The sequence below is a fragment of the Pantoea sp. X-Soil-OKNW-713 genome (assembly GCF_059730685.1).
This window is the reverse complement of record NZ_AP035996.1, coordinates 230,686-288,356: the sequence shown is the minus strand read 5'-3', so window position 1 is coordinate 288,356 and position 57,671 is coordinate 230,686. Positions and strand designations below refer to the sequence as shown.

Genomic DNA, 57,671 nt, shown 5'->3' with positions numbered 1-57,671 from the left:
CAGCGTAAAGCGCAGACCTTCTTTTTCACCGTAAGCCCAAATCACCCGATCCAGCAGTTGTTTGGAAACGGAATAGATCCAACGCTGTTTGTTAATTGGCCCCACCACCAGGTTCGAGTTATCTTCATCGAAATGGCGGTCGGTACACATGCCATAAACTTCTGATGTCGATGGGAAAATGATGCGTTTTTTGTACTTCACGCAGTCACGGATGATTTTAAGGTTCTCTTCGAAATCCAGTTCGAACACGCGCAGCGGATTGCGGGTGTACTCAATCGGCGTGGCGATGGCCACCAGCGGCAACACCACGTCGCATTTCTTGATGTGATATTCAATCCATTCCGAGTGAATGCTGATGTCACCTTCAACAAAATGAAAACCCGGATGGCCGAGGAAACGGCTGATGGCATCGGAACTGATGTCCAGGCCGTAAACTTCAAAATTATCATCCTGCAACAGACGTTCGGTCAGGTGGTTACCGATAAAACCATTCACGCCGAGGATCAGCACGCGCGTACGACGTTTTACGGCGGCGACCGGTTGTGAATACAACAGCGCGCTGGGCACCATACCGAGGCTGAGAGCCAACTGGCTGCCATTCATATAGACGCCGTTATCGCTCTGGCCAGTGACCACTTCCAGCGCGCCATCTCCGCAGGCTATCAGGAACGGATCGACGGATAACACCGTACCCGGTTTTGAACCATGAGCGGTTGGGTGCACACGCCCTTTCCAGACGATAAATTTCACCGTTCCGGCATAGGCAAACGCCCCCGGCCAGGGATCGGTCACTGCACGTACCAGGTTATTGATCTCGGTCGCCGGACGCGACCAGTCAATACGGCCATCTTCCGGCGTGCGACGCCCTACCACCGTGGCATCGTTATCATTCTGCGGGACAGCCCGAATTTCACCGCGCTTCATGGCAGGCAAGACGTCTTCCAACAATTGTGCCGCGCTCTGTACCAGTTTGCGATGCAGCGTCAGCACGTTGTCCTGCGGGTCAATCGCTACAGGGGTTTGTGCCACGATATCGCCCGCATCCGCACGCTTCACCATACGATGCAGCGTCACACCGGTTTCGGTTTCGCCGTTGACCAGCACCCAATTCAGCGGCGCGCGGCCACGGTATTTCGGCAGCAGCGAACCATGCAGGTTGTAAGCACCAAGACGGGCGCAATTGAGGATGGCGTCACTCAGCAGGTTGCGATAATAGAAGGAAAAAATAATCTCCGGTGACATCGCTTTGATACGATCGATCCACAACGGATGATTCACATCATCCGGGGCATACACCGGGATGCCCTGCTCTGCGGCAATGCGCGCCACTGAGCCAAAAAAGTGATTTTCACCGGCGGTATCGGGGTGCGTGAAGATGGCACTGATCTCGAAGCCAGCCTGTAGCAGCGCATTAATGCCGGCACAGCCCATGTCATGGTAGGCGAAGACGATGGTTTTCATTGTTCAATTTCCTGTACAGATGCATTTTTATGCGAAGGGATAACACGTTGAATAAAGTAGCGAGGGCGGGCACGGACATCGTTGTAAATACGGCCGATATATTCACCCAGCAGACCCATACCGACGAACTGTGCGCCGATAAACATAAACAGCACGGCGAACAGCATAAACACACCATCACCGGCCCAGGCTGCACCGAGGAATAAGCGCAGCACCACCAAAATCAGTGAGAAGGCAAAACCAGCCAGCGCAATCACACTTCCCACCACGCTTAACAAACGCAGCGGCGTGGTGGTCAGGCAGGTCACCAGGTCGAACATCAGGTTGATCAGGCGCATAAAGCTATATTTCGAATCACCAAATTCGCGCTCCGCGTGTTTCACCGGTAGCTCGATGGTGCGTCGGGCAAACGTATTTGCGAGGATCGGGATAAAGGTGCTGCGCTCATGGCAATTCAGCATGGCATCAACAATGTGGCGACGGTACGCACGCAGCATGCAACCGTAATCACCCATAGCTTTGCCGGTAACGCGTTGAATAAGTTTATTAATCAGGCGCGAGGCGCGACGACGAAACCAACTGTCCTGGCGATTCTGGCGTACCGTACCGACCACGTCATAGCCCTGCTGCGCTGCCGCCACCAGATTAGGGATCTCTTCCGGCGGATTTTGTAAATCAGCATCCAGCGTAATGATGAGGTCACCGGTGACATGGCTGAAGCCCGCCATAATTGCCGAGTGTTGGCCGTAATTGCGATTCAGCAACACCCCCACCACATGACTGTCGGGCATATCGGCGGCATCAGCAATCATCTCGCCGGAACGGTCACTGCTGCCGTCATCTACCAGCAAAATTTCATAATCCAGTTTGAACAAGTCGCAAGCGGCATGGGTACGACGTACCAGCTCAGGCAGACTCTCTTCTTCGTTGTAGACCGGGATCACCACGGACACTTTACGAATCGGTTTTTCTTCCAGCATTTCAGCCTCCGGCCAGCGCGTGCAGCGCTTTGACGACACGGGTAACGTCGTCATCGGTCATATCAGGGAACAGCGGAATGGAGCAGATACGGTCGCTGTTCCATTCGGTATGAGGTAAAGAAAGTTGCGGGTATTGCTCGCGATAATATTTGTGGGTATGCGCCGCGCGGAAATGCAGGCCAGTACCGATGTCTTGTGCTTTTAACGCTTCCATCAATCCATCACGGCTGATGCCGCATCGGGCTTCATCCACACGAATGATGAACAAATGCCAGGCATGCTGGTGCGCCCAGCTGGGCAGCGACAATGGCAGGAAAGGTGTATCGGCCAGTTCGGTCAGGTAACGCTGAGCAATCGCACGGCGGCGTGCGTTGATGGCATCCAGTTTTTGCAATTGCACCAGCGCAATCGCGGCACTGATATCCGGCAGGTTGTATTTGAACCCCGGGGTAATGACCTCGGCCTGCGGGCGGCGACCGTGGGTGTGGCGATCGTAAGCATCCACACCTAAGCCATGAAACTTGAAGCTGCGAATGCGATCGGCAAGCGCGGCATCATCAGTCACCACCACGCCACCCTCAGCACAGGTGATATTTTTAATGGCGTGCAGGGAAAAGATCGCCGTGCCGCGTTGCCCGACCTGATGACCTTTGTAGTGTGTACCCAGCGCGTGGGCCGCATCATCAATGATCGCGATACCATGCTTTTCCCCCACGGCACGAATCGCATCAATATCGGCGGGTGCACCCGCATAATGCACCGGAATAATGGCACGGGTGCGCGGCGTAATCGCGGCTTCCACCTGCTCCGGCGTCACCATCAAGGTATCGCGGTCGATATCAATCATCACCGGCGTTGCGCCCATCAAGGTGATGATGTTGAGGGTGGAAACCCAGGTCTGCGACGGCGTAATCACCTCATCGCCCGGCTTAATTCCCAGCGCCATCAGCGTCACATGCATTCCGGCGGTGGCAGAACAGACGGCAACCGCGTGCTGATTGCCGGTTAACTGGCAAAAGGCTTGTTCCAGTGCGGCGTTTTGTGGCCCGGTGGTGATCCAGCCAGATTCAAAAACCGCTTTGACTGCTGCTAACTCGTCTTCGCCCAGTGACGGGCGCGAGAACGGAAGAAAGGACATAAATTAGATTCCTTAATGTTTAAGGCCTTTTGCTTAAAATTGGCTGGTTAGCTGCCAGAATTATCTAGTGTAAACAACGTTTTTCACGGGCAATCAATCTCATTATTATCTGCATAAACACTTAGTACAGCATGATGAACTAATCAAATTTTTCTCACATTTTGAAAGCATTAGACACATTGGGTTGTTTCGCTAAAAAACAAAATACGGCGGAAAACTTAACGGAACATTAAATGACACGAAGAAGTGAGACTGTTTCTGTCTGGTGTTGAGGATTGGTAGAACATCACGGCAGATATTCTGGTTGACGGGGATATGCCTCTTTGATGCGGGATTCACAATCTTTAATTCCCTGCAAATCCTGAAATTAAAGGATTAACTATACTCTTCTTAAGGGAAAACTAAGGTAATGGCATTATGCTGATTTACTTAGTTTTTTACTTAATTTCAGGCATGGAGGTGAACTGTGAAAACTGAAAATGACCGTCTCTCGCAGGCCGCACTGCGCCGTCATCATATTGGCATTAAAACCAAAGGGTTACGCTTTCGTGGGGCGCTCTATGTCTTCCGCTATAACGCCGGGCATTATGATGTTTTCCTGAATAACGCGTACGTGATGCAGCTTGAAACCAGCAACGTGCAGGAAGCGATCCAGATGTTTAAGCGTCAGCAGTAATTAAATAGCGCGCGACTAATCGCAATAAAATCAGACAACTGCCCTACACCCGCAAATTTATGAATGCAGCACTGAAAACTTTGTGCAACTTGTTGTAATGGCTCATTTACCCTCGCCTTGTTTATCTCTGCCGGCATAAAGTATCCGGAGAATACTGCGAGGATATACACATGGAATGGTGTTATTGGTTGATGCTGGGCCTGAGCATCGGCAGCTTTATTAATGTCGTGGTCTATCGTTTGCCGCTACGATTAATGCAACCGGATCAACAACTGAGCTTGTTGTTTCCCCCATCACACTGCCCGAATTGCCTTAATTCGCTCCGCTGGCGCGACAATATTCCTCTCTTAAGCTGGATGTTGCTACGGGGTAAATGCCGCAATTGCCACCAACCGATAAGCATAATTTACCCATTGATTGAATTGCTTATGGCTGTCATCAGTCTGGTTCTGAGCAAATTTTTACCGGATATCCCTTTGTTGTTGGCGACATTATTTTTCTGTGGCTCCTTGTTGGCATTGTCGCTCATCGATATCCGGTACTATTTATTACCTGATGCCGTCACGCTGCCGTTATTGTGGGTCGGCTTATTATTACACTGTCTGGCGCTTATGCCCGGTTCGCTGACGGATGCGGTGCTGGGCGTGGTGATTGGGTATATCTCACTGGCGGGGCTTGCACATGGCTATCACTGGCTGCGCCACCAGCACGTACTGGGAATGGGAGATGCGAAATTGCTGGCGGCGATCGCGGCCTGGACAGGCTGGGAGGCTTTACCGATTGTGCTCATTATTGCCTGTAGTAGCGGCATTTTATTTGCCTTAATTTCCAGAATTTTGTGGCAGCAACGCCTGAATCAGGCCATCGCTTTTGGCCCGTGGTTATCGCTCGCAGGCATAAGTCTTTTTATTCACTCGATTATTTAATACGCACGTCATACAACCACATTAAAATAATCGGACAATTCTTCAGCAAAGCCCTGATTCGTATATAGAAGTAATAAACAATTCTAAACAAAATTAATCATTGCCCCCCAGGGTAAAAGGCTCTATATTGGCGGCGCTTTTTTCACAGGTGGTAGTTTTTTGTTCAATTAACCAATCGGCGCGCATTTCCTGCCCCCGGTTGAGGAGAGATATGATGACGGATAAAGTCCGTATTGATAATTTTGGTGCCAACTCATTCCACGGAAACAACGACGCGTTCTTAGCCCGTCAGGCTGAGTTCGAATCGAATGTCAGGAGTTATCCACGTAAATTGCCTTTAGCAATTGCGAAAGCACATGGCGTGTGGATTACCGATGTTGAGAATAAACAATATCTTGACTGCCTGGCTGGCGCAGGAACTTTAGCACTGGGTCATAACCACCCGGAAGTTCTGCAAAGCATCCAAAATGTCATTACCAGCGGCTTGCCGTTACATACCCTTGATCTGACGACTCCGTTAAAAGATCAGTTCTCTGAAGCCCTGCTGTCTCTGCTGCCGGGTCAGGGTAAAGAGTATTGCCTGCAATTCACCGGCCCTTCCGGTGCCGATGCAGTTGAAGCCGCCCTTAAGTTGGCGAAAAAAGTCACTGGCCGTAGCGGCGTTATCAGCTTCTCTGGCGGTTATCACGGTATGACCCACGGTGCACTGTCAGTCACCGGCAACCTGTCACCGAAAGAAGCGGTTGACGGTATGATGCCAGAAGTTCAGTTCATGCCTTACCCGCACCTGTACCGCTGCCCGCTGGGCCTCGGTGGTGAAGCGGGCGTGAAAGCTCTGACCTACTACTTCGAAAACCTGATCAACGACGTTGAAAGTGGCGTGCGTAAACCGGCTGCGGTGATCCTCGAAGCCGTTCAGGGTGAAGGCGGCGTGAACCCGGCTCCGATCGAGTGGTTGCAGCGCATCCGTAAAGTGACCCAGGAACACGGCATTCTGCTGATCCTCGACGAAGTGCAGGCTGGCTTTGCCCGTACCGGCAAATTCTTCGCCTTCGAACACGCAGGCATTGAGCCAGACATCATCGTGATGTCAAAAGCCGTAGGCGGCGGTCTGCCACTGGCGGTTCTGGGGATCAAAAAGCAGTTCGATGCCTGGTCACCGGGCCATCACACCGGCACCTTCCGTGGCAACCAGCTGGCAATGGCTACCGGCCTGACTACGCTGAAAATCCTGAAAGAACAGGATATCGCGGGCAAAGTTGCCGAACAGGGCGAATGGCTGAAAGCGCAGCTGGCAGAAATGCAGAAGCGCTACCCGGTAATCGGTCACATTCGTGGTCTGGGCATGATGATCGGTATCGAGATCGTGAAACCGCACGAAGCGGCTGATCATATGGGTGCTTACCCGGCTGATGGCGAGCTCTCTGCCCTGTTGCAGAAGAAATGCTTCGAAGCGGGCCTGATCCTGGAGCGCGGCGGCCGTCATGGCGCGGTACTGCGTCTGCTGCCGTCGCTGCTGATCAGCAACGATGAACTGAAGATTTTCCTTGATAAATTTGAGCAGGCGCTGCTTGGCGCTGGCATCAAACCAGTTTGATTCGGAAGAGTTAGATGACTGAAGTAAACCCGATTCTGGCCGCTTCTGCACAAAGCATTGAAGCGTACCAGCAGGCGATTGCGCAGAGCAGCGCCGCCGTGGTGCAGTGGCTCAAGCAGCCTGAAATGTACCAGGGCAAAACCGTTGCTGAACTGCGTGAGCGTATTACGCTCGACTTCAATCCGAATGGCCTGGGTAACCAGGCCGCGATTGAGCGCGCGATTGAATACTTTCTGAAAGACAGCCTGTCGGTGCATCATCCGCAGTGCGTGGCGCATCTGCATTGTCCGAGCCTGGTGGTAAGCCAGGCGGCGGAAGTGCTGATCAACGCCACTAACCAGAGCATGGACTCCTGGGACCAAAGTCCGTCTGCCACCATCATTGAGATCAAACTGATTGAATGGTTACGTGCGCAGGTGGGTTATCCGGCCGGTGACGCTGGCGTGTTCACCAGTGGCGGTACCCAAAGCAACCTGATGGGCCTGATGCTGGCGCGTGATGCATTCTATGCGCGTCAGGGTCATTCCGTTCAACAGGATGGCATCACTGGCGATCTGCGTAAGATTAAAGTGCTGTGCTCGGAAAACGCCCACTTCTCAGTACAGAAGAACATGGCGCTGCTGGGCCACGGTTATCAATCTGTGGTGCAGGTGAAGTCAGACCGTTTCGCCCGTATGGATGTTAACGACCTGAAAGCCAAACTGGCACAGGCCGAAGCTAACGGCGAGCAGATTCTGGCGATTGTTGCCACTGCTGGCACCACCGATGCGGGTGCCATTGACCCGCTGCGTGAAATCGCCGGCATTGCTGCTGAGCACAACATTTGGGTTCACGTCGATGCGGCATGGGGCGGCGCACTGCTGCTGTCTGAGAAGTATCGCGATTACCTGGATGGCCTTGAGCTGGTGGATTCTGTCACCCTGGACTTCCACAAGCAGTTCTTCCAGACCATCAGTTGTGGCGCGTTCCTGCTGAAAGATGAGCGTCATTATGAATTGATGCGTTATCAGGCGGCCTACCTGAACTCTGAGTTCGATGAAGAACAGGGCGTGCCAAACCTGGTTTCCAAATCACTGCAAACCACCCGTCGTTTCGATGCGCTGAAGCTGTGGATGGGTCTGGAAGCCCTGGGTCAGAAACAATATGCCGCGATTATCGATCACGGTGTGACCCTGGCGCAGGAAGTTGCGCAATACGTAAGCGACCTGCCGCGTTTTGAGCTGGTCATGCAGCCGCAGCTGGCAAGCGTTCTGTTCCGTTTCCGCCCTGAGCAGCTGGCATCCAGCGGCGATGAGGCCGTAGCGTTGTTTAACCAGCGCATCGGTGATGCACTGCTGGAGTCAGGTCGCGCTAACGTGGGTGTGACTGAGGCTGATGGCATCACCTGCCTGAAGCTGACGTTGCTGAACCCAACGGTGACGCTGGAGGATGTTAAAATCCTGCTGGCGCTGGTGGAAAAGACCGCGGATCAATTGCTGAGCGCATAATGTTTGCGTAAAGCGAAAAAGCCGATAACTGGCAACGGTTATCGGCTTTTTTTATCTATACGATTTATCGCGCCTTTGTACCGCCCTAGCCAAAAACTGCGCGATTTATCGCGCCGCTACGAATGGAAGCCATTAACGATTCCGCGCTAAAAACTCACCCAGACGCGCCAGGCCCTGCTGCAACTTATCGGTGGAGGACACCGCATGGCACCAGCGAACCCAACCATTGCCTTCCGGACCAAATGCCGCACCGGGTGCCAGGCCGAGTGAGCTTTCCCGTACCAGTCGTTTGGTCAGCAGGGTGGTATCCGCGAAGCCCTCAATTCGGAAGAACGCATACATCCCCCCGCCGCTTTCTGGCACCGTCACACCCGGCAATTCTCGCAGTCCATTGACCAAAAATTGATAGCTGTGCGCCAGCTCGGCACGCAAACTGATAATGCCGCTTTCACCGCTCAACAACGCCGCTTGCGCCGCGCGCTGGCAGGGTTCAAACAGGCAACTGGTGTTGAACTCAATCAACTTGCCCAACGCTTCGATAATCAATGGTGGCGCGACCACCCAGCCCACACGAAATCCGGTCATCAGCCAGGCTTTGGAGAAGGTATTCACCGAAATCAGGCGATCGTCCGGTGTGGCGTAATCAAGGAACGACGGTGCATAGTGACGATCGCTGGCGTAGATCAGCCGTTGATAAGCATCATCACTGAGGATCCAGATGCCGTGTTTGCGGCAGTGCGCGAGAATGGTTTGTACTTCTTCGTCGGTGATCGTCCAACCCGTCGGATTACCCGGCGAGTTGATGATCAGCATCCGTACATCAGGATGCAACGCACTCAGCAATTGATCCATATCCAGCGCCCAGGCCCCCTCCTTCACCGTCAGCGCGACACGATCCACGCTTGCGCCGAGGATCTGCGGGATCTCCACCACATTCGGCCACACCGGGGTGATCGCCACCACTTTATCTCCCGGTGACAGCACCGTTTGCGCCACCAGCATCAGCCCGTTGATACCCGCACTGGTGATCGCCAGTTGTTCGCTGTCGATGGGGCAACCATGTAACTGGCTAAGATAATCTGACAACGCCTGGCGCAAATAAGGCCGCCCAAGATTCTGGATATACCGTGTTTCCCCCTGTTGCAGCGAGGTGATTGCGGCGTCGGTGATATATTGCGGTGTCGGTTTGTCCGACTCGCCAAACCAGAAGGCGAGCATATCGGGACGATCCATCCCTTCATTGGCAATTTCGCGGATAAGCGAGGGCGAAATCTGGCTGATAGTGGCGCGCGAAACGAGGGGAAAAGAAGACTGCATGAAAAAACCTCCAACGATGATCCCTGTTTAACTGTTATTTCAATACATAGCACCTGCCTGGTATATCACGCCGGGGAAAAGTTCAGGAATAGCAATTTCATCTGGCTGTGTTCAACTCACGGACATAATCGATAAAGGCCTGGAGCGGTGCCGGAATTAAACGACGGTCGTTGTAGTAGAGCCACAAGCCGGAAAAACTCAGCCACCACTCGGTGAGTATCGCCTGGAGCTGCCCGTTCACCAGAGCCGGTCGCAGCCAATCTTCAAACAGATAAACAATTCCGGTACCGGCAATCGCCGCTTCCACCGTTAAATCCATCGCCGCCCCGATGCTACAGGTTAACGGCCCTTTCGGCTGAAGCCGCACGGTTTCATCCGCACGGGCAAATTCCCATTCGGCCATCACTCCGGTGGCATAGCGCCCTAGCAGGCAACGATGCTGCATCAGCTCGCGTGGATGTTGCGGTATGCCATATTGCGCCAGATATCCCGGTGCCGCCGCTGCCGCAAAACGCTGGATACGTGGGCCAATCGGGAGCGCTACCATGTCCTGCTCGAGATGATCGTCATAGCGGATGCCCGCATCGCAACCGTCGCGAAAGATGTCCTGAACATTGCTTTCGGCCACCACCTCCAACTGAATATCGGGATAGCGCGCCAGGAAGCCAGGGATGATCGCAGGCAGCACCAGACGCGCAGCACTGACGGGGACGTTCAGGCGCAAGGTGCCACCCGGTGTATCGCGAAAACGATTAAGCGCATCAAGCGCAGCATCCACTTCATTCATTGCTGGCAGCAGGCGCATCATCAATACCCTGCCCGCTTCGGTCAGCGCCACGGTGCGCGTGGTGCGGTTGAACAGCCGCACCCCCAGTTGTTGTTCAGCGCGGCGTACGGCATCACTAAGGCGCGAAGGATTGCTGCCCGTCATGCGCGCCGCTTCACGAAAACCGCCTGCTTTTGCCACCGCCACCACGGCATGCAACAAAGCAATATCTAACGACATTCTGCGTCACTCCGTACACTGTGTTCTGATTTAACCGGATAGTTGCACAGCCAATACGCCATTACAATCATCTGACAGCCTAAGAAGGAGGTTCCCATGTCTCATCCTGAAATGACGTATTCCCTCGGCCATCGTCGCGTTAACCGTCTGGGTTATGGTGCCATGCAGCTTGCCGGGCCAGGAGTATTTGGCCCGCCAAAAGATGAAGCACGCGCCGTACAGGTGCTGCGCGATGCTATCGACGCTGGCGTCAATCATATCGATACCAGTGATTTCTATGGCCCCCATGTGACCAATCAGCTGATTAAAAAAGCGCTGCATCCGTACCCTGAGGATCTGGTGATTGTCACCAAAGTTGGCGCGCGCCGTGACCAGCAAGGGGGCTGGCTACCCGCGTTTTCCCCCGCTGAGCTAACGACGGCGGTGGAAGATAACCTGCGCAATCTGGGGCTTGAGGTGATCGACGTGGTGAATCTACGTGCCATGTTTGATGTCCACGGTCCGGCGGAAGGCTCACTGGAGACGCAATTGGCAACGCTGGTCAAACTGAAAGAGCGCGGCCTGATCCGGCACATCGGTTTGAGCAACGTCACACCAAAACAGGTGGCAGACGCCCAGGCCATCACCCCTATCGCCTGTGTGCAGAATCTCTACAATCTTGCTAACCGACAGGACGATGCCCTGATTGACCAACTGGCTCAGCAGGGCATCCCCTATGTTCCTTTCTTCCCGCTTGGCGGTTTTTCCCCATTGCAGTCGGAGCAGCTGAGCGCCGTAGCAAATGAGCTGAATGCCACACCATTACAAGTTGCGCTGGCGTGGTTATTGCAACGCTCACCCAATATTTTGTTGATTCCAGGCACCTCTTCGCCTGCGCATCTGCAACAAAATCTGGCCAGTTCGGCGCTCAGCTTGTCCAAAGAGATTGTTTTGCGACTGGAGGGATTAAGTAACAACTCAGACTAACCCACTGATAAATAGATATCCTTTAACCTTTCCTGAAAACAGCGAGGATCATGCTCCCGGCGGATCCTCGTTAATGCCTGCGCGGAACGGCGGTTAATACTGCCCGGATCATGCACCACATCGGTAATATACCCTTTCAGCTGGCTGATAATGGTATTCCTGATTTTTTGCTTCGTCTGGTCAGAATCAACCGTAAACTCAAACATATCATTGAGTTTGTGCTCAATAAGCCAACCGGCATAAGAAGGATTAATTTCCGGCAGTGCCCTGACATTGGTGGTGATGACCGGACAACCACAGGCCTGCATTTCCAGTACAGAAAAACCATAGGTATCCTGCCAGGTAGGCAGCAGCCCGACATCGGTCTGTTTGAGCAATTCAATTACGGATGTATTGGGTAAAGAAGAAGCATGATGGAAAAAGGACCACTTATTGATCAGAGCCTCGATTTGATGATGGAAACTATCATTATCCTGATAATGGTGATGAGCAATATTATGTCGTCGCCCGAGATCACCAATAAGATTCACCTTTATTTTTTGTGGATCAATCAACCCCTCATTGGCTAACTCAGTAAATGCCATCACCACTTCCGCCCCACCTTTGCGATAAAACTCATTTCCAATAAAACTAAAGGTGATCAGCGTATCTGTGGCTTTGCGCACTTTGTCGGTCAACAGGGGCTGTGGAGGATGCATAACGCACAGCTTGGCGGCGATACTGTCTTTCAGCGTTGGGAAGGCATCCAACAGCTTGAGTTGAATACGGTGAGTCGCTTCAGAAATGGCGATCAGACGGACACATTCCTTGCGAGCAGCCAAACGCATTAAGGCATGGAGTTCCGGGTTTTGGGTTTTCGCGACGCCTGCAACCGGTAATACGCGCGGGATTTCAGTCTCGAATGTCGATACCCATCGGGAGGATGTACGGGCCACTTCATTAAAAAGATGAATAATATCCCCATTATCAGAAATCATGCCGGGGAAAGGCTGAAAGATGAATATCTTATTCTTTTTAAAAACTTTCTGCCGCAGGGTATTGATATAGAGATAGATGTTTTTCTTCTTTAGGTTTACATAATTGTTTTCAGGATCAACCATTATGTTCCTTTTCTCTGGGTAGCCGTCGCTACTGACTACAATATTCATCAATCCTCCTAAACACGAAACGAGTTCGGTGGAATTAAAAATGTCAGTAAGACAGTTATAAAATAAATTCTTCGCGAGTAAAGTTGTTTGATGAAAAATAGGATTAGTAATAGCGCGGCGTTTAAGAAGCATTAAAAAACTGACATTATTAAATCGTGTCAATGTATTTCAATGCTGGATGTACCAGTAATAATTAGAAATACCCGTCGCCGGGTATTTCCAGCCCAATTAACGACCTTTCTTTTTACGACCGGGTTGGGTAAAGCGTTTGCGCGCACCAGGATTGCTGCCCGGTTTTTCACCGTTCTTTGGCCCGCTGGCAGTCGGTTTTTTCGCACTGCTCTTTTTCGCCTGCGCTTTTTGCGTCGATTTGTCTTCCGAAGAGGAATCCTCGATCAACTTAAACAGTTCAATTAACTCATCGTCCGTTAAATCACGCCATTCCCCCAAAGGTATTCCCTTCAGATTGACGTTCATGATGCGGGTACGTTCCAGCTTAGTGACTTCATAACCAAAATGTTTGGTCATGCGGCGAATCTGCCGATTAAGCCCCTGGACCAGCGTGATACGAAACACAAAGGTCGACTCTTTCTTCACCTTACATTTCTTGGTCACGGTGCCGAGCATGGGGACACCGGCACCCATGCCGCTAATAAACTCATCGGTGATCGCTTTATCCACCGTCACGACGTACTCTTTCTCGTGATTATTCCCGGCACGCAGGATTTTGTTCACCAGATCGCCATGATTCGTCAGGAAAATCAGCCCCTGGGAGTCTTTATCCAGTCGGCCAATCGGAAACACGCGTTTGCTATGGTTGACGAAGTCGCTGATGTTATCGCGCTCGCCCTCTTCCATCGTGGTAATGATGCCCACCGGCTTGTTCAACGCAATCAGCACCAAATCTTCTGCGTCACGCGGTTCAATCAGCTGACCATTCACTTTAACTTCATCACCAGCAAACACCTGCGCACCCACGCTGGCGCGTTTACCGTTGATAAAAACATTGCCCTGTTCGATATAACGATCGGCATCACGGCGTGAGCAAATACCGCTCTCGCTGATGTATTTATTAAGGCGGGTGGATGAGTTGGTCAGCATGGTTCCTCCGAAAAAAGAAGCGGACTATACATCAACCTTTGACATTCTGTGAGTGCTTTGCGCAAAAGTTGTAACACAAAAGCTAACTGTGGTCTGTGGCCTGAATCGGCCAGACGGATTGGGCTTTGATTTCTTTCAGCACAAACATGCTTTGCATCTCTTTAATGCCCGGCAATCGGCGAATTACCGACATCGCAAAATCGGCATAGCGGTCCATATCTGCCGCCACTACCTGCAACAAGAAATCGGCATCGCCGCCAATGCTATAGCAGGCAACCACGTTCTCCAGCGCAGCCACTTCCGCCTCAAACTTCCGCGCTTCTGCCTCGCTATGGCTGTCGATAGTGACGCGCACAAACACCATCATATTGAGGCCGATCTTCTTGCGGTTCAGCACCGCGCGATACCCCTGAATCACGTCATCTTCTTCCAGCTTGCGCACTTTGCGCCAGCAAGGCGAAGGCGACAGGCCAATCGCATCGGCGAGGTTCTGATTGGTGATGCGTGCATCCTGCTGCAACTGCGTAAGAATTTTGATATCTGTCCTGGTCAAACTCATTCTGGAAATATCCTTTCTTTTAAATATCGCATTAGGGTTAATTCTGCCTTAACTTAAGGAAATCTTCTGCTAAACAGCAAGCACTTTTCTCTGCGCGTCGCGCACAATATCTGCCACAGCAACCGCAGGAGAAAAGTATGAAATTTGACGCCAATGTGCACCGTTGTACCCTGGTGATTGACCAGCAATTGCCCGCCGGGCTGGCGATGAATGCTGCCAGCGTGATTGGCATCAGCTTTGGCAAATGGATTGATAATCTGGTTGGGCCGGATATGCACAGCCAGGACGGTGAGTACTATCCGGGGGTGATATATGCGCCTTTGCCGGTGTTACTGGCGCAGGGGAATTATTTGCGCGAATTGCAGCAAAACTGTGCCAATGATGCGGAGATTTTCACCATGCCGTTCAGCGCCCTGGCGCAGTCCTGCAAAACCTATGATGAATATGGTGAACGCATTGCTTCAGCGCACAGCGATCATATCGAGCTGGTGGCGATCGGCTTGATCGGACCAAAGAAAAAAATTACCCGGCTGACGGGAAATCTGAAGCTTTATCGTTAGACTGTCTCTCTCCGGGAGAAGACATCTAAGGAAACGCCATGCAAATCAGCTCGCTGCAACAGCAGCCCGCCCTTATCACGCCGCTCACGCAACTGTTATTTCGCGAATGGGCGGCCTATCCCAACTGGAACAATCCGGGACAGATCGAGGCGCGTTTGCAGGCACGCAATCTGCCCTCGGTCAAGACCCTGACACTGGTGGCAAGCGCAGCCGATGGCGCTTTGATGGCATCCGCCAGCCTGATCCAGCATGAGTTAACCGATGTTGTCGAGCGTGAGTTCTGGTTGGGTGAGGTGATTACCGCCCCTGAACATCGCGGCAAAGGGGTCGGCAGCGCGCTGATCAGCCGGATGATTACGGAAGCCCGCGCGCGGAATATCTCCGCGCTGTGGCTGTATACCCCGGACCAACAGGCGCTTTACCAGCGCTTCGGCTGGCAGGACGTGGAACAGCGCGAGGTGGATGGTGACCGGGTTTCAGTGATGATGCTCCGGCTGTAACGCCGCCAGCCCATCGCGCGCAATCAGCGTGCGGAGCGGAGCGAACAGCGGTTCCGGCAAGGCTTCCGGCGCAAACCACTGCCAGCCTTCGCATTTCTCAGGTTCGAGACACTGTGGCTCCCCCTCCGCATGCAGCGCCACCATAAACAGCGTGATGTAATGCTTTTGGACTTCCGGGAACACATCGCTGACAAAAGCGCCATTTTGCAGGCTGTGCAGCTGTAACCCGGTTTCTTCCAGCGTTTCCCGCCGTGCGCACGCCTCCGGCGTTTCACCAAACTCCAGGTGACCGCCAGGCGCTGACCAGTCGCCCGCACCGTGGCTACCTTTGCGCCGCCCCAGCAACAGTTTCCCGTGACGGAAAATCAGAACACCCACACCAATTTTGGGAGACATACACATCACCTTTATGTTCATACATTGCGGCGCGCTTTATCGCGCCGCAACGGACAAATAACGATTACTCAACACCTATCGGCTGATATCCCTGCCACTCTGGCTGAAACGGCTGGCCGTTTGCATCCGGGGTCAGGTGCACATATAAGTTCCCTATCTTATCCAGCAGCAGGCAATCATCCACCTCTTTCAGATTGTCCTTGTGTTGCTGATCTGCCCCTTTCAGCAACCGCTCCAGCGCGCTGGCTTTTGCTTGCGCGGCATCCTGCGCTACAAACAAGTCAAAGGCATGCAGTTCCGCCAGGGTTGAAGGATGGTAGGCACCGGCATTCACAAAGAACAAGTGCTCGCCACCGGTTGCCGGTTCTGGCGACAGCGACACGCGATAGCCATCCGCCCAGGTAATACGTGCGTAACCATCGATATGAATTTTATCCGCGTCACCAAACCAGGCTTCACGTAACGCAGGCCAGGCATCCTGCGGCTGGTCAGCCGCAACAAATTGAATATCATGGACTTCAATATTCGATTTCCCGGCATTACCACCAACATAAAACATAAACAGGTTCATGCATTTTTCCTTGTGTTGTAGGTCAAGTGGTATGCGTTATAAATCATGATATACAGCGATACAATTGTTTCATCAGGTCATCAATTGAGGGCGCAGACGCAGTGCCATCCCCATCAACAGCACGATCCCGACACTCATCAACGCCCAGGCGCTATCAAAGGAGGCAGCATGATCACGTACCATGCCGGCGATCAACGGCATCAATGCCGCCAGCAGATAACCTCCGCCCTGCACCATCGACAGCAGCGCACCCGCCTGCTCTGCTGTCCGGGCATGATCGAGAGTGACGATCAGCGACAGGGGAAACAACGCGCCAATACCTAACCCCAGCAGTAACGTGGGCAGCCAGGCCTGTTCGCCGCCCAACATCATCAGGCTGATCAGGCCAGCGAGGATAAGCAGCAGCACCATTAACAGGGGACGGCGACGATCGGGAAAACGATGGATCAGCGCGGAAAGTACAAAACCAGCCACCACCTCCGTCAGCGTCAATGCGCCGAGCAGAAAACCGCTTTGTCGGGCGCTCCAGCCATGTTGCTGATAAAACGCGGGCAGCCATGCCAGTACCAGCGTGTAAGCACCGGTACCGATACCGAAGAACACCAGCAACAGCCAGGTACGGCGCTGATTGATCGCCTGGACGCGGGGTTGTACTTCAACGGGCGCGTGAGAACGCAGCATTTGACGCCAGAGCAGCAAAGCCAGTAACGCTGGCACTGCCGGCAACGCCAGCGTCAACGCTAAGCCCGAGCGTGCGGCCAGCGGTGCGGCACTGGCGGCCGCCAACGCCGCACCGGCCATAATCCCGGTGGTAAATAGCGCCATCAGCGTCCCGGCATGGCGCGTAAAACGCCGTTTAATCAGTGCAGGCATCAGCGCCTGAATCAGTCCAATACCGATCCCGGCCAGCAAGGCACTGGCGATTAACATCAGCCCCTGCTGGCTGACTCCGCGAGCCAGACAGGCCAGTACCAGCAGGATTAATCCGCTGGCAATCCCTTTGACCTCCCCCAGCCACCGCAGCAGCAAGGGTCCCGCCAACGCCGCCAGGCCCATCATAATCACCGGTAAGCTGGTGAGCAGGCTGACCTGGGTCGCCGTGAGATGAATATCTTGCTGTATCCGGGTAAAAAGTGGCCCGATTGCGGCCATCACCGGCCTGAGATTAAGACCGACGATAAAAACCATAAAGGTAAACAAGCCGATTGCAGGTAAGGTACGTTTCACAGTGCTTCTCCATTGCTGATTTATCTTAACGTTAAGATAAATCGCGATGACGGAGTAGACCATGCGCACAAAACAACACGGTAACCACAACAAGTGAGGGGAAAAGTGGCGGATCATGTCGATTTCGTGACACAACAATGGGCCAGCGCCATGCCGGAGCTGGATGCATCGTCGATGGCCGTTTTTGGCCGGATGCTGCGCATTATGAAACATCTGGCGAAAACGCGAGGCGAGGCGCTGGCCCCGTTTGGTTTTCACGAGGGGGAGTTTGATGTGCTGGCGACGTTGCGCCGTGCAGGAAGCCCCTTCTGTTTATCGCCTACCCAACTGTATAAGTCGCTACTGGTCACCTCGGGCGCGATGACCCATCGACTGAATCGGCTGGAACAGGTCGGGCTAATCACCCGCGTGGCCGATCCACAAGACAAACGCAGCACGCTGGTGGCATTAACTACCGCCGGGCAGGAGAAAATTGAGCAGGCGTTGCAGGTGCATACCCAAACGCAAAGCGCGTTACTGGCCGTGCTGCAACCGGCACAACAGCAACAGCTTTCGGCATTGCTGAGTCAGTTGCTCACTGCCTGTGAACAGGAAACGTAAAACCTTGTGTCAAAATATGAATTCACGCACACACTTTTCCGTTATCTTATTTGTTTGCCAGACTTTTTAACGGAATAGATATGCAGAACAAATTCGCCCCCTCGCAGGTTTTTCTCCATTGGCTGACATTTCTGCTGGTCGTCACCGCGTATTGCACCATGGAATTTCGCGGGTTGGCGACGCGAGGTTCCTGGCAGGGGTTTGCTATGATCATTGGTCATTTCAGCGCGGGAAGTTGCGTGCTGGTGCTGATGCTGTCGCGTGTATTATTGCGTTTTCGCCATCGCAGCCCAGCCATCGTGCCCAAACCGCCGCACTGGCAAACCGGGCTGGCGCATCTGATGCATCTGGCGCTGTATCTGTTTTTTATCGTGCTGCCGATTCTCGGCATTGTGTCGCGTTTCTATCTTGGCCGAACCTGGTGGTTGTTTGGCATCCCGATGCCCGTCAGCAGCGATCCCGATCCTGATTTCTCGGATACCCTCAGTGGCTGGCATGAAACCCTCGCCCCTTACGGTTACTGGCTGGTGGGCTTACACGTTGCCGCCGCGCTGGTGCATCATTACCTGATCAAAGACAACACCCTGCTGCGTATGATGCCCGCACGTCGTTCACGTTGACTGGCCGCGCCCGGCAACCTGACTGGCCGGGCGTCCAAAGTAGCGTTGAAACGCCACGCTGAAATTGCGTGGATGCTGATACCCCACCTGCCACGCCGCCTGGGCGACCTGATACCCTTCCTCCAGCAACTGATGCGCCTTCTGCATGCGTAACGCCAGTAATTTCTCTCCGGGGGTACAGCCGAAATGCTGCTGGAAGCCTTTCTTGAGCTGGTAATCACTGAGTCCGACAGCCAACGCCAGCGTTGCAAGGGTAAAGGGTTCCGCCAGATGGGTTAGCATCCAGCTATGCGCCTGCTCAACGCGTTCAAGATCCTGGGGATGGCGTTTTTTTTGCGGAACAGCCTGCGGTTGCAACTGATGACGATGCAGCGCCAGCAAATTTAACGCCTGGATTTCACGCAGCAGTGGATCGGTCGGCACGTTATTAAGTTGGGCGGCAGTGGCGCCACCAAAAGGGCTGAACAGATGACGTTTCAGTTGCGGCTGGTGCAGCAACATTTCTGCCGTCTCGGCTCCCAGATAACGTTGCGCGCTGTCGGCGTTGAGCACCAGACGGAGCTGCTGTACCCGCTCACCGGCCCGATAAAGGCGTTCGCCGCTGCTGTGCTGAAAGCTGGTGACGGTAAGATGCCCGGCGTTAAACAGCACTTCACAGCCGCTATCGGCACGAAACCGCGAACTGCCACACAAGCCAAAGGTCAGCACCAACTGGGGGAACGAACTTCCAGGGCGCGAAACTTCGGCCAGCGCGGCGAGAGGTTGATAGTCGGACTGCACCAGCCGCATGCCACCAGACAGCGTGAACTGACGCGAGCGAAAAATACCAATACCGGGTTGATGTTCAACCCAGGGCGTGTCGTCGCCGTTTGGCTGGTTTTGCATGCTTTCGCCCTCGCGCAGAGTCAAATCACCGTTTTGCAGACCAACGAGCATAAATGTCTGCTGTCTGAAACGCTAGTCTGTTGCTATCACCTTCGCTCTGGAGACAGCCATGACATCCCCGTTACCTTTTCTCGATAACCTGCTGGCACAACATGCCCTGAGTGGCGCTGTGGCGCTGGCGTTTGAACAGCGATTATTCGATTTCCTGACCCGGCAGGCGGATGCCACGCAGGTGGCAAATCATTTTGGCTGGCAACCCGAACCGGTGGAGCACTGGCTGCGCCTGCTGTGGAGCGGGGAATTGTTGCAGCGCCGTGGGGCGGAATACCACACGCCGCAAACAGCACAACCGTATCTGTGCCATAGCGGAACACGTTATATCGGTGACGCCTGGCATTATCGTCAGCAACTGTTGCAGCAGTTTGCCCGCAAACTGCCTGACTTGCTGAAGCGCAGCACCCCCGGCTGGCAGGACCCGCTGGAGATTGAAACTGCCTGGGCTGATGCAGCGATGAGCCAGATTGCCCAGGAGCAGCGGGCACTGAGCGGCGCGACCGCCTGCGCCATTGCCAGCACGCTGGCTGATTTTCAGCGTCCGGCGCGCCTGCTGGACATGGGCGGCGGGCCAGGCCTGATCACCCTGGCGTTGGCTGAGCGTTTCCCGCAGCTGTCCGGTGTGGTGCTTGATCTGCCCAAAACCGCCACGGTGGCTCAGCAAAATATTGAACGTGCCGGATTAGGCGGGCGCTTTAGCGCCTGTTCACAACTGGCGGAAAGCGAGCAGGTCGACATTATCTGGTGCTCCTCCTTGTTGTATTTTGTCGAGGATCGCCAGGCGATGTTGCAGCAGTTGTACCGCCGCCTGAAACCGGGAGGACTGTTGATCAGTGCGCATGCCGAGGTGCCTGCTGACCCGGTGGAAGCACGTCAGGTGCTACCGTTCTTCACACCATTGATGATGCGAGGTTACACCGTCACGCTGCAAGGCACGTTGAGCGGGGAATTACAGCAGGCGGGCTTTATCATTGAGGCGATTCAACGGATGCAACCCTTCCCGATGTCGCCGCTTGATATCCATCTGGCGCGCAAAGCGAGAATCTAAATGTGTAGCGGCGCGATAAATCGCGTGGTGTATCAGGCACTTTGATGGCCTGTTTAAACCCGCGCGATAAATCGCGCCGCTACAACACGCATCAGGCGAGATGAAAACGTCCGACGGTCTGGGCCAGTTGCGCAGCCTGATCTTCCAGCGAACTGGCGGCAGCCGACATCTGCTGCACCAGCGCGGCGTTCTGCTGGGTGGTGCCATCCATCTCATTGACCGCGATAGTGACCTGGCTGATCCCGCGCGCCTGCTCATCCGACGCGGTGACAATTTCGCCGATAATGGTGCGCACCGAATGCACCGCCTGGGTCATCTCCTGCATGGTTTTCCCGGCATCACGCACCAACTGCACACCGCTGTCGACACGCTGGCTGGACTCCTCAATCAACGCGGCAATCTCTTTCACCGCATTGGCGCTGCGCTGCGCCAGGTTACGCACTTCAGAAGCCACCACCGCAAAACCGCGCCCCTGCTCGCCGGCCCGCGCCGCTTCTACCGCGGCGTTCAGCGCCAGGATATTGGTCTGGAAAGCGATGCTGTTGATGATGGCGGTGATGTCGCCAATCTTTTTCGCGCTATCGTCAATTTGCGCCATAGTCTGCACCACTTCACCGACCAGCGCCTCACCACGGCTGGCAATGTGCGTCGCGTTGTCGGTCAGGGTGGTCGCCTGATGCGCATTGGCGGCGTTATGTTTCACCGTCGCGGTAATCTGCTCCATGCTGGCAGCGGTCTGCTCGAGGGCAGCGGCCTGTTGTTCCGTACGTGACGCCAGATTCAGGTTACCGCTGGCAATTTCACCCGCCCCCTGGCGCACCGAGGCGCTGGCATCCTGGATCTGGCCAACGATATCGCGCAGCTGGTCCTGCATGGTATTCAGCGCATAGAACAGGCTGCTGGTATCGCGGTTTTTCACGGCAATCGCGTTATCCAGTTTGCCATCCGCCACAGCCAGCGCGATGGTGGCGGCTTCCAGCGGCTCGCCGCCAATCGGTTTCAACACCTTGCGGCTAAACAGGATACCCAGCAAAGCGCTGACCAACAGGATGCTGATGACCATCAGCACGATGGCGTTGATCAATTGGCGATTGGCTGCTGCCATCACTTCGCTGACCGGGGCCACCACACCGAGATACCATTTCTGATCGCTGTTGCCGATGACGATCGGCTGCCAGGTCATGAGGGCATTTTCACCGAGAATGGCGTCATGCCCCTCACTGACGGCGCTGCTGAAGTGGTTGGTATTACCTTTCCACGCTTTGGTGGTCTGGCTTTTATCCGGGTAAGAAACCACATTCCCGGCACTGGAGAGCAGCATGGCGTAGCCCGTGCCTTCCCAGGGTTTGATTTTATTCACCCGGTCCTGCAATGACGCCAGCGAAATATCGGACGTCACCACGCCCCAGAGTTTGCCCTGGCTGACAATCGGAGCCGCAACTGAGGTGAGCAGCGTCGGCACGCCATTGTAGGCGTAGCTGTAAGGCTCAATCAGCGTGTCTTTCTGGCTTTTCTGCGGCAGCAAATAATAGTCACCCTGGCCTGGTGTAAAAATCGAGGTGAGCGGATGCATGGCGAAATTGCCGGACTGATCGCGGTCAACAAACCAGGCATAGCGGCCTTTCGGAGCCTGTCCTGCCTGACTGGCAAACTCGGCATCACGCCCGTCAAAGGCGTTCTCTTCCATAATCACCGAGACAGAAAGGTAGCTGGGATTGTCACGCAGCGTAGATTCCATCATCTTGTCGATGACTTTTCGATCCTGCACACCCGCGCCCGGCAGCGCGATAATGCTGTGACCGAGGTTATGCGCCACATCACGCGCATAGCTGAGATCCTGCTGGATTTGCAGCGCCTGGCTCTGCGCTATCTGTTGCAGATAATTTTCGGCCAGGGATTTTTGTTCGTGGCTGGATTGCCAGTTAAGCACACCAATGGTGACGGTAAAGCCAAGGGTAATGGTTAAGGCACCCGTCAGCAGCATTTGCGTGCGGGTACTCATCTTCTTCTTATCAGACAGTCGTTTGGCCATGCTGGCGCTCCTGGGGTCGACACTTTTTCGGTAAAAAGAACCACTCCCTGTGCTCTCACATTCCTTCAGGTAATCTATCGGCGCGTTGAGGGGGAACTTGATGGGTCAGCAGGTCTGATCAGTAAGTGAGCAGCATGGTAGCAATGAAGTTAAAACACCGGTGGTTAAATTTACATCATCATTGTACAATGAATGGGTCAACTCGAAGGAATAAAACATGCGTACCATAACTTATAGTGAAGCCAGACAGCATCTTTCGGAAACGATGATGAAAACGGTAGAGGATCGTGCCCCCATTTTGATCACCCGTCAGAATGGCGACGACTGTGTCTTGATGTCGTTGGAAGAATACAATTCATTGGAAGAAACAGCCTATCTTCTGCGTTCACCCGCCAATGCCAAACGATTGATGAACTCGATTGAGAGCTTGCGTAATGGAAACACCATTGAAAAGGATATTGATGAGTGAAATTAACATGGTCGCAGGAAGCGTGGGATGACTATCTCTACTGGCAGGATACAGACAAAAGAATGGTCAAAAAAATCAATGAACTCATCAAAGACGCCAAAAGAACGCCTTTTGAGGGTAAAGGAAAACCAGAACCCTTAAAGCATAATTTGGCAGGATTCTGGTCACGAAGAATCACGGAAGAACATCGTTTAGTCTATGCAGTGAACGAGGGAGCACTTTTAATTGCCGCCTGTCGTTATCACTACTGACGTTCAAGGCCAGGCATACGCCCGGCCCCGGCCATTTATTTAAAACTCTCACTCGCCGCTTTCGCGATGGCGATCTCATTCGGGTTAGCCGAACCGCTCACGCCCACCGCACCCAGCGTGTTACCGCGCCACTCCACCGGTGAGCCGCCGCCCAGCGGGATCACGCCCGGCAGTGTGGCAATAGCGGGTTCTTTACCGTTGGCACGATCCATATATTTGTCGGTCGGGGTGCGATACAGCGCCGCAGCGCGTCCTTTCAGGATCGACGAATCGATACAACCAACCGGCGCATTGTCCATACGCTGAAATGCCAGCAATTCCCCGGATTGATCCAGTACCGCGATGCAGACGTTGGCATTCAGTGCGTGCGCTTTTTCCTGCGCAGCTGCAATCAGCTTCTGTGCATCCGCCTGCGTCAGGATGGTTTGGGTGGTGACAGCCTGGGCACCCGCTGCACTAAACAGGGCAGCACTCAGCAGCGCCAGAGACAGGATCTTTTTCATTTCAATCACTCCATAATAAGGGAGCCAGATCGCGGCTCCCGGAAGTTAACCGCGTCGACGACGCAGGATATAAACCAACCACAGCAGTACCACCAGCACGATAACAGCGCCAGCAATAGTTAGAGGTTGCGCATAGCGAATCAGCCAGCTGCCGCTTTCCCCGTGCAACGTTTGCCGCACGTCATCGGTGGAAATAGTGTGTTGCGGATTACCAAAGTTGGTGGAGACATAATTCGCCACCTTCGCCAGTTGTGCCTGACTGAACTGGGTGCGGAACTCCGGCATAAAGGCGTGACCTGCCGGGGTTTGACGGTCCACCCCTTCGGCGATAGTCATGATCAGGTTGGCCGGATCACTGGAAAGCACCGCAGAGGAACCCACCAGCGACGGGTAAAAACGCTGAGCATCATGCGTACCGCGACCATCACTGGCGTGGCAGGTGGCGCAGGCACCGTTATACAACTGCGCACCGCTCATGGCATCCGCCGAAACGTAATCGTTGATGTCGTCTTTCATCCCGGTTTCGATTGCCGACAGCGGCGTGCTGGCGGGCGCCACAGCAGGGGCTTTGCGATCGCTTCCGCCAATCGCGGGCACCTGTTTCAGGTAGCGGGCAATGGCCTGGAGATCGCTGTCATCGAGTTTTGAGAATGAATTCTGCACCGCCGTCCCCATCTCGCCCGCGGCAATCGCTTTGCCATGCAGCGCGCCGGTACGCAGGTAGGTTTCAATTTCCGCTTCGCTCCAGTCACCAATCCCGGCCTGTGCATCTGGCGTGATATTCGGCGCACTCCAGCTACCCACCTTCCCACCGGACAGGAAACGATCGCCCTGCTCCGCCATCATGCTGTTGCGCGGCGTATGGCAGGTGGAACAGTGCGCCAGAGTCCGTACCAGATACTCGCCGCGTTCGGCGCTACCTGGTGCGGCCGTACTCCCCGGCACCGCGCTTTTATCGAGGAACATCAGGTTCCACATCGCCATAACCGGACGGAAAGAGAACGGGAATGGCAGATGGGTTTCCGGTGCCGGATGGTCATCCGCGGGCACGCCCAACATCAGGTACGAGTAAAGCGCATGGATGTCATCATCTGACATGCCAGCAAACGCGGTGTACGGCATCGCCGGATAAAGATAATGATTACCCGGCGCTTTCCCTTCACGCATCACTGCGGTGAAATCCGCCAGGCTATAACCACCAATCCCGGCGCTTTTCGATGGCGTGATGTTCGAGCCGTAAATCATCCCCATCGGCGACTGTATGGCGTAACCACCAGAAAAAGGTTTACCGCTCTCCGGATTGCGATGGCAGGCGGAGCAGTCTCCGGCAATCGCCAGATATTCGCCGCGTTTGACCAGATCCGGTGAGGCGTCCTGCGCCAGACTCAGGCTGCTGACCAGCAGCAGGCTGGTGAGGCTGAACAACTGATGTAAGCGCATCGTTCACACCTCCCTGGCAATGGTCGCCGCCATGCGGATCGCCAGTGCGATGCCGGTCAGCGTCGGGTTAACGGTCGCCGACGTCGGCATCACGCCGGTGGTGGCGAGGAACAAGTTGGGGTGATCCCAGCTACGACAATCGGCGTCAACCACCGAGTCCTTGCGGTTATCGCCCATAATGGTGGTGCCCATAATGTGGTACTGGTTACGCCAGCCGGTCGGCGCTTCAATCACTTCACCGTTAAACGCCTGCAAAAAGTTGGCAAAATCCTTGTATGCCTGCGGTCGCATGCCACGCACATAACTGTCGAGGTGATAATTGACCTTCAGCATTGGCAGGCCAATCGAATCTTTGCGATCGTAATTCGGCACCACACGGTTGGTCGGGCTGGGTAGCGTTTCACTCATGGTGCTGATGTTCATTATGCGTGAAGCGCGATCGCGGATTGCGTCATCCAATGCCTGGCCCATCATGCCCTGCTTCAACAACGGCACCGTGACATCGACGTTGGGCACCAGATTACGCAGTGAGTAACGAATGGCAGAATGCTGCGCGCGACTCGCTTCATCGCGACGATTGGCGATAGTGCCGTGCTGCACCGAACCACGACCGGTCCACAGTGGTTCATCGGCGAGGAAGGTCAGACTCAACCCGGTGTGATCCATCAGGTTGCGGCCCACCTGATCCGAACTGTTGGCGACGTCGTTCATCAACAGCAGCTTCGGTGTTTCCAGCCCGTGGGCGGCAACGATAAACACTTTGGCGGTCAACCGGCTGTCCTTGCCATCCGGCTTACGCCAGGTCAATGCGACAATTTTATTGCCTGCGCCCTTCTCCAGCTTCCAGGCCACCGCTTCGGTGATCAGTTTGACCCCCAGCGCCACCGCTTTGTCCACATGCATATCGCCGGAATACATGGCACCAATCGGGCAGATTGGTTCGCAGTTGTTATTACCGGCGCAAGCCGGACGACCATCATAGGGACGAGAGACACGGGCGTGCGGTTCATGCACCACCTGGTAGCCCATCGGCCCCAGTTTGGCCTGCATGCGCTGCACCATATACGGTTTTGCCTCGGGCGGCAGCGGATACGCCGCTGAACGTGGTGGATAGTGACCGCGTCCCTGGCCGCTCTGATCCTCTTCGCCGGTACCGACCACACCAATTTCACGTTCGGCTTGCAGGTACCAGGGTTCCAGCTCGCTGTATTCAAACGGCCAGTCACGACCCACGCCGTAAACGCTTTTTAGTTTGAAATCATTGGGTAACAAACGCCAGCAGGCAGAGGCCCAGTGGCGGGTACTGCCTCCGGCGACGCGCAGGTAGCTGGTGACATACTCGAAATCATCATCCCCTTTGGCATCGATATAGCCTTCGGTGTAGGAGTTGGGCGCCCACGGCAGATTGGGATACGGTGCGCACCAGTTCCGCTTGCTGGCGCCGTTGCGGTAATTCTCCACCACTTTCCAGCGCGGGATATAGGGTCCAGCTTCCAGCATAATCACCGACTTACCAGCTTTCGCCAGTTGGTAAGCGGCATTGGCGCCGAGGGCGCCCGAGCCGATGATCACCACATCAGCATCAAATTCGCTCATTTTGTCTTCCTGCTCACGTTCTTGTTATGTGTTGTTGTGCTGCGCCAGTAACGCCTCGGCTTCCACGAGGGTCTTGGCTTTGCCCTGAATCATCAGCAGCCAGGGGGCTTCCGGTTCTTTGATGGTGCTGGCGGCCAGCGGCGAGCGATCGCCCCAGGCACGAATTTCCGCAGGCATGGTCGGTGCGGTAACGCCGGGCGGGACTTCAGCCCAGTAATCTCCTCCGGCGCGCGCATAAGTAGGACGAATAGTGTGATCCTTCGTCGGTTCATACATTAACGCCGACAGGAAGGTCACAAAGTGCGCGTCATCCACCGCTTTGGTGGTGGAAGGATGGCCGGTGTAGCCGAGATACCACGGCGAAATTATCATCAGCGCGGTTTTCACTTCGTCATCGCTTAATTGGGCGACGATCTGCTCACGGTCTTCGCTGTGCAGCGCATTCAGACGCGCCATCAGGCTGGCGAGCTGCGCGGGAAACGTGCTGTCCTGTTGGCACAACAGCGTCCACAAGCGTTCGGTAATCCCGATATCCAGGCCGCGACGTCCGGTCAGCAGTTCACTGGCGCGCAGCAGCAGCGCCGCGCTGCTGTCTGTCGGAGCGGCCAGCAGTGGCTGCATGGGGATGGCAACAATCACCGGCGTCGCCATCATCAGTTTTAAAAAGTGTCGTCTTTCCATCGTCAGTTTCTCGCGCTAGCCCGCACTCAGGGCCGACAACGCCCCTTTGGCCGCTTCAGCATCAACGTTACCATCCGGGGTACTGACGCCAATCGCGCCAACCACCACGCCATTCAGTTTGACCGGCTCACCGCCAGGCAACGGCACCACCGCCGGGTTACCCAGCATTCCGATATTTCCGGCGGCGATCTTCTGCTGGAAACTGGCGGTAGGCACACCAAATGCGGCAGCGGAATGGGCCTTCTTCGGTGCCAGTTCGCTATTTGCCAGGGTTGCGCCATCAAGACGGTCAAAGCTGATCAACTGGCCAAAGGGATCAACCACCGCCACCACGCCGCCAATCTGGTGGCTGCGGATGATTTGTTCGGCTTTGTTCACCAGCGCCTGAGCCTGCTGGTGGGTAAGTACGGATACCTGGTTAACCGGTTGGGCAGCCTGCGCAGCGGCACAGAACAACCCGGTACACAGCAGTGCGCCTGGAATCAGTTTCATGGTGTAGTCCTGAATTAATGGGTTAGAGGGGATTAACTATTAAGCGTGCTCAGCGACGTGCGAGACGGCGTTGAATCAGATGATCGAGGCTCCATTTGCCGCCCCCGTGCAGACACAGCAGCAAGAACGCAGCCGCACAGGAGATGTTTTTCAGCCACACCATCAGATGCGCATGGCTGTAGCCTTGATAGAACAGAAAACCGGCAACCACCGAGAAAACCGCCATAAAAATCGCGGTGAAACGGGTGAGGAAACCAAGGGCGATCGCCGCGCCACCGCCCACTTCCAGCAGGATCACCAACGGCAGGAAGAAACCCGGCACATGGTTGTCGGCCATCAGTTGCAGGTTGTCACTGTAGTGCGAAATCTTGTCCAGACCGGAGGTAAAAAACAGACCCACGGCCATCACCCGGACGAGGACAGAAACGAAATCTTTGGACTGATTCATGATGTAACCATTCTGATATGTAGTTGTTAACGAACCAGACAGTACATTTTAAATCTTTACTAACTTTTACCAATTTGTGCGGCTGAAAAAGCTGCTGCTTTTTTGCGCGAGCGCGCGGGTGGCACAATTTTGCCCACGGGGAAGTAAGAAATTGTTTCTTTTGTTACAGATGCTTGAGGGCATAGTTTGAAGCCGATCACACTATGAACTCAGGGTTAAGGTTGAGGGTGCGTGGTTACGTAACAGCGTCATCAGAAGCGTTGCCGCGCGATCATCCAGCAAAAATGGTTATCCACTGTGCCTCTGCCGGTGTCACCAAAAAGTAAACAAGTTGTTAATGCAGTATGGCGACGCGTTTGCCGGGTTTTTACCCAAAGCCAGGAGCAGAAAAAGTGGCATAAATTCCTGTCAGGAATGAATTGATAACTAACACAGAATATTTTTTATCGGTTTCCGATGCCAGGATGACGCTAAACCCTATCGGAGAACCATCATGACTTACCGCTTTCTCGTGACCACCACGAGCCTCGGCCAGGGAGGCCGTACGTTACTCGCTGACGCAAAATGCACCGTGGATTACCTGGATAACGCCAACGATGCGGCGGAAGTTGAACGCCGCATGAGCAGCGTGCCCTATGACGCGGTGATTTCGCGTACCGTTGAGCTGAGCGCCAAAGCGATAGCCGCCTGTCCGACGCTGAAAATCATCTGCAAACATGGTGTTGGTGTCACCAATATCGATGTCGATGCCGCTACGCAGCACGGCATTCCGGTACTCACCACGCCAGCTACCAATGCGCAATCCGTGGCTGAACTGACGCTGGCGTTGATGCTCAACTGCGCGCGCCGCCTGCCATTTTTCCAGCAGGAGGTGGCCGCCGGACGCTGGACGCGCAGCGGTGATGGTGAAGAGTTGCAGGGCAAAACCCTCGGCCTGGTGGGCTTTGGTGAAATTGGTCGTCGAGTCGCCCGTGTGGCGCGCGCCGTGGGGATGAATGTGGCCTTTTTCGACCCGGCCCTTGCCGCCGACGCGGATGTAGCAGACGCGCAGCGTTGTACATCGCTGGATCAACTGCTGCCGCTGGCGGATGTACTGAGCCTGCACTGCCCGGTGACACCGAAAACCCGCCAGATGATCAATGCACATTCGCTCGCCCTGTTGCCACCAGGCGCAATCCTGATCAACACCGCACGCGGTGAGTTGGTGGATGAAGCGGCGTTGGCAAGCGCACTACAAAACGGACAACTGCGGGCCGCCGCACTGGATACCGTAGCGGAGGAGCCACTGGCTGCCGATCACCCGTTCCGTACCCTCCCGAATCTGATTATCACCCCACACATCGGCGGATCGACCCCACAAGCGCTGGACGCGGTGGCGCAAAGCGCAGCACGCCAGTGCCTGGCCTGGCTCGATAATCAACACATTTACCTTCCCGCCTGCGTGAATCCGCAGGTGCTTAACCGGAGTTAACTTATGACGATGCGAAGTGACTGGCCGATTGGCTATTTTATTGGCGAACGCGGCCCACAGATTGATGACGCGACACTGGCGGCATTCCGCCAACTGCCGGTCCCCAATATTGGCGACTCGATGGGCCGTAGCGTCGGCGCGCTGGGCCTGACGGCCTATCACAACGATCCGCAACTGGTGCTGTGTGGCCCGGCCTTGACGGTGAAGGTACGTCCGGGCGATAACCTGATGATCCACAAAGCGATCGAGCTGGCTCAGCCCGGTGATGTGATTGTGGTGGATGGATCCGGCGATCTTACTCAGGCACTGATTGGCGGCCTGATGCGCACCTCAGCGGTGGCGAAGAAAATCGCCGGTTTTGTCATTGACGGTGCGGTGCGCGACCTCAACGAATGGGCCGAAGGTGGCGTGGCCGTGTGGGCGCGCGGTAATACCCTGCGTGGTCCCTCTAAAGACGGTCCGGGTGAAGTCAACACCACGGTGCACTGCGCCGGTCTGGTGGTATCACCTGGCGACTTGATCGTGGCTGATGCCGATGGCGTGATTGCCATCCCGCATGACGAGCTGAGCGTGCTGCTGCCGCGCGTGCAACAACATGCGCAGCGTGAAGAGAAGATCCGCGCCAGCAATATGACAGGGACCAACGATCCTGAGCGCTTTAACGCGATCTTACGCGCCAAAGGTTGCCCGTTATAACGTCCTGATTGACCGATCGCGGCGCGATAAACCGCGCCGCTACACCTGCACGAACATTATAAAAACGGGAGTACCCTACCGTGCTTAAGAAAATTTCACTGAGCGAGTCGTTACCGCCGCCGATCACCTGGCGTGATAACTTCACACCAGAAGAAGGGAAAGCCTTTGGCGCGCAGCTCTCCGCGCGACTGGAGCGGTTACCTGCCGCACGTCCGTTATGGCTGATCATTTTCGCACTGGCGCTGGGTGGCTGGTTTGAAGTCTATGATGTGTTTCTCACCGCTTATGTCGGACCAGGTATGGTGCGTGAAGGGATCTTCACCCACGGCAGCCATAACTTTTTCGATCCCAGCAGTCTTGGTGCCTTTGTGGCCGCAATGTTCCTCGGCGTGTTTCTCGGTACCCTGTTGATTGCTAACCTTGCCGATCGCATGGGTCGACGTAAGGTATTTATTATCGCGCTGCTGGTGTACGCCATTGCCAGCGGCATTATGGCGTTTCAGCATCATCCTTATGCCATCGTGTTCTGGCGCATTGTCTCCGGGATTGGTGTCGGTGCGGAGCTGGTCACTATCGATGCCTACGTTTCGGAGTTTATTCCTGCCCGTCTGCGTGGTCGCTCCTACGCCTTTGTCCAGGCGATTCAGTACACCTCGATTCCCACCATCGCCTTTTTATCCTGGCAACTGGTGCCGCTGGCGCCATTCGGCCTGACCGGCTGGCGCTGGGTGGTGTTGTTTGGCTGTATCGGCGCGGTGGTGGTCTGGCTGATCCGTATGGGCCTGCCGGAAAGCCCACGCTGGCTGGTCGAACAGGGGCGCTACAAGGAAGCGGAAGATATTGTGCGACGTCTGGAAGCGCGCGTGGCGAAATCCACCGGCGCGGTTCTGCCGCCAGTAGAGATGGCAGAGTTGAAACCGGTAGAGCACGTCCCGGTCATTAAAAATGAGATGTGGCGTCCCCCTTACCGTCGCCGCACCATCATGCTGCTGGTGTTTAACTTCTTTCAGTCGATTGGCTACTACGGGTTTGCCAGTTGGATCCCTACGCTGCTGGCGGCGAAAGGCGTAACCTTTACCCACAGCCTGATGTACTCGTTCCTGATTGCTTTCGCCAGTCCACTGGGGCCGCTGCTGGCAATGACCTTCGCCGATCGCATCGAACGTAAATGGCTGGTGAGCGGTTCAGCGCTGGCGATTGCGCTGGTTGGCACCGTTTTCTCATGGCAGTCGCAGCCGGTAATGTTGGTGACCCTTGGCTTGTTGCTGTCGCTCGCCAGTACCTGCATGACCTTCTCCTATCGCGCCTATCAGGCTGAGCTGTTTCCGACGCGTTTTCGTGCCAAAGCCATTGGTATGGTTTATTCAGTCAGCCGGATCAGCGGCATGTTGTCTGGCTTTACTATCGCCTGGGTACTGCATGAGATGGGGGTGGGTTCGGTGTTTATGGTGATCTCGATTGCGATGGCAATCGTGGTGTTTACCATTGGCATTTTTGGCCCGCGAACCCTCAATCGCCGTCTGGAGGAGATCAACACCTGACACGGCGTGGTGGCAAAAGCTGCGCAAATTGTCTGATTTGATCGCAATTAAAACATCAAGGGGATACTTGCATCCCCTTTTTTGATCCAGCGCAATAACCTCCCCCGCGTCTCCTGTCAGCTTATTCCTCACAGGGTCTTCACACCCACATAACAAGAGGATACGAAGATGACAACTAAAGTGACTTTGGCAGGCGTGTTAGTGGTATGGCTGGTCTATGTCGCGTGGATGGTGCATTACTACGCGGGCACCTTTTCGTTGTTTACGCATTGATGACAGCGATAACGCACACTCCGTATCGGCGCAATAAATCGCGCCGATACATCTTTGATTTTTTTGGAGAGGATTAAAGAAATTTACATCTTTTTTATTATTCCATGATTATAAATATATTAACCTTCTAAAAATACGAATAATCTCATTAGCTTCCCCCCTCCAGAGATAATAGGAATTGAAAATATAAAAAATGCAGTTATCATGCTTCCTCTGCTAATTAAGCTATCTCATCTGAATAAGGAAGTTTATGAAAAGCATAAGCACTGAGCAAACAAAAGGAAATCATCGAGATCTGGTGAGAAAAATTATTAAATGCATTTCAGTCGTATTAGCCATATTCTTTGGTGCTTATCTTCTCAATGGTGCTGGAGTTGCATTTCCAAGCTGGTTCGCTGCTCCGACAGCGATCGCAAAATTTATAGTGATGATAATTGTATTAACATCACTTGTAAAAACAATGATTTTAATCGCGAACTTTTTATATAACTGGATAGGGACACCAAAGGATCGCTAAAATCCAATCAGCATCACGTATCTTTAAAATGTCCTGCTAATCTCAGCCGCCGCATATTGCGGCGGTGAAACAGTGACTCCGGACTCACCATTAATTCTCCGCCACATCCCGGCAAAAATCTCCCCGAGCATTTTGTTGCCAAACTCCGACAGATGATTGCTATCACGGTACAACGGCACCTCACCGCGCGCGCCATAACAGAAATGGTTATCACACAGCGCCTGCGTGGCATCGAGTAACGTGACATTGGGGATCTCCGCCACCACCTGATGCAACATCCTCAACGCATCCTGATTACGCGCCAGATATTCCTCACGCGGTAACTGGATAGCGAAAGGCTTTCCGCGCATCGCATCGCGTGTCATGCGGTAAATAACGTCGTAATCAAATTCCGGTACCGGCGTCATGATGAATACTTTGCGGTGCGTAGCCAGTTTCTTCACTGCTCGGGTGAAATGTTTCTGGAAACTTGTCAGTGAACTGACTTCATTGGCGAACGTATATTGTGGGATATCGTCGCTGCTGCCATTTTCACCATGTAAATACAGTGAAAAGCGATTGATGATCAACACCGAGGCCTGGGGATATTTCTCTTCAATGGTGGTGAGGGCATTTTTAACAAAATCCCCGCAATCAGGTCGTCCCGGTCGGTTAATATCAGGCACCGTCGGACAACCCGACTGCGCGATAAATACCACCGCATCAGAGGCTGCATTACCGCTGGCGACTACCGAAGATAAAAGCGCATTAGCATGGCTGTCGCCCAATACCACCAGATTAACTTCATTGCCCTCGCCGAAAGTACATTGCGGAGACTGCTTGCTGTTCACCACCAGACACCCGCGCGCAGCGGTAAAACGTTGTTTTGCGTATTGACTAATCTGGCTAACGCTCTGCGGCGCGCGGGCTGGAAATCCCTGTTGTGCGACGATTAACAGGGCGGCCAGCAGCACCAGCGCCGCATTCCCCAAAGCCACTGGTGTTGTTGCACTCAGTAAACCCGCTTTATTCTCTACCAGCGCCCAGGATAATCCCCCTAACACCAACGACAAGGTGATTAACACGGCCTGGCTGACCGGTGTAACCGGCAAATCCGCCAGATGCCAGAACACCCACAGCGGCCAATGCCACAAATAAATGGAATAGGATGCTTTGCCAATCGGCTGTACCACGCGGTTATTGAGCAACGGACTATCGTTCGCTGTAACGTGAATAATTAACGCGGTCAGCACTACCGGGATGAGAGTCATCAAGCCAGGCCATGTGGTTCCTGCATCAATCCACATCGCGCTGGCAATTAACCCCAACAGCGCAGGCAATATCACCCAACGTTGCCCGGTCAGCCGACTGTTGGGTGCCAGATATACCAGCCCCCCCGCCAGCATCTCCCATGCGCGGGTTGGCAACATAAAGTACGCCAGGGTGTCATGCAAATGCGTCACCACCAGCGCCAGGGTAAATGACAGCAACGCACCAATTGCCATCACCCAGCCAAACTGACGCCGCAGATAACGGGCGGTAAACATCAGCGCCAGCGGTAGCAGCAGATAAAACTGCCACTCTACGCTTAACGACCAGGTATGTAGCAGCCATTTATACATCGAACCGGCATCAAAATATCCGGCTTCTTTAAAATAAACGAGGTTAGAAATAAAGCTCAGGCTGGCGGCAATATGCCCGGAGAGGGTTTTATATTCATCGGGCGGAATCAGGAAATAACCCACCATCAGCAGGATGGCGCACATCGCCATCAGCGGAGGAATAATACGGCGACAACGGGATGCATAAAAACCTGACAGCGAAAACCTTTGCTGTTGCAGACGCGAAAGAATAATTCCTGTCATCAAATAACCGGAAATGACAAAGAAGATATCCACGCCAAGAAATCCCCCGCTGATACCACTGACACCAACGTGATACAGCAGCACCAGGATCACGGCGTAAGCACGCAGGCCATTAATATCAGCACGGAAATTCATACGGAATCGTCCATACAATTTGTGTATTTTAAAATCGTAAATTTGCCACCGATGCGAAGCAAGAGAGTTATTTCATTTTGTTTCCGTGGGTTTATTTTTGCCGGAACTGAATTCCTGAGTTTTATCTAAAGATTTCATCAGCAAAACCAGATGGCGATGGATTATACGGCGCGGCGGTGATTTTTTTCACATCATGAGTTGTGAGGAGATAATCGGAAAAGGTCGCAATGTTCCCCATCGCGGGCCTGATACCCTATCGCCCCGCATGGCTGCGCAAAATGCCAGCCAGTAGCCAGGCCAGGGTTAACTGGCTAGTGAGCCGAAAATACTCTATTAATTGGCTCATTAAGTGAGCCGAATAAGTCATTTTATCGGCTCATCCAGCGAGCTGATTAAAAAAACTTTCGGCGCGCTGGCTTAGAGGCGCAACTACAGCGATTTATTACCTGGTTTAATGACAGCCGCACAGATGTGCTGCTCGATCCACTCTTACGCGCCGGGTTATGTCATCTGTGGTTTGTCACCTTACATCCCTTTGATGACGGGAATGGGCGCATTACCCGTGCATTAACCGATTTGGCACTGGCACAGTCGGATAGCCAAAGTATTCGTTTGTATGCCATGTCAGCATCAATTCTGGCGCGACGCTCCGACTATTACCGTATCCTGCAAGAGACGCAGCGCGGAGGAATGGATGTCACAGCCTGGCTTGTGTGGTTTCTGGAAGTGTTGAATGACAGCCTTGAACAGGCATTGTATGCAGTAACGCGCACGCAAAATAAAGCGCGTTTTTGGTTGGTTCATCGTGCCACCGAATTTAGGTCTGGAAAGGTTGTCAGGAGGCGGTCGCAGCACCCGGTATCAGATCAAATATTCAGATTGATACCAAACGTAGCGGCGCGATTTATCGCGCAATTTGATGCAATGTAAGAAAAAACCGCGCGATAAATCGCGCCGCTACGGGGGAAACAATCACGCCGTCCCTGAAGACGGCGTGGTGTTAAATCAGGCGGCTTTTACCGCGCGGGGTTTCTTTTCAGGTGCATCCGCCGGTGCCTCTTCGGCCTCATCGGCTTTGGCGGTTTCGGCTGACGCCGTCTCTTCCGCGTTTACCGGCTCCGGCAGCTTGCTGGTACGCAGGATATGCTGCACTGCGTCTTTCTGCTCTGCCAGTTGCAAGCCCAGCGCCTCGGCCTGGCCTTCATCCATTTCAGGATTGTTTTGCAGCAACCAGTCAGTAAAGGCATCTGCCATGTCGAGCATTTTGTCCCAGGCATCTGCGTCTTTTTTATTGGCAAACGTCATTTTCTCTTCACCCTTTCTGACCACAACATATTTGGTTTCGACTGCCATGATGCACCTCGTTAACTGTATTTATATACAGTATATTCCGAATTATCGTTGCCAGGCAATGGTTTTTTGCCTGTCAGGCGATCAATTCCTGCAAAAAATCCGCGAGTGCTTTGCGCGGATCATCCTCTTCAGAGACGATCATCTCAATCCCCCACTGCCCCAGTACCTCTTTCGCCACCGGATTATTGCGGTTGGTAAACAGGTAAGATTTCGGTCGCGCCGATGCCAGTCCAGTACGCCCCCACATCTTGGTCAGGCGATAGAACAACAGACGGATGTTGAAATCGCTGATGCTGTAGCCCACAAACAACACCGAGTTCCCCATCACATCATGAGTCAACTTAATATCCAGCGGCGAATCGAAGTACAGTCGTTCAAAATAGCTGCTTTCATCAAGGACAATCGAGGTGTCATCGTCAAAATCACCATGTAATTTGATGATATGCCGCTTATCTTCAGTGAGCGACACCAGATCGGCGGCATTTGCGACCTTACTGTAGGGCACGCCATGCGCCTCGTGCGCCATCTCCAGCCAGCGATCGTAATTGGTCGTGTAGATGCGCGAAAAATTACCCTGGGTGATCATGGTATGGATTTCTGAGCTGCGCACATCAATATCCGGGCGATGCCATTCACGGTCCATCCAACTACGCAACGGGCCGAGCGACCCTTTACGCTGCTTGTAATATTCCGCCAGCGACAGATGCGTACCGTAAGTATTGAAAATTTTCGGATCGTAGCCCAGTTCATTGGCGAGATGCGCAATCAGCTCATGCCACTCCGGCAGGCCGAGGTTACGCGAAATCCCGGCCCCGGCAAACAGAATCAGCTTGCCAGCATCGTAGGCGCGTTTCAGTTCCGGTTTCATGCCAATCCCCGTGACGTTTTCAAAAATGTGGCGAAGCGATCCAGCGCCAGGCGACGCATGGAAATCTCGTTTTTCAGCTCGCCCATCTCGGCAAAGGTTTGGCTGTGTCCTTCCGGGATAAACACGCAATCCCACTGAAACTGGCGCGGTCCCGCCGCCTGCGCAGCAATGGTGCCACGGACTTCACCTTCAAACAGGTACATTTTGCGTCCATCGCAATAACCCAATACGGTTTTTGCGGTCACGCTCTGGCTCTCCAGCCCTTGCACCAGCTTGGTAAAACGTTCCGCCTCGAGGCGATTCCAGAAGATACGGGTCAGTCCGGCCGGTAAGCCGTTTAACCCGTCGAGATACAGGCCAGTATGCTCAACAAACAGCGGGCGACCGATAATCGAGAACGCCTTAGTGAGCTTATCGCGCACCAACTCGACTTCATTTTCGGTCTGGATCTCTTCGATACGGCGCGCGATGGGGATCACCTCGACACCGACCGGCTCAAGGATGGTGCGTACTTCAGCCAGTTTATGCTCATTAGCCGACAGGAAGCGTATTTTCATTGCAACCAGTTGATTTTAAATGGGTGGATTGCAGCAGTTATGATTGTATGACGCAGGATAGCTGCTTTTTGTGACGGCGGTTTTAGTCCCGCCGTGTTTGTGAGGATAGTGCAGTTTATTTTGAATGCAACTGTTTGACCAATAAGTAGCGGCGCGATTTATCGCGTTTTTTCAGGTAGTTCCTGCACATGATGAATATTCGTTACAGCACCCTCGCCAGAAAGCGCTTCGTCCTTTCATGACGCGGCTGATTGAGCACCTGTTGGCTGCTGCCCTGCTCGACAATCCGGCCATCCACCATAAACACCACGTTATCCGCCACTTCACGGGCGAAACCGATCTCATGGGTGACGATCACCAGCGTTGTGCCGGACCGCGCCAGTTTCTTGATCACATCCAGCACCTCACCCACCAGTTCCGGGTCAAGCGCCGAGGTGGGTTCATCAAACAACATCACGCGCGGATTAAGCATCAACGCACGGGCGATGGCGATACGCTGCTGTTGACCACCAGAAAGATGGCGCGGCCAGGCATCCGCCTTATGCCGCAGGCCAACGATATCCAGCAGCTCGCCAGCACGGTCTATCGCTGCGCGGCGCGTGAGCTGGCGATGCGCTATCGGCGCTTCAATCAGGTTTTCCAGCACCGTCAGGTGGGGAAACAGATTGAAATTCTGAAACACGTAGCCCACGTTAATACGCTGACGCAGAATGGCTTTCTCTTTTAATTCATAGAGTTTATCGCCGCGACGCTGATAACCAATGTAATCGCCATCAATCTGGATAAACCCTTCATCCACCCGCTCCAGATGATTAATGGTGCGCAGCAGCGTCGATTTTCCCGAACCGGACGGCCCGAGGATCACGGTGACGGAACCGGGAGCGAGTTCCAGCGACACATCATCCAGCGCCTGATGTTTGCCAAAAAACTTGCTGACATGGGTGATGCTGATGGCACCGGTGGCATGGAGATTACGGTAATCAATGGCTTCGGACATGGGAGAGATCCTCAGTAGTGGCGCGGTTGCGCCATTGACGCCAGCGCGAGGGTTGCGGTTCGCGGGTGACGCTGCGCGCCAGCCAGCGTTCAACGCTGTGCTGCAATAACGACAACACGGTGGTGATAATCAGATACCAGGCAGCCCCAACCATCAGCAACGGGATCACCTGCTGCGTGCGGTTGTAAATCATCTGGATGGTGTAAAAAAGTTCAGGCATCGCCAGCACATAAACCATCGCCGTGCCTTTGGCGAGGCTGATGATTTCATTAAATGCAGTGGGGATGATGGCGCGCAGCGCCTGCGGCAGAATGATGCGGAACGTACGACGCGAAGAGGACAAACCCAGCGCCGAGGCAGCTTCAAACTGCCCGTGATCCACACCGAGAAAGCCACCGCGAATGATTTCGGCGCTGTAAGCGCTTTGTACCAGCGTCAGGCCGATCACCGCTGCCGGGAACTGCCCCAGCACGTTGATGGTCTGGAAATGCCCCCACGACAACGCGGTAAAGGGAATGCCGAAGGAGAGCGTGTCGTATAAGTAGGAGAAGTTATACAGAATGATCAGCACCACAATCAGCGGCAGCGAACGAAACAGCCAGATATAACCAAACGCCAGCCAGCTCAACAACCACGAGGATGACAGCCGTGCCAGCGCCAGCAGGCCGCCGAAGATCAGGCTGAACACGGTGCCAAACAGCGTCAGCAACAGGGTTTGTCCCAGCCCGCTGAGGATCACCGGATCGAAAAACCAGCGGGCAAATACGCCCCATTCCCAGCGCGGGTTAAACGCCACCGACTCAATCACCCCGGCGAGGATAAACAGCGCAACAATCGCTCCGAAGGTGCGCGCCGGATAGCGCGCCGGGACCACAGTTAAAGGTTGTGCAGATTTCATGCAGGCTCCTTGCTGTGCACATCAATCACTTTCAGGAAGCGCAAGCGCCCGTCATGTGGCGGCTGGCCGTAGATCTCCATATCGTCACGCAGTTCAAACTGCGGCTGATAACCGTGGCCGATATACAAATGCACCGCTTCCGGCTGGCGGAAACCGGTGGTGAGGAAAATACGTTGATAACCGGCGCGCAGCGCGCGCCGTTCCAGTTCCTGCAAAATCAGCAGCGCCAGCCCCTGACGGCGCAGGTCGCTACGTGTCCAGATCCGTTTGAATTCAGCGGTGTGGACGTCATAGGGTTTGTACGCCCCCATGGCAATGATCTCGCCGTCCCGTTCCAGCACAATAAACAACCCATGCGGCGCTAAGTACCATTCGGTCTGTTCCACTTCTTTGCTATTGCGGAAGAAATCACCGTAGCGCGCCTCATATTCGCCGAATAATCCGGTGAGAATTGGCTGTAACTCGGGCGCTTCCGGTGACACTTCACGGAAAACTTGTTGGCTCATGCCGCCTCCTTAATCGCCCAGACCCGCCGGATTCACTTCCGAGCGGTCGATATGTTCGACACCCTCACCCCAGCGATTAAGTACCTTGAGATAGTCGCCGTTCTGCATCACGCCATTCAGCGCGGTGCTGATCGGTTCCGCCAGACCGCTGCCTTTCTTCACCGTCACCGCGATGTGCGCCGCTTTCGGCCAACCACCGTCGACGCTGCCGACTAAACGCGTCTGTCCGGTCAGGGCCGCTTTCCAGGCACCAATCACGTTGGGGCCGAAGTAAGCGTCAGCCCGGCCCGATTGCAGCGCGAGGGTTTGTGCCGCGTCATCTTTGGTGTAGATCGGCGTGAACGGTTTCAGACCTTTGGCCTGATTGGCTTTGTCCCATGCCAGCAAAATCGCTTCCTGATTGGTGCCGGAACCGACGATGATGCGCAGCCCGGCGATATCTTCCGCTTTGGTGAGGGATTTTATCGGGCTGCTGGTTTTGACATAGAAACCGAGCGAGTCCTTGCGATAAGTGGCGAAATCGAAGCGTTCTTTACGTTCTTTGGTCACGGTGATGTTGCTGATGGCGGCATCGTATTTACCGGAAGCCACGCCGAGCGGCCAGTCCTCCCATGAGGTTGGCACGATCTTCAGCTTCAGCCCGAGGCTATCCGCCACCAGCCGGGCAATATCCACTTCGCTGCCCAACAGGGTTTTGTTGTCATCGCTGAACACCGTCAGTGGCGGTGAGTTCTGCGCCGCCACCGCCACGGTAAAGGTGCCGGGCGCGGCGAAATGGTGTCCGGCGGGGATCTGTGCCACGGCAGCACTGTTTTTGCTGGTGTTGATCGGGGTTTTGTTCGCTTCAAGGCTGACCTGCTGGCCGTTCAGCGCCACCTCTTCGGCGAGGGCGGCAGCGCTGCTGGTCAGTAATAACAGGGCGATGAGGGAGATCTTCTTCTGCATAGCATCAACTCGCTTTTATTGTTGTGTGAACTGATTAACCGGATCGGACAGACCGAAGCTGGCACGCAGCGTGGTCCCAGGGTATTCAAGGCGTGACAAACCGCGTGCCTGCAAAATCGGCACGACGCGATCAACAAAACGTTCGAAGCTATCCGGCGTACCGCCGTTAATAATGAAACCGTCAGTTGCTGCACTTTCGAACCACAGTTGCAGGCCATCCGCCACCTGTTCTGGCGTACCGTGGAACAGCGGGCGCGGCGTGGCCGCCTCCAGCGCCGCCTGACGCAGCGTGTGGCCGTTCTCGCGGGCTTTACGTTTGATTTCATCGGTGGTGCTACGGAAGCTGTTCTGACCGATATCGCCGATATCGGGGAAGGGTTCATCCAGCGGGTATTGCGAGAAATCGTGGTGGTCGAAGAAGCGACCAAGGTAATTCAGCGCATCCTTAATCGACACCAGCGCGGCGGTGGCTTGATACTGACGCTCCACATCCTCGGCATCATCACCCACAATCACCCCAACCCCCTGGAAGATATGCAGATCCTCGGGCTGGCGGCCATTGGCGACCAGCTGCTTTTTCACATCGCGGTAGAATGCCTGGGCCTCTTCGCGCGTCGGCTGATGGGTGAAAATGGCGTCAGCGTGTCGTGCTGCCAGCTTTTTACCATCTTCGGAGGCACCGGCCTGAAAGATAATCGGACGCCCCTGCGGCGTGCGCGCGATATTCAGTGGCCCCTGCACCTGGAAGAAATCACCGTGATGGTTGAGAGTATGCAGTTTGGTGACATCGAAGAACTGCCCACTCTCTTTATTGCGCACAAAGGCATCCTCTTCCCACGAATCCCACAGCCCTTTCACCACCTGTAAATATTCGTCGGCGATGCGATAACGCAATGCATGCTCAGGATGCTGCTGGCGCGAGAAGTTTTTCGCCGATCCTTCCAGCGGCGAGGTCACCACGTTCCAACCCGCACGTCCCCCGCTCAGATGGTCAAGGCTGGCGAACTGGCGCGCCACGGTAAAAGGTTCGCTGTAGGAGGTGGAGACGGTGCCCACCAGGCCGAGATGCTGGGTGACGCCCGCCAGGGCTGACAGCAGCGTCAGGGGTTCAAAACGGTTAAGAAAATGCGGAATCGACTTGTCATTGATAAACAGGCCGTCGGCAACAAACAGGAAATCCAGCTTGCCCTGCTCCGCTTTGCGCGCAATCTGTTTGGCATAATCAATATTGATGCTGGCATCGGCCAGCGCCGCCGGATGACGCCAGGCAGACATGTTGCCGGATGCACCATGCAGAATGGTGCCCAGTCGAAGTTGTCTTACAGTCATAATGGTCCCTCTTTAGCCATAGCGAAGCCTGACGGCATCGCGCAGGATGCCGCTACAGGTGAATATCGGGTTGAAGAATGGGTTAATTCAGAATGGCGTCACGACATCGGGCATTGAGATGTTGCAGCGCCTGCTGCGCCAGTTGCGTGAAATAACTGGCAGCAGGGGCGATCAGCGCTTCATCCGGGTTAAATCCACCATGATGCAGGCCAAAATCGCTGGCGCTGCCGATGCTGACAAAAGCGCCGGGGATCTGTTGCAGATAAAAGGCAAAGTCCTCACCACCGAGATGCAGATCGGCGTTTTGCACGCGATAGCCTGCCTGCTGCGCCACATTACTGGCGAAAGCAGCCCAATGCGCGTCGTTCTCCAGCACCGGTGGCCCGGCGTGCCAGCTCAGGCTGGCGCTGGCTCCGGCGGCAGCCGCCACGTTCTCGACCAGGCGGCGCACCCGTTGTTCCAGCTGCTGCCGCACTTGCCGGTCGTGGGTACGGGCTGTTCCACCAAATTCGACCTCACCCGGCAGCACATTCCAGGTTTTTCCGCCATCGATGCGGGTAACGCTCAGCACCAGGCTATCGAGCGTATTAAAGCTGCGGCTGGTCAATGATTGCAGAGCCTGAATAATCTGGCTGGCGACCAGGATACTGTCCACTCCCTGTTCCGGGTGTGCGGCATGTGCCCCGGTGCCGCTGACGCGAATCACAAAGCGATCGGCATTGGCATAAAAAGCGCCAGCGCGCGTGGCGAAGGTGCCGGTGGGCAAGCCAGGCTCGTTATGCATCCCAAAAATCGCCTGCACATCCTGCAACACCCCGGCTTTGATGAATTGCCGTGCGCCGGTGGCGTTCTCTTCACCGGGTTGAAACAGGATACGGATACGCCCCGTTAGCTGCGCCTCCTGAGCCTTCAGTTGCAGCGCCGCACCCAGCATCACCGCGCTGTGCACATCATGACCGCAGGCATGCATCACACCGGTATGACGCGAACGAAACGGCAGGCCAGTGGCCTCATGAATCGGCAAACCATCGATATCGGCGCGTAGCGCAATCACCGTATCACCCTGACCGATCTCCGCCACCACACCGGTTTCCAGCGCATAATCCAGCAACCGTATCCCGGCGGCTTGTAGCCAGCCGCGCAGACGGGCGGTGGTTTCCACTTCGTGACTGGAGAGTTCCGGCCAGCTGTGCAGCTCGCGTCGCCAGTCAATCAGCTGTTGTTGCGAAAATTGCGTCATAGGATGTCTCCGGGGATGTTGCTCAGGCCGCGACCAGACGATGGGTTGCCAGCAGTTCAAGGGATTTCAGGCGGGCTTGTTCTTCCACCACCGGCGAATCAATCACAAACTCATCAATGCCGAAGTTCTGATGCAGCGCCTCCAACTGGGCGTGCACCTGTGCGGCGGTGCCTTTCAGTAACGATGGGGTACGGGGTTCAATCACGTAATTGCTGTATCCCCCCTGACGCACATAACGTTCCGCTTGCTCCAGACTGGCAACGTTCACGCTCTGACCGCCCTGCACATTGACGTGAAAGAAACGCAGATTACTGACCAACAGATCAGCCGCTGCCGGGGAATCCGCCACCACCACCTGCACCGCCACCAGTGCGCGTTGACCGTTGCTGAGTTGGTGATAACGTGCCAGCACCCGCTCCATCAATTCACGGTCGCCATTCAAATGCGCGGCGAACACCAATTGCCAGCCAAGATCGGCTGCCAGCCGGGCGCTCTCTTCGCTGGCCCCCAGCAGAAAGCGATTGGCCGGGCGGGTGGGTTGCGGCGTGGCGACCAGTGATTCTTCATCATGTTGTTGCGTTGCGGGCTGAAGCCAGCCATCCAGCAGCGCCAGTTGTTCGGCAAAACTGCCTTTTTCAGCGACATGGACACCGAGTTGCAATGCACGCGTCGACAGCGGCAGACCTCCGGGCGCTTTACCTACGCCAAGATCGATCCGGCCCGGTGCCAGTGAGGCCAGCAGGTTGAAGTTTTCTGCCACTTTATACGGGCTGTAGTGCTGCAACATCACACCACCGGAACCCACGCGGATATGGCGCGTCTGACCGATAATCCACGCCATCAGCAACTCGGGTGACGGGCTGGCTAACTGGGTAGAATTATGGTGTTCCGCCAACCAGAACCGATGATATCCCCAGGCTTCCGCCTGCTGCGCCAAATGCAGGGTACGATGCAGCGCGCCAGTCGCACCCTCTCCTTCCGCTATCGGCGATTTATCCAGCAAACTCAGTCGGTATGACATGCGCCTTATCCTTTTCCATCGTGAATATGGCGGCTAGTGTGGAACGGGGAATAACGTTCGTAAAACAACAAAATCGACAAAGTGAATTAGAAAAATAGAAATAGCCCTGAGCACGCAGAGGGAAGTATCCCTCCCTCTGAATCAGCACTCACCAGTTATTTGATACTCCCGGCTAGCGGGTTTTCAACCAACTTGATTCGGCCCCAGTGTTTATCTTAAATACTTCTTTAAACGGAAAGTAATGATCTAATGCATCCTGATATACCTGATCAGCAGGTATCAAACGGATAAGTGATGCCGGGTATCTATTGGGTAACATGTAAGCGTCGTAATAGTCCGGCCGCATTTTTTTAACCACCCCACTTATCAGGGATGGTCCAGCAAAATCAAAAAAGGCCTTCCGGTAGTTGATAAATTCAGTGTCAGATACCTGCGTTTTCACGCCATTAACTTCCTGATAAAACTTTCCATTATCATCCTGGTAAGGTCGAGGAGAGCTAACCATTTCCTGGTATTTTTTCATACCTGATCGCCTTTCAATTTCGGCAATAATCTCATCTCTCACCAGGCTTTTCTCCAGACTGGCAAAGTGACTGCCGTTATAAATTTCCTCGTTGGACATTACGTGATTACTTAACAGGAAATCACCTTTGGCGGCATAAAGGGTGTTGGTCCACTGAATTTGATCATCACAATCCATATAAACACCATCATATCTGTACCTCAAAATATCAGATGCTAATGAACAGTTGGGATAATCACCGTTGACGGCCTTATCATAAACAAAACCTGATGCTGTCTGTTTAAAATCTCTATAGAAAGGCTCCTCTCTGATATTACTTACCTGAATGGCAGAACCCTCTGATTTTAATCGTTCCTTGATAGATTCGTACACCGAATCTGAAACATCCAGATGCAGGATTGACGCATACTCACCACTTCGCTTTTCATTAATAAGAAGGTTATTAATAATGTTTTCAGGAATAGCATTTCTCAGCCAGATATAATGTATTTTTTTCGGCACCATAAACATCTCATGCTGCGGTGGTAACTCTGGCAGATTGCCTAATACCTGAATCCTGCGGGTCTGGCGTGGCTCTGGAATCAGACCTGAGCTTTTGGCTTGCTTGAATTGTTTTATCGTCCCCGATTCAAATTCTACCCCGTTCCACCATTGCGGATTGCCTAACGGAGCATCCTGATAAAATGCCGTGGCTCGCCACGTTTTTAACGTTGCATCATAGGCCACCATTTGCTTATAACCATCCTTATCAATAAAATAGCTGAGTACGTTGTCGGGAAATCCATCTATCGGAAGATCTACAAATGTCTGAGGCAGCAGCGGTGGCATTGTTATCGGTTCTTTTGCGCCTGAAACTGTTAGCTGTAATCCGGAATGAGACTCTGAGTAAATAAACTTACGATAGCCCTCTGTGGTTCTTTGCCAAAAAATATTTTCCTGCGCACCATCCTGCTCAAGATGTAACCAGGCTTTCTTGCCATTCAATATACCGGCTTCAGCCCAGACGAGTTTACGGCCTTCATGGGTTGTATTCTGAGTATCAACAAACAGCCCCTTAAGGTGGCTGCCATTAGAGGACAACAGAGTGTTTCTCTCACGCAACGCAGGATTAAATTCATGAAGTGGAATATCCATAAACGCTTCATCTGCGGCATAAAAATGCGACCAAATACCGCTAACATCATCATACGTCACCTTAATATCCGGCAAGGATTGTTTTAATACTGACATTTCACTTTGAGTCAGTCCTTCTGGTATCCGGGTTTTAATCGTCCGATACCCATCTGATGTCTTTTCAAGGTTATCCAGCACCACCTCTCTTCCTGCTACATCTTTACCGAAATAGATCTGGTAATAGCTTACTGACTGACCTTCAATATTTTTTTGCACTTTATACAATCCAGGCAGTCCTTCTTTCGTTCTCACCACCCCCTCATCAATAAAGGAAAAATAAGACAAGCGCGAGCGATAATTGGCTCCTTCTGGCTGTTTGAAATTCAAAAACTCCAGTGCCCTATCCGGTAGTAACGTAAATACTCCGCCGGGCAGGCCGATCTGATGACCTGATGCATCTATTATTTTTCCTGTTTCATGGAACTCATTACTCGTCACATCCCAGCGCCAGGTATTTCTGCCATTTATCTGTTGCATACTCCCTTTAATTATTTTGGGTGCATATTCGATTGTTCGGCTGGTGTCAAAGTTGGTGACATACACCTTTTCATAGAGTTTCTTATTCAGCAACGCTGCTGAAGGTTCGAGGTCCTGGAGACTGTTCAATTCAGATACCGAAAGTCTTTCCAGTTTTCCATTCATCTCGATAAATCCATCTTCCGCGCGCGCCTGGAGTTTACCGGTGTTGCCGTCAATATTCGGCACTTCATACCATTCATCATGTGCGACAATATGGGTATCACGCATATAAGTGCCAGATGAATCAACCTCCCGAACATAGAGCCAGCCTTTCTCTTTATCTCTAAAGAGATTTACAGGCATATCTTCCCCTTCCGACGGAACCAGTCTCGAGTAGAGCTGCGATTCTTCATGGGTCATCAGACGTAAACGGTTTCCTTCACTGAGGTAACGTTCCTGTTCTAAACCCAGTACCTCTTCGGGAATGGTCCGGATAAATAAGTCCCCGGTACGTTCCAACGGAATGGGTCCTTCCGCTGCTTCTCCCACCGTTAGCGCATCATATAACCACAGCGTGCCTGACTTTTCATGCAACATTGCATTAACAAAAGGCAGCGCGTTATTTTTTCTCAACTGATTGATAATTAGCGTTTGTTCCAGGAACCGCTGCCCTGACAGATGGTCACTGTTCTTTGAAGTGCTGGCCTGCTGAGCTTTGCCGGTTTTGAAAATACCTCTGCGCGTACGTAGACTGGACAGAACTTGCACAGTTCCTGCAATTTCATCCTTGCTCATTGGCTGGTCCAGCAGCATCTTACCGCCCCTTCGCAACATGCCAATCATGCCTGTCGTCGTAATGATATATCCCTCGTTACTGGAAAAAACGGCGCTATAGATAAAATCCATCACGGAGGTAATGGTCGCTCCCGCACTATCATCCTCTGGCAAGCTATCATTCATCACCGCCCTGAAGAGGTTTTTGCGTGACTGGACGTCACCCATGGCATCTCGCCAAAGTTCCCTGATCATCGAAAAGGGCGCTTCCAGCACGATGGCACCAAACTTCAGGAGAAAACCAATTTTCTGCTCTAACGTCAGATCGTCGAGAGTTGTCGTTCTGATGGCATCGTCATCCACTTGCGCAGAACGAAGAGCGTAAAACCCGGTCTCACCCCCAAAGCCAACATGAAGATGCCACTTTACCGGGACCGCAGGAAGAGTGCCTTGTGGATCAAGGATGGCTGGTTGAGCGACATAGCCGATGGTGGCAAGAATATTTTCCTCATACGGAAAGGTGACGCCCCCGAGGCGAAAACCATGTGCTGAAGAAACGCCATGTTCCGTTGTCACACCATAAAGTCCGGCCTGAGACAACAACTTCAGGAAAGAGATCCCATGCTCTTTTCCAGGTTGCATCTGGAAACCGTTATCCGTTTTTATCACTCTGATGGCTGTCAGATTGAGATCATCAAGTCGTTTTCTCATTGCCTCTGGATTCTTCGCATGACGACTCAAATAACGGGTTGATGGTATCGGAATAAAGTATTCGCCATTTCGTCCAATTCTGACCGGAAATAACCTTTCATCAATGAGACACCACATATCCTCACCACGGTGAATTAGTCCATCTCCTCCCGCAGTGACTGACCCGGTAATTTTCCCCCGCGCGGTATAAAACTGCTGAAGGAACTGACGCAGATGCTGATCCTGAGGCGCGACGGTGATGGTGGAGGGAGTATCTGCTGTTGCCGGTATTCTGATGAGTTCTATCGGATCCAGACCTTCAGCCGTCAGCGACATCGGCAATATTTTAGACACCGGGAATCGATATTTGACAACCTGAAATACCTTACTGCCATGTTGCTCAGGCGATTTCATATTGAAATACGCGAAATCCTGATCTGGCCGTAACGGTGTGCTCTGAGTCCCCATTCTGGGTGTCGCGTTCAGTGCATATTCATCCAGATTAATTTCGGTATGGTTCTGAAAAACAAGACTGCCATTCGCCTGCATGTGTAGAAAGAAAGGCTGAGTACGCAATTCTGTTGGTTGATTAGGGGAAGTCCAATTGGCCGGCGACAACGTAGACTGATTCAGCCCAATAAGTTGCATTTCTGCTGCTATTTTTTCCGCATCTGCTGGCCCGTTGACGGATGTATCAGCCATCACCCCCCATCTTGTGGGCAGAATAAAAGGAGCGGCAATCAGACGTTCGCTTATGTGAATGCCTGAGGTTAACCATGTATTCATTATGTCTGACAAACTGTTGTTCACACCACTGTCGGCCAGATCAGCGATTTCTATACCAGGTTTCACATCGGACCTAATCACCTCTAGCCGGTCTCCCGGCATCAGCGTGTTGGCAATAATCTCCATCCCACTCTGTTCTCCAGCAACAATGCCAAAAAACGCCAACGGCAAAATATCAGCGGTAACCTGCTCTTCAATAAAATGCCGTCCACTACCGCCGGGACCAAAACGGGTGATCATAGTTCCCCCGCCCGGAAAGGTCTCAGGGAGCGTATCGTTTCTCTGCCCTATCGCCGGAGTACACACCGCATTTTCGCCCGGTATTTTCTCCCGGATAAAAGACATACAGGAACCAGCCGGTACCACAAAGGCTGCTGATGCCCGATTTTCATTTTTGTCAGGTGATGGGGCGTTGTGCTGAAAACCGATAAGCCTGTCATAGATATAAAGGCGAAAGTCACGATCGGGATGCCCGATCGCTTTCTCACTGGAGGAGGCAAAACTGACGCCAGTTTCGGGTAAAACCTGCTTATCCATTAACTGAGTACTGTTGTTATGCTCCTCGAATCCGGAGGAATCTCCATGTGATGGCTCAATGGTCGTGACCTGTTGTACCACCGAGCGGCCAGCCAGATATTGCGCCACCGGATCGGCCAGTGTCGCCACCTCCCTTGCCATCAAGATGGCAAACAGGTCGCTCTCTCGTGATGTCCCTCCAACCTGGCCCGCCAGGAACGCCCGGCAAGCCAGGCGGAAATGATTTTCATCATCCCTCTCGTCCAGCGCATTTCTCTTCGCCGCTGGCCGAATAATTTCTATCAATTGGGATAAGATCGCTTCGTCAATTTCCAGATGTACGGGTAAATCTTTCCAATAGCATTTTACGATGATACTTGCCGTCTCACTCACGCGAGCCAAACGTGCCGCTATAAGATCTGACAGACCAGCCGCAGGTGCAGAAGATGGGGTAAGTAATTTCGTCAACAACTTTTGTGCGTCAGGGCAATTAAGTAAATCGCAAGCTTTAGGAATATCAATATAGAGGGCAATTGCTTCATGGGTTGTGGCGCCAATAAATGCGGCAAATCGGGAAAACGTTTTCCCTGCCACCGCAGGCACATCAGGGGCATAACGCCTCAGTAATAAATAAACATCATCCGCCGCTAGTCTGAAAGTTTGTCTGCTATTTTCTGCCAGACTACGGCTATAATTACTGTTAAAGCGTACAGCCGATGCCATGACACGATCAATTCTCTTAGCCATTTCACTGGTATTGTTCGCCACTTTAATCATTAACGCAGCAGCAGAAGTTAATATACCACCATCAACTTTCATTTAAACTCCTTTTATATTTTACATTTTCAAAATCAATTAACCAATGCAAACAAAACAGCAGCATTAATTACGCCAACACCCGTGCGCGATATTAAAATAGCGAAGTGTCGAGCTTAATTAATTTTAACGCATACGAAGGAATAGCTCTTGATTAATGCCTGAACAAATGAAGATATTATCGTGAAGTTAAAATGAATATAATTATTATCATTTCTTCTGGCAGTCTGGAATTTAGATGCAGCGGCCGCATTTATTACGCGTCACTGGCGTTAATTCTGCGCGATAAATCGCGCCGCTACAAAGCGAACGATCGGTAGCGGCGCGATTTATCGCGCATTTTTACCCACCCCGCCATTTATTTTTTCCGGCAAAGCTTAGTGCATTTCCTTTGTTCAACTCCGCGCCGCGGCATTCGATGATGAAAACCGCCCGTCGGGTAATTGATAACAAAGGAATTCACCATCATGAAGCAACGTTTTCACTTGCAGGCATTAACTTTCGCCCTGCTGACCGGGATCTTTAGCGCGCAGGCAGCCGACACGCCGGTAAAAGGCGGGACGCTGATTTATCTGGAACAACAACCGCATACCAACCTCTATCCCCCCGCTGGCGGATTCTACCCGAACGGCGGCATTCTCAATCAGATTACCGACAAACTCACCTGGCAAAACCCAAAAACTTTGCAGGTTGAACCGTGGATAGCCGAAAGCTGGAGCAGCAACGCCGATAAAACCGAATACACCTTTAAAATTCGTCCGGGCGTGACCTTCTCCGATGGCACACCGTTAGATGCCAACGCCGTGGCAAAAAACTTCGATACTTACGGGCTGGGTAATAAAGCGCAGCGCTTGCCGGTGTCTGAGGTGATCAACAACTACGATCACAGCGAAGTCATTGATCCTCTGACGGTGAAGTTTTACTTCAAAAAACCGTCACCGGGCTTTTTACAGGGCACCGCCACCATCGGCTCAGGGCTGGTTTCCCTGAGTACCCTGCAACGCAGTTTTGACCAGCTTGGCGATGCTCGCCATATCATCGGTTCCGGGCCGTTTGTGGTCAGCAATGAACAACTGGGCCGTGAAGTGGACCTGGTGGCGCGCAAAGATTATCACTGGGGGCCAAAAAACATTCAGCAGCAAGGCCCGGCCAATCTCGACGGCATCAAAATTATTGTGACGCCTGAAGATAGCGTGCGTATCGGCGCGCTGCTGGCCGGACAGGCCGATTTTATCCGCCAGGTACAGGCGTATGACGAAAAACAGGCCACCGCACAAAACTTCCCGATTTATGCGGCCCCCACGCGTGGTGTCAACGACAGCATCAGTTTTCGCCCGGATAACCCGCTGGTCAGCGATGTGAAGGTGCGTCAGGCCTTGCTGCATGCCACCAATGCGCAGCAAGTGGTGCAAACCCTGTTCTCTCCCAATTATCCGCAAGCGACGTCCGTGATTGCTGCCTCAGCGGCGGGTTACGTCAACCTGAGTGACAAGCTGAAGTACGATCCGGCACTGGCGAAACAGCTGCTGGAGGAGGCAGGCTGGCATACCGACAGTGATGGCATCCGTGAAAAAGGCGGTCAGAAACTGGCGCTGACGGTGTATGAATCCCCGCCTCAACCACAAAACAAAGAAGTGCTGCAACTGGTGGCGCAGCAGTGGCGTCAGGTGGGCGTGGTGCTGACGGTGAAAGCCGGTGATGCGGGCAGCAAAACCCTGGATAACCTTGATCCGCTGAAAACGCCGCTGACGGTGTCGGAAGTGGGGCGTGCCGATCCGGATGTGGTAAAAAGCATGTTCTATCCCACCAATCGTGATGCGCTGCTGCAAAAAGGCGGATCCAGCGACAAGGTGAAAAATTTCCGTGACGACCAACTGAACAGCTTGCTGGTCAATATCTCGGCGGAAGTCGCACCACAAAAGCGTCTGCAATTAACCGCAGACGCCCAGCGTTACCTGCTGGACCACGCCTATGTCATCCCGATTTTTGAAGAACCGCAGGTGTTTGCCGGTGCGCCCTGGCTGAAGGGCATCAGTTTTGAAGCCGTAGGCCGTCCGTCGTTCTACGGCGCGTGGCTGGAAAAACACTAACGGGGGCTGACGATGCGACACTCTCTGCTGCACAGGTTGGGACAAAGTCTGCTGGTGCTATGGGCGGCGTTTACCCTGTCGTTCTTTCTGCTCCAGGTGCTGCCGGGCGATGCGGTTCTGATTAAGTTTCAGAACCCGGACCTCGGCCTCAGCCCGGCGCAAATTGCGCAAATGAGGCTGGCGTACGGGGCCGACAGCCCGATCTGGCAGCAGTATCTCCATACCCTGCTGGCGATGTTGCGTGGTGATTTTGGTTATTCGGTACAGGCTGGGGTCGCGGTGAGCGCATTGATCGCCAGTAATCTGCCAGCCACCCTGAGCCTGGCACTACCGGGTTTTCTGTTGGCGGCATTGCTGGCGTTTGCCCTGGCGGCGTTGTCACGTCTGCCGGGCCTGCGTGGGCTGCGAACATTTTTGCAATCAGTCCCGGCGTTATTTATCTCGTTACCCACCTTCTGGCTCGGCATCGCCTTGATCCAGATGTTCTCCTTTCAACTGCGCTGGATCCCGGTCATCAACCCTTCCCCTCTTCAGGGCTTGATTCTGCCGGTGATCACCGTGGCGATCCCTATCTCCGCGCCGCTGGCGCAGATTTTGTTGCGCAGCATTGATGAAGTCGCTACCCAACCCTTTGTCGCGGTGGCGCGCGCCAAAGGGGCCAGCGAAAACCGGGTGTTATGGCGTCATGTGCTGCGCAATGCGCTGCTGCCGGTACTGAACATCGCCGGTTTACTGCTCGGCGAATTGATTGCCGGGGCGCTGATTACCGAAACCGTGTTTGGCCGCAGCGGGCTGGGCCAACTGACGCAGCAGGCGGTCAACAATCAGGATGTCGCGGTACTTCAGGCGGTGGTGATGATCTCAGCGCTGGGGTTTGTGCTGATTAATTTGCTGGTGGATGTGTTGATGCCATTGCTCGATCCTCGTTTGCAACCTATTCCAGGAGGCCACTGATGAGTCTGGTGGATTACGCAGCCGCACGCCGTGGCGAACGCGTGTCTGGCCCACGCGCCAGGTTATCGCTACAACCGGGTTTGTGGCTGGCGTGGGGGGTGATAACGCTGGCGCTGTTAGCCGCCCTCGCGCCGGGACTGCTGACCCATTTCAGTCCCACCACAGGCATCGCCGGCGCGCAGCGATTGCCGCCGCAGGCCACTTACTGGCTCGGCACCGACCAACTCGGACGCGACCTGTTCACCCGCATCGTGTATGGCGCGTCGCAGTCGCTGGCGGCAGCCTTTGCCGCCGTGGCAATGGGGTTTGTCGGCGGCACCACGCTGGGGGTGATTGCCGGGGCCGTCGGACGACGTACCGAAAGCGTGCTGATGCGGCTGGTGGACGTGTTGCTCTCCATCCCTTCCTTGCTGCTTTCCCTCAGCATCCTGATTTTGCTGGGATTTGGCACAGTTCATGCGGCACTGGCGGTAGGTATTGCTTCGGTTGCCAGTTTTGCCCGCCTGGCGCGCGGTGAAGTGGTACGCGTCAGACGCAGTGAATATGTCGAAGCCGCATACGGCAGCGGCGGCAGTTTCTGGCGCGTGTTATGGCGGCATATTTTACCCAATTCGCTGACGGCGGTGGTCGCCTTTGCCGCTCTGCAATTTGGTCAGGCGATTCTGGCGCTCTCCACCCTGAGTTTTCTCGGTTATGGCACCCCACCACCGACACCGGAGTGGGGATTGTTAATCGCGGAAGGTCGCAATTATCTCGCCACCGCCTGGTGGCTGACCCTGTTTCCCGGCATCGTGGTGGTCGCCGTGGTGCTGGCCGCCAACCGCATCAGTCAACAATTGGCCGGAGGCGCAAAATGAGCGCATTGCTGACCCTTGAAAACCTCACCCTTAGCTATCGCCAGCAGGGGTTATGGCGTCCGGTGGTACATAACGTCAGCTTCAACTTGCAGGCGGGCGAAATGGTGGCGCTGGTCGGCGAGTCCGGCTCCGGTAAAACCACCACGGCTCAGGCGATTATTGGTTTGCTGGCGGAAAATGGTCGCCGCGACCACGGACGGATTCTGCTTAACGGCACTGATATCAGCAACTGGTCCGCCAAACGGCTGGATAGCCTGCGCGGGGTGCGCATCAGCCTGGTGCCGCAGGACCCCGGCAACTCGCTCAACCCGGTCAAGACCATCGGTGAACAGGTGGGTGAGATGTTGCAACTGCATCTGCGCATCAGCCGTCAGGAGCGGCAGCAGCGGGTGATTGAGTTACTGAGCCGCGTCGGCCTCAGCCATCCCGAGCAGCGTGCCGCCCAGTACCCGCATCAACTCTCCGGTGGGATGAAGCAACGGGTGTTGATCGCAATTGCCCTCGCCCTGCGCCCGCAAATTATCATCGCCGATGAACCGACCAGCGCGCTGGATGTGACGGTACAGAAGCGCATTCTCGATCTGCTGGACGTGCTACGCCGGGAATCCGGCACCGCCGTGCTGTTCGTCACTCACGATCTGGCGCTGGCCGCGGAACGGGCGGATCGTTTGCTGGTGTTTCGTCACGGTGAGATTCAGGAACAGGGTGACACCGCGCGGGTGATCCATGCTCCGCAGCATCCCTACACCCGCCAGCTTTTGCAGGATGCTCAGCTTAATCGCCTGGCGCAGGCTCCGCAGGTGAACGCGGCGTTTTCCACCCCGGCGATACAGCTTTCCGCCATTGGTAAACAGTTTCAACTGGGACGACGGCAGCAGTTTCATGCCCTGCGCGAGGTCAGCGTCAGCGTGCCGCGTGGCACCACCCACGCGCTGGTGGGTGAATCCGGCTCAGGTAAAACCACCCTGGCGCGCATTCTGGTCGGTTTTGAGAAAGCCGACAGTGGCCGCGTTGTGATTGATGGCATTGACGCCAGCGGCCTGAGCAGCGAAGCACGTCGCCAGCTGCGACGCAAAATTCAGTTCGTTTATCAGAACCCGTACGCATCGCTCGATCCGCGCCAGACGCTGTTTGCCATCATCGAAGAACCGCTGCGCAATTTTGAGCGTCTGAGTCGTGACCAACGCCGTCAGCGGGTTGAGGCGGTGGCGCAGCGCGTGGCACTGCCGCTGGAGCTGCTGACACGCAAAGCACGCGAATTGTCCGGTGGACAGCGGCAGCGGGTGGCGCTCGCCCGCGCGCTGATCCTCGAACCGGCCATTCTGGTGCTGGATGAAGCCACCTCAGCGCTGGATGTCACGGTGCAGGCGCAGATTTTGCAACTGCTGCAACAGCTCCAACGCGATCTTGGCCTGACCTATCTGTTTATTACTCACGATCTCACTACGGTGCGGCGGCTGGCGCATAGCGTCACCGTGCTACGCGCCGGAGAAGTGATAGAACAGAGTGACGTTGTCACCTTGTTCACTGCCCCACAGCATCCCTACACCCGGTCATTGATCGAGGCGATTCCCGCTTTCCGTCCGCTGATTAAGGAGTCTGCATGACGCGCAAACGCATTGGTTTTTTTACCCGTCTGCTGGATGAAGGCAGCGCCCAACAGCGCTACTGGCTGGCGACCGAACAGATTCAACACGCCGAGCGCTGCGGCTTCGACAGCGCCTGGATCGCGCAACACCATTTTCATGAGCACGAAGGTGGGCTGCCTTCCCCGCTGGTGTTTCTCGCCTATGTGGCAGCGCATACCCGCACCATCCGTCTTGGCACCGGCATCATTACCCTGCCACTGGAGAATGCGCTGCGCGTGGCGGAAGACGCGTCGGTGCTGGATTTGCTCAGTAACGGGCGTCTGGAGGTCGGTTTCGGCTCCGGAGGCACGGCGACCTCGTTTCTGCCGTTTGGTCTGACAATCGAGCAACGCGCGCCTTTTTTTGCCGAACAATTGCATAGCGTATTGAGTGCCTGGCGTGGCGATAGCCTGGCGCATCCCGATAACCATCTTTATCCGGCGGCCACTTCATTGCCACAGCGGGTGTGGATCGCCACCTTTTCGGTGGAGGGAGCCGCACGCGCCGGTCAGGCGGGGCATGGTTTGATGCTATCGCGTACCCAACCGCGTCCCGTCGAACAGCCCGATTTGCCGCTGGATGCGTTGCAAAACCCGATGATCGACGCCTATCTGGCGGCGCTACCGGCAGGGATTGCGCCACGTATCCTCGCCTCACGCACCGCCTTTGTCGCGGATTCCAGCGGCTATGCGCGGCGTCTGGCGCAAGCCGGTTTGCAGCGTCAGGCCGACCAGTTTCGCGCCAGTGGACATCACCTGTCCGGTGATTCACTGGATGACCATATTCGGCAGTTTGACGCCCATCTCGGCGATGTCGCAGCGGTGCAGGCCTCACTGGCGCAGGACAGCGTGCTGGCGCGCGCGACCGATATCACCTTCCAGGTGCATTCGATTGATCCTCCCCACGCCGATATTTTGCGCTCGATTGAACTGATTGCCGACCACATCGCGCCACAACTGCGCAATGCTTAACAGGAGAAAGAGATGTCTCAAGTGAATGATTTGCTGGCGGCACTGGCCGATATCGATCCCGCGTCGGAACTGGCGCAGGCGCGTGCCCAACGCGATGCTGCCACCCGCCATACCCAGGGCAGCTATGAGGTGCTCTTTGGTCAGCATGACGACGATTTCCCGCTGCCGGCGCGTTTTGCACTGGCGGCACAGGTGGCGGCCTGGCATGGCGAAGTGGCTTTGCAGGCGCATTACCAGCAGCAGGCTTCGGGCGCACAGCATAGCGCGCGCGATGAGGCGGCGCGTGCTTTTGCCGAACGCATGAGTTTCCGTCCTGTCGAAGCAACACCGCAGCATATTGCCAACCTGCACAGCGCCGGCTGGACACCACGCGGCATCGTCACGCTGGCGCAGTTGGTCGCCTTTGTCAGCTTCCAGAGTCGGCTACTGGCCGGGTTCCGCTTACTTAACGGCGACAGTTTAGCGTCCACACAACACGCGGTAGCCGGTATCTGGCATAACGCCCCGC

Annotated in this window: 53 protein-coding genes and 1 pseudogene (2 of these 54 only partly in view); 23 read left to right on the top strand and 31 right to left on the bottom strand. The window is 54.2% G+C overall.

All coding sequences use genetic code 11. The annotated features are described in order from the left end of the window. The 3 genes in view from arnA to arnB are tightly spaced (at most 1 nt apart) and all read right to left on the bottom strand, a layout consistent with a single transcriptional unit that may run on beyond the window. Positions 1-1,461: the 5' portion of a bifunctional UDP-4-amino-4-deoxy-L-arabinose formyltransferase/UDP-glucuronic acid oxidase ArnA gene (gene arnA, locus AC6I8R_RS21775; RefSeq protein ID WP_415175496.1), read on the bottom strand. The gene continues 519 nt to the left of window position 1, outside the view; only the first 1,461 of its 1,980 coding nucleotides appear in the window; its start codon is at positions 1,459-1,461; the stop codon falls past the left edge of the window. Further along, positions 1,458-2,441, bottom strand: coding sequence for an undecaprenyl-phosphate 4-deoxy-4-formamido-L-arabinose transferase (gene arnC, locus AC6I8R_RS21770; protein WP_497832891.1), 984 nt, complete (start codon positions 2,439-2,441; stop codon positions 1,458-1,460). The genes arnA and arnC overlap by 4 nt, the downstream gene beginning before the upstream one ends. Before the next feature lies 1 nt (position 2,442). Further along, positions 2,443-3,579: a UDP-4-amino-4-deoxy-L-arabinose aminotransferase gene (gene arnB / locus AC6I8R_RS21765; protein WP_415175497.1), complete on the bottom strand. Its 1,137-nt coding sequence runs from the start codon at positions 3,577-3,579 to the stop codon at positions 2,443-2,445. A 466-nt stretch (positions 3,580-4,045) separates the two neighbouring features. Between arnB and AC6I8R_RS21760 the strand changes: the two genes are divergently transcribed. The 4 genes from AC6I8R_RS21760 to AC6I8R_RS21745 all read left to right on the top strand — a co-directional run bounded on the left by AC6I8R_RS21760 (position 4,046) and on the right by AC6I8R_RS21745 (position 8,265). Then, on the top strand, positions 4,046-4,255 hold the full coding sequence (locus tag AC6I8R_RS21760; RefSeq protein WP_415175498.1) for a hypothetical protein: 210 nt from the start codon (positions 4,046-4,048) through the stop codon (positions 4,253-4,255). A gap of 191 nt (positions 4,256-4,446) precedes the next feature. Next, positions 4,447-5,181, top strand: a complete 735-nt coding sequence (locus AC6I8R_RS21755) for a prepilin peptidase (RefSeq protein WP_497833056.1) — start codon at positions 4,447-4,449, stop codon at positions 5,179-5,181. Positions 5,182-5,392: 211 nt separating this feature from the next. Then, positions 5,393-6,778 carry a diaminobutyrate--2-oxoglutarate transaminase gene (locus AC6I8R_RS21750; RefSeq protein ID WP_415175499.1) on the top strand — a complete coding sequence of 462 codons (1,386 nt, stop codon included), beginning with the start codon at positions 5,393-5,395 and terminating at the stop codon, positions 6,776-6,778. Positions 6,779-6,792: 14 nt separating this feature from the next. Then, entirely contained in the window at positions 6,793-8,265 is a 1,473-nt protein-coding gene (locus AC6I8R_RS21745) for a pyridoxal phosphate-dependent decarboxylase family protein (RefSeq protein ID WP_497832890.1), read from the top strand. A 132-nt stretch (positions 8,266-8,397) separates the two neighbouring features. Here AC6I8R_RS21745 and AC6I8R_RS21740 read toward each other — a convergent pair whose 3' ends face one another. Beyond that, positions 8,398-9,582 (bottom strand): pyridoxal phosphate-dependent aminotransferase, encoded by a 1,185-nt coding sequence (locus tag AC6I8R_RS21740; RefSeq protein WP_415175501.1) that lies wholly within the window; start codon positions 9,580-9,582, stop codon positions 8,398-8,400. Between the two features lie 97 nt (positions 9,583-9,679). Then, positions 9,680-10,588, bottom strand: coding sequence for a LysR substrate-binding domain-containing protein (locus tag AC6I8R_RS21735; protein WP_415175502.1), 909 nt, complete (start codon positions 10,586-10,588; stop codon positions 9,680-9,682). Between the two features lie 96 nt (positions 10,589-10,684). Here AC6I8R_RS21735 and AC6I8R_RS21730 point away from each other — a divergent pair, with 96 nt between their 5' ends. Continuing rightward, the gene (locus AC6I8R_RS21730; RefSeq protein WP_497832889.1) at positions 10,685-11,554 is read left to right on the top strand and encodes an aldo/keto reductase family oxidoreductase; all 870 of its coding nucleotides are present in this window, start codon (positions 10,685-10,687) and stop codon (positions 11,552-11,554) included. On the opposite strand, the gene AC6I8R_RS21725 is transcribed toward AC6I8R_RS21730, so the two are convergent. From AC6I8R_RS21725 to AC6I8R_RS21715, 3 genes are all read right to left on the bottom strand, one after another. Continuing rightward, positions 11,551-12,702: a glycosyltransferase gene (locus tag AC6I8R_RS21725; RefSeq protein WP_415175504.1), complete on the bottom strand. Its 1,152-nt coding sequence runs from the start codon at positions 12,700-12,702 to the stop codon at positions 11,551-11,553. The genes AC6I8R_RS21730 and AC6I8R_RS21725 overlap by 4 nt on opposite strands. Positions 12,703-12,930: 228 nt before the next feature. Next, positions 12,931-13,803, bottom strand: a complete 873-nt coding sequence (gene rluF, locus AC6I8R_RS21720) for a 23S rRNA pseudouridine(2604) synthase RluF (protein ID WP_415175505.1) — start codon at positions 13,801-13,803, stop codon at positions 12,931-12,933. 82 nt (positions 13,804-13,885) lie between these two features. Next, positions 13,886-14,362, bottom strand: coding sequence for an Lrp/AsnC family transcriptional regulator (locus AC6I8R_RS21715; RefSeq protein ID WP_208726479.1), 477 nt, complete (start codon positions 14,360-14,362; stop codon positions 13,886-13,888). 137 nt (positions 14,363-14,499) lie between these two features. On the opposite strand from AC6I8R_RS21715, the gene AC6I8R_RS21710 reads away from it, so the two are divergent. Further along, positions 14,500-14,922 (top strand): DUF2000 domain-containing protein, encoded by a 423-nt coding sequence (locus AC6I8R_RS21710; RefSeq protein WP_497832888.1) that lies wholly within the window; start codon positions 14,500-14,502, stop codon positions 14,920-14,922. 38 nt (positions 14,923-14,960) lie between these two features. Next, positions 14,961-15,422: a GNAT family N-acetyltransferase gene (locus AC6I8R_RS21705; RefSeq protein WP_497832887.1), complete on the top strand. Its 462-nt coding sequence runs from the start codon at positions 14,961-14,963 to the stop codon at positions 15,420-15,422. Here the strand turns inward: AC6I8R_RS21705 and AC6I8R_RS21700 are convergent. From AC6I8R_RS21700 to AC6I8R_RS21690, 3 genes are all read right to left on the bottom strand, one after another. After that, the gene (locus AC6I8R_RS21700) at positions 15,399-15,818 is read right to left on the bottom strand and encodes a nucleotide triphosphate diphosphatase NUDT15 (RefSeq protein WP_208726472.1); all 420 of its coding nucleotides are present in this window, start codon (positions 15,816-15,818) and stop codon (positions 15,399-15,401) included. The genes AC6I8R_RS21705 and AC6I8R_RS21700 overlap by 24 nt on opposite strands. A 64-nt stretch (positions 15,819-15,882) precedes the next feature. Further along, entirely contained in the window at positions 15,883-16,389 is a 507-nt protein-coding gene (locus AC6I8R_RS21695; protein ID WP_208726470.1) for a DUF1543 domain-containing protein, read from the bottom strand. A gap of 72 nt (positions 16,390-16,461) precedes the next feature. Next, entirely contained in the window at positions 16,462-17,616 is a 1,155-nt protein-coding gene (locus AC6I8R_RS21690) for an MFS transporter (protein ID WP_497832886.1), read from the bottom strand. Between the two features lie 105 nt (positions 17,617-17,721). Between AC6I8R_RS21690 and AC6I8R_RS21685 the strand changes: the two genes are divergently transcribed. Beyond that, the gene (locus AC6I8R_RS21685) at positions 17,722-18,216 is read left to right on the top strand and encodes a MarR family winged helix-turn-helix transcriptional regulator (protein ID WP_415175509.1); all 495 of its coding nucleotides are present in this window, start codon (positions 17,722-17,724) and stop codon (positions 18,214-18,216) included. Positions 18,217-18,296: 80 nt separating this feature from the next. Then, complete coding sequence (cybB, locus tag AC6I8R_RS21680; protein WP_415175510.1) at positions 18,297-18,836, top strand: cytochrome b561; 540 nt, start codon at positions 18,297-18,299, stop codon at positions 18,834-18,836. On the opposite strand, the gene AC6I8R_RS21675 is transcribed toward cybB, so the two are convergent. Continuing rightward, on the bottom strand, positions 18,828-19,772 hold the full coding sequence (locus AC6I8R_RS21675; protein ID WP_497832885.1) for a helix-turn-helix domain-containing protein: 945 nt from the start codon (positions 19,770-19,772) through the stop codon (positions 18,828-18,830). The genes cybB and AC6I8R_RS21675 overlap by 9 nt on opposite strands. 58 nt (positions 19,773-19,830) lie before the next feature. Between AC6I8R_RS21675 and AC6I8R_RS21670 the strand changes: the two genes are divergently transcribed. Further along, positions 19,831-20,823, top strand: a complete 993-nt coding sequence (locus AC6I8R_RS21670; RefSeq protein ID WP_497832884.1) for a class I SAM-dependent methyltransferase — start codon at positions 19,831-19,833, stop codon at positions 20,821-20,823. A gap of 91 nt (positions 20,824-20,914) precedes the next feature. On the opposite strand, the gene AC6I8R_RS21665 is transcribed toward AC6I8R_RS21670, so the two are convergent. After that, positions 20,915-22,855, bottom strand: coding sequence for a methyl-accepting chemotaxis protein (locus tag AC6I8R_RS21665; protein ID WP_415175513.1), 1,941 nt, complete (start codon positions 22,853-22,855; stop codon positions 20,915-20,917). A gap of 217 nt (positions 22,856-23,072) precedes the next feature. Here AC6I8R_RS21665 and yefM point away from each other — a divergent pair, with 217 nt between their 5' ends. Further along, positions 23,073-23,324, top strand: coding sequence for a YoeB-YefM toxin-antitoxin system antitoxin YefM (gene yefM / locus AC6I8R_RS21660; RefSeq protein ID WP_208726458.1), 252 nt, complete (start codon positions 23,073-23,075; stop codon positions 23,322-23,324). After that, on the top strand, positions 23,321-23,575 hold the full coding sequence (locus tag AC6I8R_RS21655; protein ID WP_415175514.1) for a Txe/YoeB family addiction module toxin: 255 nt from the start codon (positions 23,321-23,323) through the stop codon (positions 23,573-23,575). The genes yefM and AC6I8R_RS21655 overlap by 4 nt, the downstream gene beginning before the upstream one ends. Before the next feature lie 35 nt (positions 23,576-23,610). Here AC6I8R_RS21655 and AC6I8R_RS21650 read toward each other — a convergent pair whose 3' ends face one another. The 6 genes from AC6I8R_RS21650 to AC6I8R_RS21625 are packed head-to-tail and all read right to left on the bottom strand — an operon-like array spanning position 23,611 to position 28,735. Then, a complete protein-coding gene (locus tag AC6I8R_RS21650; protein ID WP_208726454.1) occupies positions 23,611-24,078 on the bottom strand; it encodes a GlcG/HbpS family heme-binding protein in 468 nt (155 codons plus the stop codon). A gap of 45 nt (positions 24,079-24,123) precedes the next feature. Further along, positions 24,124-25,518 carry a c-type cytochrome gene (locus tag AC6I8R_RS21645; RefSeq protein WP_497832883.1) on the bottom strand — a complete coding sequence of 465 codons (1,395 nt, stop codon included), beginning with the start codon at positions 25,516-25,518 and terminating at the stop codon, positions 24,124-24,126. A 3-nt stretch (positions 25,519-25,521) separates the two neighbouring features. Next, complete coding sequence (locus AC6I8R_RS21640) at positions 25,522-27,114, bottom strand: GMC family oxidoreductase (protein WP_497832882.1); 1,593 nt, start codon at positions 27,112-27,114, stop codon at positions 25,522-25,524. Between the two features lie 24 nt (positions 27,115-27,138). Continuing rightward, positions 27,139-27,795: a sugar dehydrogenase complex small subunit gene (locus AC6I8R_RS21635; RefSeq protein ID WP_208726448.1), complete on the bottom strand. Its 657-nt coding sequence runs from the start codon at positions 27,793-27,795 to the stop codon at positions 27,139-27,141. A 15-nt stretch (positions 27,796-27,810) separates the two neighbouring features. Beyond that, entirely contained in the window at positions 27,811-28,287 is a 477-nt protein-coding gene (locus AC6I8R_RS21630; RefSeq protein WP_208726446.1) for a GlcG/HbpS family heme-binding protein, read from the bottom strand. A gap of 49 nt (positions 28,288-28,336) precedes the next feature. Continuing rightward, entirely contained in the window at positions 28,337-28,735 is a 399-nt protein-coding gene (locus AC6I8R_RS21625) for a DoxX family protein (RefSeq protein WP_208726444.1), read from the bottom strand. 493 nt (positions 28,736-29,228) lie between these two features. On the opposite strand from AC6I8R_RS21625, the gene AC6I8R_RS21620 reads away from it, so the two are divergent. The 4 genes from AC6I8R_RS21620 (at position 29,229) to AC6I8R_RS21605 (ending at position 33,233) form a co-directional block, all read left to right on the top strand. After that, positions 29,229-30,206, top strand: a complete 978-nt coding sequence (locus AC6I8R_RS21620) for a hydroxyacid dehydrogenase (protein ID WP_497832881.1) — start codon at positions 29,229-29,231, stop codon at positions 30,204-30,206. Between the two features lie 3 nt (positions 30,207-30,209). Continuing rightward, complete coding sequence (locus AC6I8R_RS21615; protein WP_497831090.1) at positions 30,210-30,902, top strand: RraA family protein; 693 nt, start codon at positions 30,210-30,212, stop codon at positions 30,900-30,902. 80 nt (positions 30,903-30,982) lie between these two features. Further along, on the top strand, positions 30,983-32,443 hold the full coding sequence (locus tag AC6I8R_RS21610) for an MFS transporter (protein WP_415175519.1): 1,461 nt from the start codon (positions 30,983-30,985) through the stop codon (positions 32,441-32,443). A 523-nt stretch (positions 32,444-32,966) separates the two neighbouring features. Next, positions 32,967-33,233: a hypothetical protein gene (locus AC6I8R_RS21605; protein WP_415175520.1), complete on the top strand. Its 267-nt coding sequence runs from the start codon at positions 32,967-32,969 to the stop codon at positions 33,231-33,233. Between the two features lie 23 nt (positions 33,234-33,256). Here the strand turns inward: AC6I8R_RS21605 and AC6I8R_RS21600 are convergent, their stop codons facing one another. Continuing rightward, the gene (locus tag AC6I8R_RS21600) at positions 33,257-35,212 is read right to left on the bottom strand and encodes an acyltransferase family protein (protein ID WP_497832880.1); all 1,956 of its coding nucleotides are present in this window, start codon (positions 35,210-35,212) and stop codon (positions 33,257-33,259) included. Positions 35,213-35,620: 408 nt separating this feature from the next. On the opposite strand from AC6I8R_RS21600, the pseudogene AC6I8R_RS21595 reads away from it, so the two are divergent. Next, a pseudogene (locus AC6I8R_RS21595) lies at positions 35,621-36,095 on the top strand (Fic family protein); the annotation flags it as partial. Between the two features lie 122 nt (positions 36,096-36,217). Here AC6I8R_RS21595 and AC6I8R_RS21590 read toward each other — a convergent pair. The 11 genes from AC6I8R_RS21590 to AC6I8R_RS21540 form a co-directional block, all read right to left on the bottom strand. Beyond that, positions 36,218-36,565, bottom strand: coding sequence for a YebG family protein (locus tag AC6I8R_RS21590; protein WP_415174597.1), 348 nt, complete (start codon positions 36,563-36,565; stop codon positions 36,218-36,220). A 73-nt stretch (positions 36,566-36,638) separates the two neighbouring features. After that, entirely contained in the window at positions 36,639-37,433 is a 795-nt protein-coding gene (locus tag AC6I8R_RS21585; protein ID WP_013511679.1) for an SIR2 family protein, read from the bottom strand. Further along, positions 37,430-37,990 (bottom strand): non-canonical purine NTP pyrophosphatase, encoded by a 561-nt coding sequence (locus tag AC6I8R_RS21580; protein WP_497832879.1) that lies wholly within the window; start codon positions 37,988-37,990, stop codon positions 37,430-37,432. Before AC6I8R_RS21580 ends, AC6I8R_RS21585 begins: the two co-directional genes overlap by 4 nt. A gap of 202 nt (positions 37,991-38,192) precedes the next feature. After that, positions 38,193-38,987, bottom strand: a complete 795-nt coding sequence (locus AC6I8R_RS21575) for an amino acid ABC transporter ATP-binding protein (protein ID WP_415174599.1) — start codon at positions 38,985-38,987, stop codon at positions 38,193-38,195. Next, the gene (locus AC6I8R_RS21570; protein WP_497832878.1) at positions 38,971-39,885 is read right to left on the bottom strand and encodes an amino acid ABC transporter permease; all 915 of its coding nucleotides are present in this window, start codon (positions 39,883-39,885) and stop codon (positions 38,971-38,973) included. Before AC6I8R_RS21570 ends, AC6I8R_RS21575 begins: the two co-directional genes overlap by 17 nt. Then, on the bottom strand, positions 39,882-40,391 hold the full coding sequence (locus tag AC6I8R_RS21565; RefSeq protein ID WP_415174601.1) for a GNAT family N-acetyltransferase: 510 nt from the start codon (positions 40,389-40,391) through the stop codon (positions 39,882-39,884). Before AC6I8R_RS21565 ends, AC6I8R_RS21570 begins: the two co-directional genes overlap by 4 nt. A 9-nt stretch (positions 40,392-40,400) precedes the next feature. Continuing rightward, positions 40,401-41,336, bottom strand: a complete 936-nt coding sequence (locus tag AC6I8R_RS21560; protein ID WP_208725747.1) for an ABC transporter substrate-binding protein — start codon at positions 41,334-41,336, stop codon at positions 40,401-40,403. 15 nt (positions 41,337-41,351) lie between these two features. After that, complete coding sequence (locus AC6I8R_RS21555) at positions 41,352-42,665, bottom strand: LLM class flavin-dependent oxidoreductase (protein WP_497832877.1); 1,314 nt, start codon at positions 42,663-42,665, stop codon at positions 41,352-41,354. An 82-nt stretch (positions 42,666-42,747) separates the two neighbouring features. Continuing rightward, positions 42,748-43,905, bottom strand: coding sequence for an amidohydrolase (locus AC6I8R_RS21550; RefSeq protein ID WP_497832876.1), 1,158 nt, complete (start codon positions 43,903-43,905; stop codon positions 42,748-42,750). 22 nt (positions 43,906-43,927) lie between these two features. Then, positions 43,928-44,926 (bottom strand): MsnO8 family LLM class oxidoreductase, encoded by a 999-nt coding sequence (locus AC6I8R_RS21545; protein WP_497832875.1) that lies wholly within the window; start codon positions 44,924-44,926, stop codon positions 43,928-43,930. Between the two features lie 172 nt (positions 44,927-45,098). After that, positions 45,099-50,666 carry a glycosyltransferase family 32 protein gene (locus AC6I8R_RS21540; protein WP_497832874.1) on the bottom strand — a complete coding sequence of 1,856 codons (5,568 nt, stop codon included), beginning with the start codon at positions 50,664-50,666 and terminating at the stop codon, positions 45,099-45,101. A gap of 464 nt (positions 50,667-51,130) precedes the next feature. Here AC6I8R_RS21540 and AC6I8R_RS21535 point away from each other — a divergent pair, with 464 nt between their 5' ends. The 6 genes in view from AC6I8R_RS21535 to AC6I8R_RS21510 are tightly spaced (at most 12 nt apart) and all read left to right on the top strand, a layout consistent with a single transcriptional unit that may run on beyond the window. Beyond that, positions 51,131-52,753: a TIGR04028 family ABC transporter substrate-binding protein gene (locus AC6I8R_RS21535; protein WP_415174606.1), complete on the top strand. Its 1,623-nt coding sequence runs from the start codon at positions 51,131-51,133 to the stop codon at positions 52,751-52,753. A 12-nt stretch (positions 52,754-52,765) separates the two neighbouring features. After that, entirely contained in the window at positions 52,766-53,707 is a 942-nt protein-coding gene (locus tag AC6I8R_RS21530) for an ABC transporter permease (RefSeq protein WP_415174607.1), read from the top strand. Then, on the top strand, positions 53,707-54,564 hold the full coding sequence (locus tag AC6I8R_RS21525; RefSeq protein ID WP_415174608.1) for an ABC transporter permease: 858 nt from the start codon (positions 53,707-53,709) through the stop codon (positions 54,562-54,564). The genes AC6I8R_RS21530 and AC6I8R_RS21525 overlap by 1 nt, the downstream gene beginning before the upstream one ends. Next, on the top strand, positions 54,561-56,171 hold the full coding sequence (locus tag AC6I8R_RS21520) for a dipeptide ABC transporter ATP-binding protein (protein ID WP_497832873.1): 1,611 nt from the start codon (positions 54,561-54,563) through the stop codon (positions 56,169-56,171). Before AC6I8R_RS21525 ends, AC6I8R_RS21520 begins: the two co-directional genes overlap by 4 nt. Continuing rightward, positions 56,168-57,163 (top strand): putative FMN-dependent luciferase-like monooxygenase, encoded by a 996-nt coding sequence (locus AC6I8R_RS21515; RefSeq protein WP_497832872.1) that lies wholly within the window; start codon positions 56,168-56,170, stop codon positions 57,161-57,163. The genes AC6I8R_RS21520 and AC6I8R_RS21515 overlap by 4 nt, the downstream gene beginning before the upstream one ends. Positions 57,164-57,175: 12 nt before the next feature. After that, positions 57,176-57,671: the 5' end (the start) of an alkylhydroperoxidase domain protein gene (locus AC6I8R_RS21510; RefSeq protein ID WP_497832871.1), read on the top strand. 608 nt of this gene lie beyond the right edge of the window; 496 of the gene's 1,104 nt are visible here — the first part of the coding sequence; it begins with the start codon at positions 57,176-57,178; the stop codon falls past the right edge of the window.

What these genes read in the sequence shown, in the direction of transcription:
- arnC (WP_497832891.1), bottom strand. Translation starts at nt 2,441, where the DNA reads ATGCTGGAAGAAAAACCGATTCGTAAAGTGTCCGTGGTGATCCCGGTC.
- arnB (WP_415175497.1), bottom strand. Translation starts at nt 3,579, where the DNA reads ATGTCCTTTCTTCCGTTCTCGCGCCCGTCACTGGGCGAAGACGAGTTA.
- AC6I8R_RS21755 (WP_497833056.1), top strand. Translation starts at nt 4,447, where the DNA reads ATGCTGGGCCTGAGCATCGGCAGCTTTATTAATGTCGTGGTCTATCGT.
- AC6I8R_RS21750 (WP_415175499.1), top strand. Translation starts at nt 5,393, where the DNA reads ATGATGACGGATAAAGTCCGTATTGATAATTTTGGTGCCAACTCATTC.
- AC6I8R_RS21745 (WP_497832890.1), top strand. Translation starts at nt 6,793, where the DNA reads ATGACTGAAGTAAACCCGATTCTGGCCGCTTCTGCACAAAGCATTGAA.
- AC6I8R_RS21740 (WP_415175501.1), bottom strand. Translation starts at nt 9,582, where the DNA reads ATGCAGTCTTCTTTTCCCCTCGTTTCGCGCGCCACTATCAGCCAGATT.
- AC6I8R_RS21735 (WP_415175502.1), bottom strand. Translation starts at nt 10,588, where the DNA reads ATGTCGTTAGATATTGCTTTGTTGCATGCCGTGGTGGCGGTGGCAAAA.
- AC6I8R_RS21730 (WP_497832889.1), top strand. Translation starts at nt 10,685, where the DNA reads ATGTCTCATCCTGAAATGACGTATTCCCTCGGCCATCGTCGCGTTAAC.
- AC6I8R_RS21725 (WP_415175504.1), bottom strand. Translation starts at nt 12,702, where the DNA reads ATGAATATTGTAGTCAGTAGCGACGGCTACCCAGAGAAAAGGAACATA.
- rluF (WP_415175505.1), bottom strand. Translation starts at nt 13,803, where the DNA reads ATGCTGACCAACTCATCCACCCGCCTTAATAAATACATCAGCGAGAGC.
- AC6I8R_RS21715 (WP_208726479.1), bottom strand. Translation starts at nt 14,362, where the DNA reads ATGAGTTTGACCAGGACAGATATCAAAATTCTTACGCAGTTGCAGCAG.
- AC6I8R_RS21710 (WP_497832888.1), top strand. Translation starts at nt 14,500, where the DNA reads ATGAAATTTGACGCCAATGTGCACCGTTGTACCCTGGTGATTGACCAG.
- AC6I8R_RS21705 (WP_497832887.1), top strand. Translation starts at nt 14,961, where the DNA reads ATGCAAATCAGCTCGCTGCAACAGCAGCCCGCCCTTATCACGCCGCTC.
- AC6I8R_RS21700 (WP_208726472.1), bottom strand. Translation starts at nt 15,818, where the DNA reads ATGTCTCCCAAAATTGGTGTGGGTGTTCTGATTTTCCGTCACGGGAAA.
- AC6I8R_RS21695 (WP_208726470.1), bottom strand. Translation starts at nt 16,389, where the DNA reads ATGAACCTGTTTATGTTTTATGTTGGTGGTAATGCCGGGAAATCGAAT.
- cybB (WP_415175510.1), top strand. Translation starts at nt 18,297, where the DNA reads ATGCAGAACAAATTCGCCCCCTCGCAGGTTTTTCTCCATTGGCTGACA.
- AC6I8R_RS21675 (WP_497832885.1), bottom strand. Translation starts at nt 19,772, where the DNA reads ATGCTCGTTGGTCTGCAAAACGGTGATTTGACTCTGCGCGAGGGCGAA.
- AC6I8R_RS21670 (WP_497832884.1), top strand. Translation starts at nt 19,831, where the DNA reads ATGACATCCCCGTTACCTTTTCTCGATAACCTGCTGGCACAACATGCC.
- AC6I8R_RS21665 (WP_415175513.1), bottom strand. Translation starts at nt 22,855, where the DNA reads ATGGCCAAACGACTGTCTGATAAGAAGAAGATGAGTACCCGCACGCAA.
- yefM (WP_208726458.1), top strand. Translation starts at nt 23,073, where the DNA reads ATGCGTACCATAACTTATAGTGAAGCCAGACAGCATCTTTCGGAAACG.
- AC6I8R_RS21650 (WP_208726454.1), bottom strand. Translation starts at nt 24,078, where the DNA reads ATGAAAAAGATCCTGTCTCTGGCGCTGCTGAGTGCTGCCCTGTTTAGT.
- AC6I8R_RS21645 (WP_497832883.1), bottom strand. Translation starts at nt 25,518, where the DNA reads ATGCGCTTACATCAGTTGTTCAGCCTCACCAGCCTGCTGCTGGTCAGC.
- AC6I8R_RS21640 (WP_497832882.1), bottom strand. Translation starts at nt 27,114, where the DNA reads ATGAGCGAATTTGATGCTGATGTGGTGATCATCGGCTCGGGCGCCCTC.
- AC6I8R_RS21635 (WP_208726448.1), bottom strand. Translation starts at nt 27,795, where the DNA reads ATGGAAAGACGACACTTTTTAAAACTGATGATGGCGACGCCGGTGATT.
- AC6I8R_RS21630 (WP_208726446.1), bottom strand. Translation starts at nt 28,287, where the DNA reads ATGAAACTGATTCCAGGCGCACTGCTGTGTACCGGGTTGTTCTGTGCC.
- AC6I8R_RS21625 (WP_208726444.1), bottom strand. Translation starts at nt 28,735, where the DNA reads ATGAATCAGTCCAAAGATTTCGTTTCTGTCCTCGTCCGGGTGATGGCC.
- AC6I8R_RS21620 (WP_497832881.1), top strand. Translation starts at nt 29,229, where the DNA reads ATGACTTACCGCTTTCTCGTGACCACCACGAGCCTCGGCCAGGGAGGC.
- AC6I8R_RS21615 (WP_497831090.1), top strand. Translation starts at nt 30,210, where the DNA reads ATGACGATGCGAAGTGACTGGCCGATTGGCTATTTTATTGGCGAACGC.
- AC6I8R_RS21605 (WP_415175520.1), top strand. Translation starts at nt 32,967, where the DNA reads ATGAAAAGCATAAGCACTGAGCAAACAAAAGGAAATCATCGAGATCTG.
- AC6I8R_RS21600 (WP_497832880.1), bottom strand. Translation starts at nt 35,212, where the DNA reads ATGAATTTCCGTGCTGATATTAATGGCCTGCGTGCTTACGCCGTGATC.
- AC6I8R_RS21590 (WP_415174597.1), bottom strand. Translation starts at nt 36,565, where the DNA reads ATGGCAGTCGAAACCAAATATGTTGTGGTCAGAAAGGGTGAAGAGAAA.
- AC6I8R_RS21585 (WP_013511679.1), bottom strand. Translation starts at nt 37,433, where the DNA reads ATGAAACCGGAACTGAAACGCGCCTACGATGCTGGCAAGCTGATTCTG.
- AC6I8R_RS21580 (WP_497832879.1), bottom strand. Translation starts at nt 37,990, where the DNA reads ATGAAAATACGCTTCCTGTCGGCTAATGAGCATAAACTGGCTGAAGTA.
- AC6I8R_RS21575 (WP_415174599.1), bottom strand. Translation starts at nt 38,987, where the DNA reads ATGTCCGAAGCCATTGATTACCGTAATCTCCATGCCACCGGTGCCATC.
- AC6I8R_RS21570 (WP_497832878.1), bottom strand. Translation starts at nt 39,885, where the DNA reads ATGAAATCTGCACAACCTTTAACTGTGGTCCCGGCGCGCTATCCGGCG.
- AC6I8R_RS21565 (WP_415174601.1), bottom strand. Translation starts at nt 40,391, where the DNA reads ATGAGCCAACAAGTTTTCCGTGAAGTGTCACCGGAAGCGCCCGAGTTA.
- AC6I8R_RS21560 (WP_208725747.1), bottom strand. Translation starts at nt 41,336, where the DNA reads ATGCAGAAGAAGATCTCCCTCATCGCCCTGTTATTACTGACCAGCAGC.
- AC6I8R_RS21555 (WP_497832877.1), bottom strand. Translation starts at nt 42,665, where the DNA reads ATGACTGTAAGACAACTTCGACTGGGCACCATTCTGCATGGTGCATCC.
- AC6I8R_RS21550 (WP_497832876.1), bottom strand. Translation starts at nt 43,905, where the DNA reads ATGACGCAATTTTCGCAACAACAGCTGATTGACTGGCGACGCGAGCTG.
- AC6I8R_RS21545 (WP_497832875.1), bottom strand. Translation starts at nt 44,926, where the DNA reads ATGTCATACCGACTGAGTTTGCTGGATAAATCGCCGATAGCGGAAGGA.
- AC6I8R_RS21540 (WP_497832874.1), bottom strand. Translation starts at nt 50,666, where the DNA reads ATGAAAGTTGATGGTGGTATATTAACTTCTGCTGCTGCGTTAATGATT.
- AC6I8R_RS21535 (WP_415174606.1), top strand. Translation starts at nt 51,131, where the DNA reads ATGAAGCAACGTTTTCACTTGCAGGCATTAACTTTCGCCCTGCTGACC.
- AC6I8R_RS21530 (WP_415174607.1), top strand. Translation starts at nt 52,766, where the DNA reads ATGCGACACTCTCTGCTGCACAGGTTGGGACAAAGTCTGCTGGTGCTA.
- AC6I8R_RS21525 (WP_415174608.1), top strand. Translation starts at nt 53,707, where the DNA reads ATGAGTCTGGTGGATTACGCAGCCGCACGCCGTGGCGAACGCGTGTCT.
- AC6I8R_RS21520 (WP_497832873.1), top strand. Translation starts at nt 54,561, where the DNA reads ATGAGCGCATTGCTGACCCTTGAAAACCTCACCCTTAGCTATCGCCAG.
- AC6I8R_RS21515 (WP_497832872.1), top strand. Translation starts at nt 56,168, where the DNA reads ATGACGCGCAAACGCATTGGTTTTTTTACCCGTCTGCTGGATGAAGGC.